The 54,758-nt window shown below is 64.8% G+C and carries 58 protein-coding genes (2 of these 58 only partly in view); 31 read left to right on the plus strand and 27 right to left on the minus strand.

Going from position 1 to position 54,758, the window contains the following annotated elements; translation table 11 throughout:
• From JOF48_RS11370 to JOF48_RS11385, 4 genes are all read right to left on the minus strand, one after another.
• Positions 1–731, minus strand: the 5' portion of a protein-coding gene (locus JOF48_RS11370) for a LamB/YcsF family protein (RefSeq protein WP_209684440.1). Its footprint begins 19 nt before the window's first position; 731 of the gene's 750 nt are visible here — the first part of the coding sequence; it begins with the start codon at positions 729–731; its stop codon lies off the left edge, out of view.
• 35 nt (positions 732–766) lie between these two features.
• Positions 767–1,756, minus strand: a complete 990-nt coding sequence (locus tag JOF48_RS11375; protein ID WP_209680766.1) for a malate dehydrogenase — start codon at positions 1,754–1,756, stop codon at positions 767–769.
• Between the two features lie 274 nt (positions 1,757–2,030).
• Positions 2,031–6,053 carry a family 20 glycosylhydrolase gene (locus tag JOF48_RS11380; RefSeq protein ID WP_209680768.1) on the minus strand — a complete coding sequence of 1,341 codons (4,023 nt, stop codon included), beginning with the start codon at positions 6,051–6,053 and terminating at the stop codon, positions 2,031–2,033.
• Positions 6,054–6,366: 313 nt separating this feature from the next.
• A complete protein-coding gene (locus JOF48_RS11385; RefSeq protein WP_245346498.1) occupies positions 6,367–6,996 on the minus strand; it encodes a malonic semialdehyde reductase in 630 nt (209 codons plus the stop codon).
• 152 nt (positions 6,997–7,148) lie between these two features.
• On the opposite strand from JOF48_RS11385, the gene JOF48_RS11390 reads away from it, so the two are divergent.
• Positions 7,149–8,435, plus strand: a complete 1,287-nt coding sequence (locus JOF48_RS11390; RefSeq protein ID WP_209680777.1) for an ATP-binding protein — start codon at positions 7,149–7,151, stop codon at positions 8,433–8,435.
• Between the two features lie 18 nt (positions 8,436–8,453).
• Here JOF48_RS11390 and corA read toward each other — a convergent pair whose 3' ends face one another.
• Positions 8,454–9,449 carry a magnesium/cobalt transporter CorA gene (gene corA / locus JOF48_RS11395; protein WP_209680779.1) on the minus strand — a complete coding sequence of 332 codons (996 nt, stop codon included), beginning with the start codon at positions 9,447–9,449 and terminating at the stop codon, positions 8,454–8,456.
• A gap of 59 nt (positions 9,450–9,508) precedes the next feature.
• A complete protein-coding gene (locus tag JOF48_RS11400; protein ID WP_209680781.1) occupies positions 9,509–9,979 on the minus strand; it encodes an Lrp/AsnC family transcriptional regulator in 471 nt (156 codons plus the stop codon).
• A 140-nt stretch (positions 9,980–10,119) separates the two neighbouring features.
• Between JOF48_RS11400 and JOF48_RS11405 the strand changes: the two genes are divergently transcribed.
• Positions 10,120–11,364, plus strand: a complete 1,245-nt coding sequence (locus JOF48_RS11405) for an MFS transporter (protein WP_209680783.1) — start codon at positions 10,120–10,122, stop codon at positions 11,362–11,364.
• Positions 11,365–11,377: 13 nt separating this feature from the next.
• Here JOF48_RS11405 and JOF48_RS11410 read toward each other — a convergent pair whose 3' ends face one another.
• Complete coding sequence (locus tag JOF48_RS11410; protein ID WP_209680785.1) at positions 11,378–11,893, minus strand: Lrp/AsnC family transcriptional regulator; 516 nt, start codon at positions 11,891–11,893, stop codon at positions 11,378–11,380.
• A 165-nt stretch (positions 11,894–12,058) separates the two neighbouring features.
• The gene (locus JOF48_RS11415) at positions 12,059–13,084 is read right to left on the minus strand and encodes a nitronate monooxygenase (RefSeq protein ID WP_209680788.1); all 1,026 of its coding nucleotides are present in this window, start codon (positions 13,082–13,084) and stop codon (positions 12,059–12,061) included.
• A gap of 17 nt (positions 13,085–13,101) precedes the next feature.
• Between JOF48_RS11415 and JOF48_RS11420 the strand changes: the two genes are divergently transcribed.
• On the plus strand, positions 13,102–14,010 hold the full coding sequence (locus JOF48_RS11420; protein WP_209680805.1) for an N-acetylglucosamine kinase: 909 nt from the start codon (positions 13,102–13,104) through the stop codon (positions 14,008–14,010).
• Positions 14,011–14,023: 13 nt separating this feature from the next.
• Here the strand turns inward: JOF48_RS11420 and JOF48_RS11425 are convergent, their stop codons facing one another.
• Positions 14,024–15,043, minus strand: a complete 1,020-nt coding sequence (locus JOF48_RS11425) for a LacI family DNA-binding transcriptional regulator (RefSeq protein WP_245346499.1) — start codon at positions 15,041–15,043, stop codon at positions 14,024–14,026.
• Between the two features lie 217 nt (positions 15,044–15,260).
• On the opposite strand from JOF48_RS11425, the gene JOF48_RS11430 reads away from it, so the two are divergent.
• The 4 genes from JOF48_RS11430 (at position 15,261) to JOF48_RS11445 (ending at position 20,319) form a co-directional block, all read left to right on the plus strand.
• A complete protein-coding gene (locus JOF48_RS11430; protein WP_245346500.1) occupies positions 15,261–17,171 on the plus strand; it encodes a glycoside hydrolase family 35 protein in 1,911 nt (636 codons plus the stop codon).
• Between the two features lie 22 nt (positions 17,172–17,193).
• A complete protein-coding gene (locus tag JOF48_RS11435) occupies positions 17,194–18,165 on the plus strand; it encodes a glycine betaine ABC transporter substrate-binding protein (RefSeq protein WP_209680807.1) in 972 nt (323 codons plus the stop codon).
• Between the two features lie 67 nt (positions 18,166–18,232).
• A complete protein-coding gene (locus tag JOF48_RS11440; protein WP_209680809.1) occupies positions 18,233–19,450 on the plus strand; it encodes a pyridoxal phosphate-dependent aminotransferase in 1,218 nt (405 codons plus the stop codon).
• A gap of 14 nt (positions 19,451–19,464) precedes the next feature.
• Positions 19,465–20,319, plus strand: a complete 855-nt coding sequence (locus JOF48_RS11445) for a polyphosphate kinase 2 family protein (protein WP_209680811.1) — start codon at positions 19,465–19,467, stop codon at positions 20,317–20,319.
• Positions 20,320–20,332: 13 nt separating this feature from the next.
• Here the strand turns inward: JOF48_RS11445 and JOF48_RS11450 are convergent, their stop codons facing one another.
• Genes JOF48_RS11450 through xseA form a run of 3 tightly spaced genes read right to left on the minus strand, consistent with a single transcriptional unit; the run spans position 20,333 to position 22,683 of the window.
• A complete protein-coding gene (locus tag JOF48_RS11450; RefSeq protein WP_209680814.1) occupies positions 20,333–21,157 on the minus strand; it encodes a CE1 family esterase in 825 nt (274 codons plus the stop codon).
• Positions 21,158–21,169: 12 nt separating this feature from the next.
• Positions 21,170–21,394, minus strand: a complete 225-nt coding sequence (locus JOF48_RS11455; protein ID WP_209680816.1) for an exodeoxyribonuclease VII small subunit — start codon at positions 21,392–21,394, stop codon at positions 21,170–21,172.
• Between the two features lie 53 nt (positions 21,395–21,447).
• Positions 21,448–22,683 (minus strand): exodeoxyribonuclease VII large subunit, encoded by a 1,236-nt coding sequence (xseA, locus tag JOF48_RS11460; protein WP_209680818.1) that lies wholly within the window; start codon positions 22,681–22,683, stop codon positions 21,448–21,450.
• Between the two features lie 154 nt (positions 22,684–22,837).
• On the opposite strand from xseA, the gene JOF48_RS11465 reads away from it, so the two are divergent.
• Both JOF48_RS11465 and JOF48_RS11470 read left to right on the plus strand, forming a co-directional pair.
• Complete coding sequence (locus JOF48_RS11465; protein WP_209680819.1) at positions 22,838–23,671, plus strand: hypothetical protein; 834 nt, start codon at positions 22,838–22,840, stop codon at positions 23,669–23,671.
• 10 nt (positions 23,672–23,681) lie between these two features.
• Positions 23,682–24,761, plus strand: coding sequence for a 4-hydroxy-3-methylbut-2-enyl diphosphate reductase (locus tag JOF48_RS11470; protein ID WP_209680822.1), 1,080 nt, complete (start codon positions 23,682–23,684; stop codon positions 24,759–24,761).
• 21 nt (positions 24,762–24,782) lie between these two features.
• Here JOF48_RS11470 and JOF48_RS11475 read toward each other — a convergent pair whose 3' ends face one another.
• Entirely contained in the window at positions 24,783–25,976 is a 1,194-nt protein-coding gene (locus tag JOF48_RS11475) for a DNA recombination protein RmuC (protein ID WP_209680824.1), read from the minus strand.
• A gap of 94 nt (positions 25,977–26,070) precedes the next feature.
• On the opposite strand from JOF48_RS11475, the gene ychF reads away from it, so the two are divergent.
• Positions 26,071–27,156, plus strand: coding sequence for a redox-regulated ATPase YchF (gene ychF, locus JOF48_RS11480; RefSeq protein ID WP_209680826.1), 1,086 nt, complete (start codon positions 26,071–26,073; stop codon positions 27,154–27,156).
• Positions 27,157–27,351: 195 nt separating this feature from the next.
• Here the strand turns inward: ychF and JOF48_RS11485 are convergent, their stop codons facing one another.
• Positions 27,352–28,596 (minus strand): MFS transporter, encoded by a 1,245-nt coding sequence (locus tag JOF48_RS11485; RefSeq protein WP_209680828.1) that lies wholly within the window; start codon positions 28,594–28,596, stop codon positions 27,352–27,354.
• A 26-nt stretch (positions 28,597–28,622) separates the two neighbouring features.
• On the minus strand, positions 28,623–29,189 hold the full coding sequence (locus JOF48_RS11490) for an RBBP9/YdeN family alpha/beta hydrolase (RefSeq protein WP_209680830.1): 567 nt from the start codon (positions 29,187–29,189) through the stop codon (positions 28,623–28,625).
• A 60-nt stretch (positions 29,190–29,249) separates the two neighbouring features.
• Here JOF48_RS11490 and JOF48_RS11495 point away from each other — a divergent pair, with 60 nt between their 5' ends.
• The 5 genes from JOF48_RS11495 (at position 29,250) to JOF48_RS11515 (ending at position 31,684) form a co-directional block, all read left to right on the plus strand.
• Entirely contained in the window at positions 29,250–29,600 is a 351-nt protein-coding gene (locus JOF48_RS11495) for a MerR family transcriptional regulator (protein WP_209680832.1), read from the plus strand.
• A 207-nt stretch (positions 29,601–29,807) separates the two neighbouring features.
• The gene (locus tag JOF48_RS11500; protein WP_209680841.1) at positions 29,808–30,089 is read left to right on the plus strand and encodes a type II toxin-antitoxin system RelE/ParE family toxin; all 282 of its coding nucleotides are present in this window, start codon (positions 29,808–29,810) and stop codon (positions 30,087–30,089) included.
• On the plus strand, positions 30,064–30,384 hold the full coding sequence (locus JOF48_RS11505; RefSeq protein WP_209680843.1) for a HigA family addiction module antitoxin: 321 nt from the start codon (positions 30,064–30,066) through the stop codon (positions 30,382–30,384). Before JOF48_RS11500 ends, JOF48_RS11505 begins: the two co-directional genes overlap by 26 nt.
• Positions 30,381–30,926: an AAA family ATPase gene (locus tag JOF48_RS11510; RefSeq protein ID WP_209680845.1), complete on the plus strand. Its 546-nt coding sequence runs from the start codon at positions 30,381–30,383 to the stop codon at positions 30,924–30,926. The genes JOF48_RS11505 and JOF48_RS11510 overlap by 4 nt, the downstream gene beginning before the upstream one ends.
• 398 nt (positions 30,927–31,324) lie before the next feature.
• Entirely contained in the window at positions 31,325–31,684 is a 360-nt protein-coding gene (locus JOF48_RS11515; protein ID WP_342591223.1) for a GNAT family N-acetyltransferase, read from the plus strand.
• A 44-nt stretch (positions 31,685–31,728) separates the two neighbouring features.
• Here JOF48_RS11515 and JOF48_RS11520 read toward each other — a convergent pair whose 3' ends face one another.
• The 4 genes from JOF48_RS11520 to JOF48_RS11535 all read right to left on the minus strand — a co-directional run bounded on the left by JOF48_RS11520 (position 31,729) and on the right by JOF48_RS11535 (position 35,125).
• The gene (locus JOF48_RS11520; protein WP_342591224.1) at positions 31,729–32,511 is read right to left on the minus strand and encodes a MerR family transcriptional regulator; all 783 of its coding nucleotides are present in this window, start codon (positions 32,509–32,511) and stop codon (positions 31,729–31,731) included.
• Between the two features lie 41 nt (positions 32,512–32,552).
• Complete coding sequence (locus JOF48_RS11525) at positions 32,553–33,461, minus strand: DUF2268 domain-containing putative Zn-dependent protease (RefSeq protein WP_209680848.1); 909 nt, start codon at positions 33,459–33,461, stop codon at positions 32,553–32,555.
• Between the two features lie 210 nt (positions 33,462–33,671).
• Positions 33,672–34,751 (minus strand): hypothetical protein, encoded by a 1,080-nt coding sequence (locus JOF48_RS11530; RefSeq protein WP_209680850.1) that lies wholly within the window; start codon positions 34,749–34,751, stop codon positions 33,672–33,674.
• Positions 34,748–35,125 carry a PadR family transcriptional regulator gene (locus tag JOF48_RS11535; protein ID WP_209680852.1) on the minus strand — a complete coding sequence of 126 codons (378 nt, stop codon included), beginning with the start codon at positions 35,123–35,125 and terminating at the stop codon, positions 34,748–34,750. The genes JOF48_RS11530 and JOF48_RS11535 overlap by 4 nt, the downstream gene beginning before the upstream one ends.
• A gap of 204 nt (positions 35,126–35,329) precedes the next feature.
• Between JOF48_RS11535 and JOF48_RS11540 the strand changes: the two genes are divergently transcribed.
• The 3 genes from JOF48_RS11540 (at position 35,330) to JOF48_RS20175 (ending at position 36,544) form a co-directional block, all read left to right on the plus strand.
• Positions 35,330–35,611: a type II toxin-antitoxin system RelE/ParE family toxin gene (locus tag JOF48_RS11540; RefSeq protein ID WP_209680854.1), complete on the plus strand. Its 282-nt coding sequence runs from the start codon at positions 35,330–35,332 to the stop codon at positions 35,609–35,611.
• Positions 35,586–35,831 carry a HigA family addiction module antitoxin gene (locus JOF48_RS11545; RefSeq protein ID WP_209680856.1) on the plus strand — a complete coding sequence of 82 codons (246 nt, stop codon included), beginning with the start codon at positions 35,586–35,588 and terminating at the stop codon, positions 35,829–35,831. The genes JOF48_RS11540 and JOF48_RS11545 overlap by 26 nt, the downstream gene beginning before the upstream one ends.
• A gap of 437 nt (positions 35,832–36,268) precedes the next feature.
• On the plus strand, positions 36,269–36,544 hold the full coding sequence (locus tag JOF48_RS20175) for a 2-phosphosulfolactate phosphatase (protein ID WP_425353736.1): 276 nt from the start codon (positions 36,269–36,271) through the stop codon (positions 36,542–36,544).
• 309 nt (positions 36,545–36,853) lie between these two features.
• On the opposite strand, the gene JOF48_RS11555 is transcribed toward JOF48_RS20175, so the two are convergent.
• The 5 genes from JOF48_RS11555 to JOF48_RS11575 all read right to left on the minus strand — a co-directional run bounded on the left by JOF48_RS11555 (position 36,854) and on the right by JOF48_RS11575 (position 40,380).
• Positions 36,854–37,474, minus strand: a complete 621-nt coding sequence (locus JOF48_RS11555) for a hypothetical protein (RefSeq protein ID WP_209680858.1) — start codon at positions 37,472–37,474, stop codon at positions 36,854–36,856.
• A 297-nt stretch (positions 37,475–37,771) separates the two neighbouring features.
• Positions 37,772–38,269: a heme-binding beta-barrel domain-containing protein gene (locus JOF48_RS11560; RefSeq protein ID WP_209680860.1), complete on the minus strand. Its 498-nt coding sequence runs from the start codon at positions 38,267–38,269 to the stop codon at positions 37,772–37,774.
• A gap of 75 nt (positions 38,270–38,344) precedes the next feature.
• Positions 38,345–39,112 (minus strand): SCO1664 family protein, encoded by a 768-nt coding sequence (locus tag JOF48_RS11565; RefSeq protein WP_209680862.1) that lies wholly within the window; start codon positions 39,110–39,112, stop codon positions 38,345–38,347.
• Positions 39,112–39,663, minus strand: coding sequence for a DUF3090 domain-containing protein (locus tag JOF48_RS11570; RefSeq protein WP_209680864.1), 552 nt, complete (start codon positions 39,661–39,663; stop codon positions 39,112–39,114). The genes JOF48_RS11565 and JOF48_RS11570 overlap by 1 nt, the downstream gene beginning before the upstream one ends.
• Positions 39,664–39,687: 24 nt before the next feature.
• A complete protein-coding gene (locus JOF48_RS11575; RefSeq protein WP_209680866.1) occupies positions 39,688–40,380 on the minus strand; it encodes a histidine phosphatase family protein in 693 nt (230 codons plus the stop codon).
• A gap of 217 nt (positions 40,381–40,597) precedes the next feature.
• On the opposite strand from JOF48_RS11575, the gene JOF48_RS11580 reads away from it, so the two are divergent.
• The 4 genes from JOF48_RS11580 (at position 40,598) to JOF48_RS11595 (ending at position 44,966) form a co-directional block, all read left to right on the plus strand.
• Positions 40,598–42,040 (plus strand): glycoside hydrolase family 5 protein, encoded by a 1,443-nt coding sequence (locus JOF48_RS11580; protein WP_209680868.1) that lies wholly within the window; start codon positions 40,598–40,600, stop codon positions 42,038–42,040.
• Positions 42,041–42,048: 8 nt separating this feature from the next.
• Positions 42,049–43,515: an MFS transporter gene (locus JOF48_RS11585; protein ID WP_209680870.1), complete on the plus strand. Its 1,467-nt coding sequence runs from the start codon at positions 42,049–42,051 to the stop codon at positions 43,513–43,515.
• Between the two features lie 90 nt (positions 43,516–43,605).
• Complete coding sequence (locus tag JOF48_RS11590) at positions 43,606–44,472, plus strand: AraC family transcriptional regulator (protein WP_209680872.1); 867 nt, start codon at positions 43,606–43,608, stop codon at positions 44,470–44,472.
• 80 nt (positions 44,473–44,552) lie between these two features.
• Positions 44,553–44,966, plus strand: a complete 414-nt coding sequence (locus tag JOF48_RS11595) for a VOC family protein (protein ID WP_209680874.1) — start codon at positions 44,553–44,555, stop codon at positions 44,964–44,966.
• 66 nt (positions 44,967–45,032) lie between these two features.
• Here the strand turns inward: JOF48_RS11595 and JOF48_RS11600 are convergent, their stop codons facing one another.
• Entirely contained in the window at positions 45,033–45,515 is a 483-nt protein-coding gene (locus JOF48_RS11600) for a hypothetical protein (protein WP_209680876.1), read from the minus strand.
• A gap of 92 nt (positions 45,516–45,607) precedes the next feature.
• Here JOF48_RS11600 and JOF48_RS11605 point away from each other — a divergent pair, with 92 nt between their 5' ends.
• A complete protein-coding gene (locus JOF48_RS11605; RefSeq protein ID WP_209680877.1) occupies positions 45,608–46,120 on the plus strand; it encodes a methyltransferase family protein in 513 nt (170 codons plus the stop codon).
• On the opposite strand, the gene JOF48_RS11610 is transcribed toward JOF48_RS11605, so the two are convergent.
• On the minus strand, positions 46,104–46,961 hold the full coding sequence (locus JOF48_RS11610) for an SDR family NAD(P)-dependent oxidoreductase (RefSeq protein ID WP_209680878.1): 858 nt from the start codon (positions 46,959–46,961) through the stop codon (positions 46,104–46,106). The two genes, JOF48_RS11605 and JOF48_RS11610, sit on opposite strands and share 17 nt — an antisense overlap.
• 105 nt (positions 46,962–47,066) lie before the next feature.
• Here JOF48_RS11610 and JOF48_RS11615 point away from each other — a divergent pair, with 105 nt between their 5' ends.
• Positions 47,067–47,702 carry a TetR/AcrR family transcriptional regulator gene (locus JOF48_RS11615; protein ID WP_245346501.1) on the plus strand — a complete coding sequence of 212 codons (636 nt, stop codon included), beginning with the start codon at positions 47,067–47,069 and terminating at the stop codon, positions 47,700–47,702.
• Positions 47,703–47,946: 244 nt separating this feature from the next.
• Here JOF48_RS11615 and JOF48_RS11620 read toward each other — a convergent pair whose 3' ends face one another.
• Positions 47,947–48,321, minus strand: coding sequence for a VOC family protein (locus JOF48_RS11620; protein WP_209680879.1), 375 nt, complete (start codon positions 48,319–48,321; stop codon positions 47,947–47,949).
• A 99-nt stretch (positions 48,322–48,420) separates the two neighbouring features.
• Here JOF48_RS11620 and JOF48_RS11625 point away from each other — a divergent pair, with 99 nt between their 5' ends.
• The 7 genes from JOF48_RS11625 to JOF48_RS11655 all read left to right on the plus strand — a co-directional run.
• Positions 48,421–48,957, plus strand: coding sequence for a DinB family protein (locus tag JOF48_RS11625; protein ID WP_209680880.1), 537 nt, complete (start codon positions 48,421–48,423; stop codon positions 48,955–48,957).
• A 332-nt stretch (positions 48,958–49,289) separates the two neighbouring features.
• On the plus strand, positions 49,290–51,071 hold the full coding sequence (locus JOF48_RS11630) for an ABC transporter family substrate-binding protein (protein ID WP_209680881.1): 1,782 nt from the start codon (positions 49,290–49,292) through the stop codon (positions 51,069–51,071).
• Positions 51,072–51,223: 152 nt separating this feature from the next.
• Positions 51,224–52,189, plus strand: coding sequence for a WXG100 family type VII secretion target (locus tag JOF48_RS11635; protein ID WP_209680882.1), 966 nt, complete (start codon positions 51,224–51,226; stop codon positions 52,187–52,189).
• A 73-nt stretch (positions 52,190–52,262) separates the two neighbouring features.
• Positions 52,263–52,910, plus strand: a complete 648-nt coding sequence (locus JOF48_RS11640; RefSeq protein WP_209680883.1) for a hypothetical protein — start codon at positions 52,263–52,265, stop codon at positions 52,908–52,910.
• Positions 52,907–53,431: a hypothetical protein gene (locus tag JOF48_RS11645; protein WP_209680885.1), complete on the plus strand. Its 525-nt coding sequence runs from the start codon at positions 52,907–52,909 to the stop codon at positions 53,429–53,431. Before JOF48_RS11640 ends, JOF48_RS11645 begins: the two co-directional genes overlap by 4 nt.
• Before the next feature lie 142 nt (positions 53,432–53,573).
• Positions 53,574–54,533, plus strand: coding sequence for an ABC transporter ATP-binding protein (locus JOF48_RS11650; RefSeq protein ID WP_209680887.1), 960 nt, complete (start codon positions 53,574–53,576; stop codon positions 54,531–54,533).
• Positions 54,530–54,758 carry the beginning of an ABC transporter permease gene (locus JOF48_RS11655; protein ID WP_209680889.1) on the plus strand. It continues 527 nt past the right edge of the window, so 229 of the gene's 756 nt are visible here — the first part of the coding sequence; the start codon lies at positions 54,530–54,532; the stop codon falls past the right edge of the window. The genes JOF48_RS11650 and JOF48_RS11655 overlap by 4 nt, the downstream gene beginning before the upstream one ends.

Genomic DNA, 54,758 nt, shown 5'->3' on the forward strand with positions numbered 1-54,758 from the left:
GCCACGCCCGCGCCGTCCAGGGCGGTGCGCACGGCAGCGGCCATTGCGACGGCGCCCGGGGTGTCGCCGTGCAGGCACAGGCTCTGCACGTTGAGCGGGATGTGCGTGCCGTCGACCGCGAGGACCTCGCGGTCCACCGCGATGCGCAGGCTTTGGGCGACGACGGCGTCCACCTCATGCAACACGGCGCCGGGCTCGGTGCGGGGAACCAGTGTGCCGTCGGGGTTGTAGGCGCGGTCGGCGAAGGCCTCCAGGACCACCGGGATGCCTGCCGCCGCAGCGAGCCGCGCCGCCTCGGATCCGGGGGAGACCAGCAGCGGCAGCGCCGGATCCACTGCCAGCATGGCATCGACAACGGCCCGGGCCTGTGCCGCATGGTGGACAATCGCGTTGTACAAGGCGCCGTGGGGTTTCACATACCGCACGCCGGTTCCCGCCGCGCGGGCCATGGCCTGCAGGGCGCCGACCTGGTAGATGACCTCGTCGCGCAGCTCGGCGGGGTCCACCTCCATGAAGCGGCGCCCGAACCCGGCAAGGTCCCGGTAGCCGGGATGTGCGCCAATGGAAACGCCCGCGGCGGCTGCGGCGGCACAGCTGTGCGCCATGGTGCGGGGGTCGCCGGCGTGGAAACCGCAGGCGATGCTGGCGCTGGAGACCCGGGCCATGATGGCGGCGTCGTCACCCATGCGCCACTGCCCAAACGATTCACCCACGTCGGCATTCAGGTCCATGGTGAGCGGGCCCTGTCCGGTCAAGGCTGGAGGGTTCAGAGCAGCCCCAGTTCGATGACGGCGTCGCGTTCGGCGGCGAGCTCGGCCACCGAGGCATCGATCCGGGTGCGTGAGAAGTCGCTGACCTCCAGCCCCTGGACAATGGAGTATTGGCCGTTGGCCGTGGTGACCGGGAAGGAGGAAACCAGGCCCTCCGGGACCCCGTACGAACCGTCAGACGGCACCGCCATGCTGGTCCAGTCGCCGTCCGGGGTGCCGTTGACCCACAGCCGCATGTGCTCGACGGCGGCATTCGCGGCTGAGGCGGCCGAGGAGCCGCCGCGCACGGCAATGATCTCCGCGCCGCGCTTGGCCACGCGCGGAATGAACTCGTCCGCGATCCAGGCCGGTTCCACCAGCGAGGCGGCCGGTGTACCGCCCACGGTGGCGTGGCTGATGTCCGGGTACTGGGATGCCGAGTGGTTGCCCCAGATGGCCACCTTGCGGATGTCCGCAACGGGGCTGCCGGTCTTGGCTGCCAGCTGCGCCACGGCACGGTCATGGTCCAGCCGGGTCATGGCGGTGAAGCGTGCCGCGGGGATGTCGGGGGCGTGGGATGCGGCGATCAAGGCGTTGGTGTTGGCGGGGTTGCCCACCACGACCACCTTGATGTCGGCCGCGGCACCCTCGTTCAGGGCCCGGCCCTGGACGGAGAAGATCCCGCCGTTGGCGCTGAGCAGCTCGGCCCGCTCCATGCCGGGACCGCGCGGGCGCGCGCCCACAAGCATGGCGAGGTTGGCGCCGTCGAACGCCTTCACCGGGTCATCGAAGACCTCCAACCCGGCAACCAGCGGAAAGGCGCAGTCCATGAGTTCCAGGACGGTGCCCTCGGCAGCCTGGGCGGCCTGGGGGATCTCGAGCAGGTTCAGCTTGACGGGGACGTCCGGACCCAGCATGGCTCCGGACGCGATCCGGAACAGCAGGGCATAGCCGATCTGGCCAGCGGCGCCGGTGACAGTGACGGTAATAGGGGCATGTGCGCTCATGGTGCCAGTCTAACCACGGCGGACCCGCATGCAGTGGATGAATTTGGTGCGGGGCGTTCACGGCCCGACGGCGCAGCGTTCGCCGGCAACTGTGGGTCCCTTCCGTAAAGGCCGGCTTGGGTGACGCCGCCGGTGGCGGTGGTGCACGGGGCTGGACGGGGCCGGGTTCATCGACCGGACCCGGGACGGCGGGGGACGAAAGGCGGGACCCGCCGGCGTGGTGCCGGCGGGTCCCGCCTTCATTGTTTGGATCGGGGCTGACGCCCTGTCCGGCTTAGCAGCCGGCGCGCGGGTGGGGTTTGCCGTTCCCGTTGTTTCCCTTGCCGTTGCTGTTGTTGCTGTTGTTCTTGCCGTTGGCGTTGCCCTGGCCGTTGCCGTTCCCGTTGTTCCCGGCGTTGCCGCTGTTGCCGGGGCACTGGTTGCCGGGTTCCGTGGGCTCATCCGTGGGCGTCGGCGTGGGCGTCGGCGTCGGGGTGGGCTCCGGTGTCGGTGTCGGAGTCGGTGTGGGCGTAGGTTCCGTGGTGTCCGGGACCGTGCCGCCAATGTTGACCTCGGCGCCGCCACCGAAGGCGTTGCCTGCGATGGAGCTCAAACCGACCAGCTTCACGTAGCGGCCAACCTTGCCACCTTCAATGGCCACCACCTGTGCACGCGTGAGGTCCATGAAGGAGCCGGATGCCACCTTGGTGCCAAACTCGGTGGGGCTGTCGGAGACGTAGAGTTCGTAGTCCTTGATCTTGCCGTTGGTGTTGGACTGGCGCTGGGTGTATTCGAAGCCTGTCACGTCGTAGCTCTTGCCCAGGTCAAAGACCACCGAGTGCGGGAACGGCGTGGCTGAACCGCTCCACTGCGTGTGCCAGAACGTGTCGGTCTTGCCATCAAGCAAGGCTGTGGCGGGTCCGTTCGGTGCGGTTTCACCTGTCAGTTCCTCGGAGGAGACGCTGGCGATGGAGATGCCGCCCTGTGGAATTAGGTTGTTCAGCGGAACCAGGGTGGAGCTGACCTTGAGCGAATCCGTTGCCGTGCGGGTGCCCGTGCTGGATTCCTGGACAGCCTTCAGTTCAAAGGTGCCGGAGAAGTTGCTCGGGTAGACGGGCAGCTGGAAGGTGAGCTTGCCGTTTGCATCGGGCAGAACTGAGCCCACGCGCTTGCCGTCAAGGGTGAAGACCACGTACTTGCCCGGTTCGAAACCGGACAGGGACGTTTCGGCACGGTATCCGGCCTTGATGGTTTCGCCCGAGGTGGAGATGGCGGCCACCTGGGTGGAGTCCCACACGGCAGGCTTGGCCGGATCCGGGGTGCCGGCTGCAACGTTCACGGTGAACGTGGCCGTGGTGCCGTTCGAGGCGGTCAAGGTGCCCGTGTAGGTGCCTGCCGCTGCATAGCTGTGCGTGCCCTGCAGTTGGTAAAGGCTTCCTGCGGCAAGCGAGTGGCGGTTTTCCTTGGCCACGAGCGTGGCCGGCGTGGCGGCCGAGCCGTCTCCCCAGTCGACCACAACGCCAAGGTTTCCGGTGATGCTTGAGGCGCTGACGCCGTCGGCGTCGTCAACAACATCCACGGCAATGGTGGAGCCGTCTGCTGAGGCCTTGGTGCCCGGTGCTGCGAGCTGGCCGACATCCAGGGTCAGGCTCTTCCCCGGTGCGACGGCGATCGGCAGGCCCGCCATTGAGGGGCGCCACTTTGCTTCGTTGCCGTCATAGAAGTTGACGCCGGACGCCAACAGACGCCCGCCCATGGAGGCCATGCGCACCCTGAAATCGGCCACGTTGCGCTGGGCCTGCGGTGTCCAGCCAATTTCGGCGAAGGAGATCACGCGCGGGAAGGTCATGAACTCGCCCTGCTTGCCGCCGCGGATCGTCTCGGCCCACTGGGCTGCTTCAACGCCGAGGATGGCCGAGTCGGGCAGCTTGGCGCCGTTGTCCTGAACGGTGGCAGCCGGATCCCAGTTGTAGTACTTGGAGAAGTCACCCATGCCGGCCCACGTCAGGCCGATCGGGGTCTTGGGGTTGTACTTCATGTCGATGTAGGAGGTGGAGCCGTTGGAGACCATCAGCTTCGCGCCCTTGTTCTTGATCGCGTTCAGCGTCTCGCCCGTGCCTCCGGTCCAGTACTGGATGCCGTCGCCGGGGGTGAGCCCGGCAATGGCCGCCTCATTCCAGCCGATCGGCTTCTTGCCCAGGCCGTGGACAATGTCCACCGTCTTGGTGATGAATTCGATGTAATCTTCATGCACCGTGGAGTGAGACTCATCGCCACCAACGTGAATGTAGTCGCTGGTGGTCATGTCGGCAAGCTGGCCAAACACATGGTTGATGAAGTTCCAGGTGGCCGGCGACTTCACATCCAAGGTGGACTGGCCCACGTTGCCCGTGCCATCGGCCGGGATCACGCCTGTTTCGTCGGCCTGCGGCTTGGTGCGGGCCGTGTTCATTTCCGGGATCGCGTGCAGGATGGCAGAGGTGTGGCCGGGCACGTCAATCTCGGGGATGATCTCAACGTGGCGTGATGCTGCGTAGGCCACGATGCCCTTGTACTCGTCCTGTGTGTAGTAGCCGGTGTGGCCCAGTTCGTCCTGGTAGCTGAGGTTCTTGGTGACGGCCGTCTTGCCGGAGATCTCCGTGAGTTGGCTGTAGTCAATCGTGTCGCCGGCGACCTTGCCGTCATTGGTGATCTGAATGCGCCAGCCCTGGTCGTCGGCCAGGTGCATGTGCAGGGTGGAGATCTTGTAGGCGGCGAGGTCGTCGATGAACTTCTTGACTTCCTCGACCGTCTTGAAGTCGCGTGCCACGTCAAGCATCATGCCGCGCTTGTCGAAGCGGGGTGCATCGGAAATTTCGACGGCGGTTGCGTTCCAGTCGGCGATGACCTGCTGCTTGGATTCGATGAAGGCCGGAAAGAGCTGGCGCAGTGTCTGAACGCCGTTGAAGACCCCGTCGCTCGTGGGTGCGGTGACCTTCGCCCCGGTGACGGCGTCCACGCTCAGGGTGTAGGCCTCGGACTGCATCTGGACACCCAGGTTGGGGATCTCACCCGGGGTTTGGAGCAGCACAATATCGTCTGCATCTCCTGTGGTGCCGTCAACAACGGGCAATTCCAGCCCCGTGGAGGTGCGGAAAATATCCGCCAGGAAGTTTGCGCTTGCCTTGGTGTCGGCGTTGTTGGCAACAATCCGTGAGCCGGCACCAAGCTTGAAGGGCGCCTCGTCAGGGGTTTCCAGGTTGACGGGGAGCGGGATCAAGTTGACGCCTGCTACGGGGGCGGGTGCCACAGGTTCGGGCCCGTCCCAAACCTCAAACTCCCACATGGACATGCCATACTTGATGCCGCCAATGGGCGTGCGGTCGATGCCCTGCATCCGCACATACTGGTACTCGTTGCCGGCCGTGGCGGCGTTCAGCTTCTGTACGTCGCGGGTGTCGCAGGTCGGTGCGATGACGTCCGTGGCATCCACGAAGGCCACACCGTCGGTGGAGACCTGCAGCTTGTACTTGGCGGCGCAGGCCGTCTCCCACACGATGGCCACATGGTCAATGACCGTGGGTGCCGAGAGCTTGATGGTGATGTTGGCGTCATCGGCAGTGTTGGAGGACCAGCGCGACTGCTGCGCCTTGGGCTTGGAGCTGTCGGCATCGCCGTCGATGACGGTCGCCGGACCCCACTGGCCGGCCACTTCCTGGCCGGAGGCGCTCACGGTTCCGCCGGCCGATGCCAGTGCAACATTCTTGCCCAGCGCGGCGGGAACGCCCCACACTTCCATTTCAAAGAGCGAGATGCCCCACTTCGCGCCGCCGATGGGGGTGCGGTCGACTCCCTGCATGCGCACGTACTGATATTTGTTGCCGGCCAGTTCCGGCTTCAGGGTCTGGGTGTCCGGGACTTCAGGGGCACAGTCGGCGCGGGAAATCACGTCGGTGGCATCGACGAAGGTGATGCCGTCCGTGGAGACCTGGATCTTGTACTTGGCCGCGCAGGCTGCCTCCCACTTGATCACGACCTTCTCAATGGTGGTGGGGCGGGCCAGCTTTACCGTCAGCTGTGCATCGTCCGCATGGTTGGAGGACCAGCGGGTAGTGGGATCGCCGTCGTTGGCGAGTTCGGTGCCCCACTGGTCGGGCGACTCGTCGCCCGAGGACGTCAAGGTGGCACCGGCCGAGGCCAAAGCGAGGTTGCTGGTGGCAGGGTTGGCGGCAGGGGCGGGATCGCCCGGCGCGGCCAGGGCCGGAGGGGCAGCCATGCTCAGCAGCATTGCTGGGGCCACCACCGCCATGGCCAAGGTAGATTTCCACTTGGAACGCACGTGTTCATCCTTTGCAGATTAGAGAGATGCAGGTCACAATCGCTCCATGTTATGCATAACTACGGTGGATTGTGAAGGATAACAATGCAAATACTTTTCCGCACAGGGAGCGCCCGGGCATCCGAAGAAGAATGACTGCGGCCGGCATCCCGGAGCAGTCGCCGTTTCGGTCCCCGCCGAGACCGGGGCGGCGGGCTTTTAACGCACAGGGCGCACCGTCCCCCTGTGTGTCAGGGGGCGGTGCGCCCGGAACGGAGGTCGCGGCATGTTGCTGCCGCGCTACGTTTTGTTACGGCGGTTCGGTCCGGTAGGCCTACAGCGTTTCCGTGGCCAGCTCGAACGCCAGGCGGTGCAGGCGCTCGCGGTCAACCACGCCGTTGGGCTTGCCCAAGTTGACCACCAGGAAGGAGGAATTCGGCGTTCCTGCGTTGAACTCGGCGTCCAGGCCGGCAGCGTCGAACCCGGTCATGGGGCCGGCCGCCAGTCCGGCTGCACGGGCAGCCACAATAAAGTAGCCGGCCTGCAGGTGGGCGTTGGTCAGGGCCATGTGGTTGCGGGTTTCCTCGTTGGCCTCAAACATGGGAGCGGTGCCGGCCATGTGCGGTGCCGTGGTGGGCAGGAGCTGGTGCCACTCATTGGTGTAGCTCAGCACGGCAACCATGGGGGCGCCCAGGGTCTTGGCCTTGTTGCCCTCGTTCATGTGTGCCACCAGGCGTTCGCGGGCCTCGGCTGAACGCACCCAGGTGATGCGCAGCGGCTGGATGTTCATGGCGGTCGGGCCCATCTTTGTCAGCTCGTAGACGGCCTGGAGTGCCTGCTCCGAAACTTCCTCATCGGACCAGCTGTTGGCCGTGCGCGCTTCAAGGAAAAGCGCGTCTGCGGCGTCGCCGTCCAGGATGAGTTCGTCGTGCAGGGTGGTCTCGGTGTCGATGGCAATGCTCAATGGATCCAGCTTTCCTTGAAGAATGTGTTTCTCGTTGGTGCAAGCGTTCGGGCGGCGCGGTTTGTTTCCCGTTTTGCCATGAGCCGCGTCACAGTGCCATGATGCAAGCCAAGGCAACACAGGGCTGGCAACGCAAAGGAGCGTCACGGTACATGACTGCTTGGACTATTCGGGACTTTCATTCACAGGATGTCGAGGGCATCCTTGCCCTGTGGCAGGCGCTGCGTGAGAACGGGGTGGAGCCCGTCTATGACCTCGCCGAAGTTCTGGCCTCCTGCGAAAAGGACCACGCCGTGGTCGCCGTCCACGGCGAGCAGGTGGTGGGTGCAGCCGTTGGCCGCGCCGCACACGACCAGGGCTGGATCGTTTTCCTGGCCACCCTGCCCAGCTTCCGCGGGAGGGGGATCGGCACCCTCCTGTTGGCCGCCGTCGAAAACCGCATGGCCGCCCACGGGCTCAACAAGCTCTCCGCCCTGATGCCGGAAACGGAGACCCGGGTGGAGGCCTTCACCAACCGGGGCTTTGTGGTGAAGAAGAACCTGCGCTACTTTGAGCGCCGCATCCCCGTCCAGCGTGCCGAGCTCGGCGCCCTGGAAGAGCTCGGCGGCCGGGTGCTGCCGAGGGACCTGTGGGACAAGGTGGCCGGGATGGCTGCGGAGAAGGAACTGCTGGAGCGCCGGCTTGTCCTGCCGTTGGCCGAGTCTGAGCTGGCGGAGGAGTTTGGGGTGGTGCCGCCGCGCGCCGTCGTGCTTTTTGGACCTCCCGGCACCGGAAAGACCACCTTTGCCAAGGCCATCGCATCCCGCCTCGAATGGCCGTTTGTGGAGGTTTTCCCGTCGCGGCTGGCCGGTGAGCCGGGCGGACTGGCCGGTGCCCTGCGCCAAACGTTCCTGGACATTTCCGAGCTGGAGCACGCCGTGGTCTTCATCGACGAGGTGGAGGAAATTGCCTCGCAGCGTTCCGGCGAGCCGCCTTCGCCCATGCAGGGGGTCACGAACGAACTGCTCAAGATCATTCCCGCCTTCCGCGACCAGCCCGGCCGGCTGCTGGTCTGCGCCACGAACTTCATCCGCTCCCTGGACTCGGCGTTCCTGCGCCACGGCCGCTTCGACTATGTCATCCCCATCGGACTGCCCGATGTGCAGGCGCGCACGGCCATGTGGGAGCGCTTCATCCCCGCGCACCTGGTGGACGAGGTCGATGTGGAGCAGCTGGTGTCCGCCAGTGACGGCTTCTCGCCGGCGGACATTGAATTTGCGGCCCGCAGCGCCTCGCAGCGGGCCTTGGAGCGGGCCATGTTCGACGGCGCTTCACCCGCCGGCCGCCGTGGCCCTGCGACGGCGGGATACCTGGAAACCATCGCCGACACGAAGGCGACGGTGAGCCAGGAGGTCGCGGCGGACTTCCTTGAGGACATCGCCGCGCTCGCCAGGACCTGAGGCCGCCGGGCCGGACCGCTAGAGCCAGCCCTTGCGTTTGAACACGAAGTACATGGCCGCTCCCACCGAGAACATCAGGGCCAGGGCAAAGGGGTAGCCAAACGCCCAGTGCAGCTCCGGCATGATGTCAAAGTTCATGCCGTAGATTGAGCCCACGAATGACGGTGCGAACAGGATGGCCGCCCAGGACGAGATCTTCTTCATCTGCTCGTTCTCGGCGGCACTGGCCTCGTTCTGCCGGTTGGCGGTGAGCGTGCCGTCCACGGTCAGCGCGTTTTGCAACAACTGGCGGAAGGAATCCGCCCTGGCGGTGACCAGTTCAATGTGGTCCTCCACATCGCGCAGGTGGCGCTGCAGTTCAACATTGACCCGGTACTTTTCGAAACCTGCCTCGAGCCGGGCCAACATGTCCTTGAGCGGGTGGATGGCCCGCTGAAACTGGATGACCTCGCGGGAGAGCTGGTAGATGCGCCGGGACACGTGCGGGTCGCCGGCGAAAAGCTGGTCCTCGATTTCATCGATGTCATTTTCCAGGCCCGCCACCACCGGCTCATAGTCGTCCACCACCTGGTCGAGGATGGCGTACAGCACGGCCTCCGGGCCCAGCGCCAGCAGCTCCGGGTCCGCTTCCAGGCGGGTGCGGGTGGAGGAAAGGCCCGGGGTTTCTGCATGGCGGATGGTGATGACAAAGTCGGGACCGGTGAAGATGTGCAGTTCGCCAAATTCCACGGTCTCAGTCTCATCGAGGTATCTGGCGGGCCGAAGCACCGTGAAGAGGACGTCGTCGTACCTCTCCATCTTGGGCCGCTGGTGGGCAACGATGGTGTCCTCTACGGCCAGCTCGTGCAGAGAAAATTCGGCGGCCAGCGACTTCATCTCCGCGGGTCCCGGGCGGAACATGCCAATCCAGGCCATGCCGCGGCTGGATGCCATCAGCTCATAGGTCTGCTCCAGGCTGGCCGGGTCGGCGAAGCGCCGCCCGTCCACGTACACGGCGTTGTCAATGATGGTCACCAGCCCATTATGGGCCGACAGAGGCGTCCGGGTGCCCGGCGGCCGCCACCGGCGTGGCGTCAGCCGTGGCTCATGCCCGCCAACAGCGGTTCCAGTCGGTACGGAATGTGCTCGTGGAGTGCAAGGGAAGTCTCCGTGCGGACCACCCCCTTGATCCGCAGCAACTGGCGCAGGGCACCCTGAAGGTGGTGGACGTCGCGGGCCGCCAGCCGGCACCAGATGTCGCCGCGGCCGGAGATTTCGTACACCTCCAGGACCTGAGGTACCGCCCGCATGGCCGCAATGACGCCGTCCAGGTCCCGGTGGGTGACCTCGATGGTGATGAAGGCAACCACGTCGTAGCCGACGGCCGCGAGATCCACCTCCCTGCCGCCCTGGCGCAGGGCGCCGCTGCGGGACAGGCGCCGCAGGCGGGACTGGACGGTGTTGCGGGCCACTCCCAGGGAGTCCGCCAGTTCTCCAATTTGGGCCCGCGGGTCCTCGATCAGGGCAAGCAGCAGGCGTACGTCAAGGGGGTCCAAAATGCTCATACGGTTCACTCCGGAATCCAAGTTGCCATTGATATTGATCATTTTGATGCATTTTTACGAATGTTTTGAGTCAGGTGGTGATGCGTACTTCATTCTATAGATTGATTTGTCAATGAATGAGCCATGAAAGTGACGGTTGCGTGAGCGTCCTGCAAGAGCTGGCCATGCGCCCGGCGTCCGTGTCGCGGTTGTCGTGGAATGCATCCGTGGGCATGCGGCTGTTCCTGGCAGGAACCGTGATCTTCACGCTCCTTGTCGGTGCCAACCTCGCCACACCGTTGTATCCACTGCTGCAGGCGCGGATCGGTTTCGGCTCGATTGGTGTCACGGTGGCGTTTACCGGCTACGTCATCTCGCTCATTGGTGGACTTGTTCTCTTTGGCCACTGGTCCGACCATATCGGGCGGCGTGCCGCACTGGTGCTGGCCGTGGTGGTGGGGCTCGTTGGAGGGCTGGTGTTCGGCACGGCCGAATCACTGCCGATGCTGGTTGCCGGACGTGCCCTGCAGGGACTGGCGGTGGCCATTGGCACCGGCGCCAGCGCTGCGGCGCTACGCGAACTGATGCCCGGCCGGCCCGAGCTGGCGTCCAGGTTCACGCTGCTCTCATCCTCCGGCGGTGTTGCAATTGGGCCCGTGATGGGCGGCCTGCTTTCGCTCCTGCCGAACCACACCCTGGCCCCATTTGTCATCCACTCGGCGGTTCTGCTGGCGCTGCTGGTGCCGTTGCTGCTGCTCGACGCCCGCCCCGCCCTCAACCCGGCACCCTCCGGCCAGGGCCGAAACTACCTGCGCCCGCGCCTTCCTGCACTGGCCCGTTCGGCACGGGGCACGTTCTGGCTGGCAGCTGCCACCGGATTCGTCAGCTTTTCCGTCTTTGGCTTTTGCCTCTCGCTTGCTCCCGGCTACTTTGCCCAGGTCGTGCAGGTGGATTCACGGCCCTTGATCGGGCTGCTGGCCGCGGTCACCTTGGGTTGTTCGGCCCTGAGCCAGCTGGTTTCGATGCGTGGACGCCACCTGGTGCCGGCGGGGCTGTTGTTGCTGGGTGTTTCAGTGCTGCTGATCGCCGCCGCCGGGGCCTTGCAGTCCCCGGCCATGCTGGTGCTGGCGAGCATCAGCGCGGGGCTCGGGCAGGGCGCCGCCTTCCGCGTGGTGTTCAACGACGTTGCCGCCGCCGTTGAGCCGGCCCGGCACGCGCAGGTCATCTCAGCGGTCTACATTGTCACGTACCTGGGCAGCGCCGTCCCCGTCCTGGGACTGGGGATCGCCGTCAAGGTGTGGGGCCTGCAGGCATCTGTCACCGGATTTGCCCTGCCAATCGCCGTGGCGTGCACCGCCCTGGCCGTGGCCGCGCACCTGCGGAACCGCACCGCCGTCGAACGCTGACGGTACGGATTCACTAGTCCAAGGGGCCCGTGTGCCCCGGCATGTGCTTGAAAACCAAGGTTGTTTCGGTGTGTCCCACCACGGGGTCGGTGGTGAGGTTGTCCAGCACCCAGTCGCGCAGGGCGTCGGTGTCGCGGACGGCAATGTGCAGCAGGTAGTCCACGGAACCGGAGGTGTGGAAGGTGGAGAGCACCTCGGGCAGCTGCGGCACGCGCGCGGTGAAGGTGTCGATCTGGTCCCTGTCGTGGGCGCGCAGGCGCACAGCAATCAGCGCCTGCACCGCCCGGCCGATCGAGGCCAGGTTCAGCTTTGCCTCGAAGCCCTCAATGGCGCCGCGTTCCATCAGTGCCCGGGTTCGCATGAGGGCGGTGGAGGGGGCGATGCCCACGGCGTCCGCGAGGTCGCGGTTGGTGATGCGGGCGTCGGCCACGAGGGTGTCAATGATTTGGCGGTCGACGGCGTCCAATGGCTCGCCGTGTGCGTGGCCCGTGGTGGATTCGCGCCGAACATTCTTCGCCGATGCTGCCATGGTGTCCTCCCAAGACTTGGAATGCCTGCGTCCGGATCCGGGCAAGGGGCATGCGTTAGTTCGCCATTCTAGCAAAAATCCGAATTTCCGGACAGTGCTGTACGGGTCGGGGAAGTCCGGCGTGCGGTCCGGGCGCGGCCGGTGGGCGGCATCCGCGGCCGGGCCCTACATCTCCTGCAGGAAACCTTCCACGACCGAAGCCGCCGGACCGGTGCGGGCGGAGCGCCACCCGGTTCCGGCCCACAAGTTCAGCATCTCCCGGTCCTGCGCAGTGGATGCGGCGGCCCGCAGGGGAGCGGTCAGGAAGTGGACCTCCGGGTATGCGGCGGGAGCCGCGGCGGTGTGGTTGCGGACAAAGGAGTTGATGAGCGCACGGGCCGGCTTGCCGGTGAACGCGCGCGTCATGGCGGTTTCCGTGTACGCGGGATCGCCCAGTGCATCCTTGTGCAGGGCCCGGGCGCCACTTTCATCCGTGCGGATCAGGGCCGTGCCGATCGCGACGGCCACGGCGCCGGCGGACAGCGCCTCCCTCGCCCCGGCTGGGCCGGACACGCCCCCGGCGCCCACCAGCGGCAGCGTCACCTCGGCCCGGACGGCAGCCACAAGGTCGGGAAGTGTTGCGAAGCCGCCGTCCGCAGGCAGGAACGCAGCTGTGTGGCCGCCGGCGCCGGCATGCTGGACCACAAGCGCATCAACACCGGTCGCCGCGGCGGCCAAGGCCTCGGCCACACCGGTCACGGAGGCCAGCACCCTGCTGCCGGCCCGCTGCAGCTGGGCTACAACGGCAGCCGGGGCGAGCCCAAACGTGAAGCTGACCACCGGAACGGGGTCCTCAAGCAGCAAGTCGAGCTTTTCAGCCCAATAATCCTGCACCCGGGGGTCGTCCTGCTCCAGTTCCACCTCCGGAACCGCGGCCCCGTGGACGGCCGCGTCGGCCGCCAGCTCGGCACGGTAGCGGGCCAGGCCGGCTGCCTGCCCCGGAGCCAGCGGCTCCTTGCGCGGTACAAACAGGTTGACCCCAAAGTCCTTCCCGGCGGCGCGCAGCGGCGCAATGTGGGCGGCCAGCTGTCCCGCGGTCTTGTATCCGCCTGCCGCGAAGGCAAAGGCGCCGGCTCCCTGGGCCGCAAGGGCGAGCTCCGCCGTCGTGGTTCCACCGGCCATGGGTGCCGCTATCAAGGGAGAAGTGAACATGGCATTAGTCTAGAGCCGTGGACAACATCACCCTGAAAACCCTGCCCGCCCGCTTCGTGGGACTCGACATTGGCGGCTCCAAGACCCGCGGCATCGTTTGGACGGACGGCGCCGTGAGCTCCGACGCCAGCGTGGGAAGCACCAATGTGCAGAACGTGAGTGCGCAAACTGCCCGCGACAACATGGCCGAGCTTTTCTCGCTGCTGGACGTTGCAGGCGCCACGGATGTCCTGGCAGGGGCCGGCGGCGTTGACACGGACGACGACGCCGCCGCCCTTGCCGGGCTCATCTCACCTTTTGTGCCGGGAGCCCGGGTGCGGGTGGTCCATGACACCCGCCTGCTGCTCGCCGCTGCCGGGGCTTCCTCCGGTGTGGCGGTCATCGCCGGGACCGGCTCCGCGGCATGGGGCATGAACGCCGAAGGAAAGCAGGCCCGCGCCGGAGGTTGGGGCTACCTGCTGGGCGACGAGGGCAGCGGCTACTGGCTGGTGCGTGAGGCTGTCCGGCACAGCCTGCGGCGGATGGACTCGGGGCAGGCGGTGGACGCGTTGACGGCCGGCCTGCTGGGCTACTGCGGGCTGGAGTCCCCGCAACAGTTGATCGCACATTTTCACATGGGCACCACACGGCGGTACTGGGCGGCCGGCTCGCCTGTGGTGTTTGCCGCGGCGCGGGAGGGCCACAGCGAGGCGCTGGCCCTGGTGGAGCAGGCGGCCTCCGACCTCGCGGACATGGCGGCCAAGGTGGCCGGACAGCTGGGCGTTGCCGGTCCGATTGTGCTGGGCAGCGGCCTGGGCAGCAACGTGCCCGAGCTGCAGGAAGCGTTCACCGGGCAGTTGGCGCGGCGCGGTTTCGAGGATGTGCACATCCTCCGCCAGGACCCGATCTTTGGCATTCCGCTGATCGTGGCCGAGCCGGCACCCTAGCCCCCCGCCCGGCTCAGCGGACCGGCGGCGGGGCCGTGCTGCCGCGGACCACGAGTGTTGGTGTGACAAGGTCCGGCGGGCTGGAGATCTTGGGGTTGGCAATCATGGCCACCAGCCGCTGCACCGCGCGGCGTCCCGTGTCCTCGAATGACTGCCGGACAGTGGTCAGCGGGGGATTGGAATATGCGGCCAGGTCGATGTCATCGATGCCCACCACCGACACATCCTCCGGCACGCGGCGGCCCAGTTCCGTCAGGGCGCGCAGCACGCCGAACGCCATTTCGTCGCTGGCCACAAAAATGGCCGTGACCTCGGGATTGCGGCCCAGCACCAGCCCGTTGTGGTAGCCGGACTCCGGGCTCCAGTCGCCATGCAGTTCCGGCGGCACGTCGCGCCTGTTTTCCTGAAGGGTGCGCCGCCAGCTGTCCCGGCGGCTCGCGGCGTCGGACCAGTCGGCCGGGCCCGCCACGTGCCATACAGTCTCGTGCCCCAGGTCCAGCAGGTGCTGGGTGGCCAGCACCGCTGAGATGTCCTGGTCCACGCCCACGAGCTCGTCGCCCCAGGCGACCGAGCCGTCGGTGTTGATCGTGGGGATGCGGGCGGTCAGCTTCTTGATCTGCCCGCCGGCTTCCAGCAGCGGTGCCGACAGGATGATGCCGTCCACGCCTTGGAAAACTAGCCGGCTTACGGCGTCAACCAGCGACTCCGTGCTCAGCGAGGACGTCACCGAGTTCACGGTGTAGCCCGCCTCCCGTGCACCTCGTTCGATCCCCAGCGCCAACGACGAGCGTGAATAGTTGTTGGTGGCCAGGGTCAGCAGGCCCAGGGTTCTGGAACGGCCTGTCACCAGTGCCCGCGCCGTGTAATTGCGTCGGTAGCCGAGCCTTTCCACGGCCGACATGACGCGTTGGCGCGTGCTGTCCTGGACATTGGGGTGGTCATTGAGCACACGTGAAACTGTCTGGGCTGAAACGCCGGCTGCGTTGGCGACATCCCGCATGGCAGGTCCACGGGCGTATTGCGAGTCAGGCATTTGTTTCCTTGTCCTCGAGGTGTGAAAAAAGCCGCGAGGTGCTGGCGCGGCATGGTGTGATTCCCACTATAAGCCTCTCCATGTTTGCTTGTAACATGCTGTGAATATTCTGCGTAATGATGGTTCGCTTTCCCCGAAAGCGGGCGTTGGCGTTAGTGTGTTATCCATAACAGAATGTCTTTCAACACTCACCCCAAAACCAGCGCCAGGAGATTCATTGTCCACGTCCGCCACCCTGCCCGGGCAGCACGCTGCCGGCACCGTGTCTTCCACCCCGGAGACGGTGCAGTCCGTTTCGCAGAATGCGCCCGTGGCGCCCGCAGCATTGAGCTATGCGGACCGCCAGCTTTTTAAGAACGGGAACCAGCACCGCATCATTGCCGGCGCCATCCACTACTTCCGGGTCCACCCGGAGCAGTGGCAGGACCGCATCGACCGGCTCGTGGCGTTGGGAGTGAACACGCTGGACACCTACGTTGCCTGGAACTTCCACCAGCCGCACCAGGACACTGCCCCCGACTTCACCGGCTGGCGCGACCTGGGCCGCTTCATCACCCTTGCAGGAGACGCCGGCCTGGACGTCATTGTGCGGCCCGGCCCGTACATCTGCGCCGAATGGGACAACGGCGGCTTCCCGTCATGGGCCACCTCCAACCCGGACATGGTGCTGCGGTCCTCCGACCCCTTGTTCACCGCCGCCATTGAGAAGTGGTTTGACCACCTCATCCCCGTGATCGAGCCGCTGCAGGCCCGCCACGGCGGACCCGTCATTGCCGTCCAGATCGAGAACGAATACGGCAGCTACGGCGACGACAAGGAATACCTGCGCTGGAACCGGACGGCGCTGCAGGAGCGGGGCATCACCGAAATGCTGTTCACGGCCGACGGCGGAACAGACTATTTCCTGGACGGCGGCTCCCTGCCCGACACCTGGGCAACGGCAACGCTCGGTTCCCGCGGGCCGGAAGGCGATGAGGTCTGGGAACGCCGGCGCCCGGGGGAGCCGTTCTTCACGGTCGAGTTCTGGAACGGCTGGTTTGACCACTGGGGCGAGGAACACCACACCCGCAGCGCCGTCGAGGCCAGCGATGAAGCCCGCAAGATCCTTGATGTGGGCGGCTCCATCTGCCTGTACATGGCCCACGGCGGCACCAACTTCGGCCTGACGTCGGGTTGCAACCATGACGGCACCATCCAGCCGACCGTCACCAGCTACGACTCCGACGCCCCGATCGCCGAGGACGGGCGCCTGACGGAGAAGTTCCACGCCATGCGGAACGCATTCTTTGCAGCGGATGGCCGGGAACCGTCGGCCATCCCCGCACACCTGGCTGCCCCGGCTCCCGTGCTCCCTGCGGCCAGCGTGGCACTCGCGCAGGGCACCGCGCTGCTCGACGTTGTCCGTGCAGCCGAGCCCGTGTCCAGCATCAAGCCCCTGTCCTTCGAACAGCTGGGCCTGGACCGCGGACTGGTCCACTACAGCGCCAAGGCCGTGCTGCCCGCCGGTGAGGCAACCATCCGGATCCGCGGCCTGCACGACCGCGCCCTCGTCTGGGTCGACGGTGAGTTTGCCGGCATCCTCAACGACGGCACCGGCGCGGACGGCCTCAAGCTGGCCGGCCCCGGCGGCATGGCGCGGCTGGAAATCCTGGTGGAAAACCAGGGCCGCATCAACTACGGCCCCCGCTTCGGCGAAGGCAAGGGCATTCTCGACGGTGTGCTCATCAACCAGCGCTACGTCTTCCACTGGGAGCAGCGCCCCGTCAACCTGGAACTGCCGCTGGACCAGCTGCTCACCCTCGGTGCCGGGGATGCCCCCGCCGGGGCGGCACCGGGTGAAAAGCACGCGGGCTTCTTCTCCGGTTCCTTCGAGGTTGACGCCCCGGCGGACACCTACCTTGCGCTTCCCGGATTTGGCAAGGGATTTGTCTGGCTCAACGGATTCCTGCTGGGAAGGCACTGGGAAATCGGCCCGCAGCTGACCCTATATGTCCCGGCACCGCTGCTGCAGGAGGGCCGCAATACCCTCACCGTGCTGGAACTGGAACGTGGGGGAACCCACGCGGAGCTGCGCCGGGAACCCGAGCTGGGCGTCGGCGGGGTAACGTATGTGGAGGATTTGGGTTAAACAGGCAGGATACGAGGAGTGGGTGGCGGTGCGTCGTAAGGTCATGGCCGCGCTCTGCGCCGCCGCCCTCCTGCTGGCCACGGCCTGCACCCCCACCCCCATCACCACCGTTCCCAGCGCATCCCAGTCGCTGAACCGGGCGCCGCTCACGGTTGCCCTTCCCGAGGTGCCCGACGACGTCAACCCCGCCGAGAGCGCCCTGCTGGCCAACGTGTACGCGGCCGCCCTGAATGCGGCCGGGCTCCACACCGTGGTGGCCGACAGTCCCTCCCCGGCAGGAACCATGATCTCCGGCCTCGAGGCGGGGGACCACGACATTGTCCCGGCCTACTCCCGGTTGGCGCTGTCGGAGCTGTCCCCGGAAGCGGCTGCTGATCCGGCGGCAGATTCCAGCAAGGTCCTGGCGGAGCTGAAGGCCGCACTGCCGGACGGTGTCATGGAATTGGACCCCACCAAGGTGGAGGACCAGGATGCCTTGGTGGTCACCGCCGTTACGGCGGAGAAATACCAGCTCAAGACCATCACGGACCTGGCCCGGGTCTGCGGGCAGCTGACGTTGGGTGGCTCAGCCCAATTCAAGGCCAAGGAGAACGGCCTGCCCGCCCTGGAACGCGACTACAAATGCGTGCCCGGGGGATACAAGCAGCTCAAGGCGGTCCTGGACACTAGAAGCGACGGAGTCGTGTGGGCGCTGCTGCGCGACGACATCCAGGTCGCGGACATCCACGCCTCCTCCCCGGCCATCGTGGACAACGCACTGGTGGTCCTCAGCGATCCGCTGAACATTTTTCCCGTCCAGGCCATCGTCCCGCTGGTGGCGGGGAACAAGGTGGGCGCAGACGCGCAGGATGTCCTGAACAAGGTCAGCGCGGCGCTGACCACGGAGGAACTGGCCAACCTCAACCGCCTGGCGCAGGACCGTCAGGACGGCAACTTTGCCGAGGTTGCCCAGGCCTGGCTGGTGCAAAAAGGTCTGGTCAAGGCCAGTTCTTAGCCATTGGCCTGCTCCCGCCGGGCATGGGCGGCCGCAAACGGTGTCCCGCATGTGCCATATTTGGTAAATGGCAGAATTCAAGCAGTCCACCAAGCTCCACAACGTCCTCTACGACATCCGCGGGCCGCTCCTTCAGCGGGCCCAGCAGATGGAGTCCGAGGGGCACCGCATCCTCAAACTCAACATCGGCAACCCCGCCCCCTTCGGCTTTGAGGCCCCGGACGCCATCCTTGTGGACATGATCCGCCACCTTCCCCATGCCCAGGGATACACAGACTCCCGCGGCATCTTCTCTGCCCGCACCGCCGTGGTGCAGTACTACCAGACGCGCGGCATCCACAACATCCATGTGGACGACGTCTACCTGGGCAACGGCGTCAGCGAGTTGATCACGCTCTCCCTCATGGCCCTGCTGGACAACGGCGACGAAGTCCTTGTCCCCACCCCTGACTACCCGCTGTGGACCGCCTCCGTCAGCCTGGCCGGCGGGCGCCCCGTGCATTACCTGTGCGATGAGGACAACGAGTGGTGGCCGGACCTGGAGGACCTCGCAGCCAAGATCACGCCCAGGACCAAGGGCCTGGTTATCATCAACCCCAACAACCCCACGGGTGCTGTCTACCCGGCACACATTGTCCAGGGCATGGTGGACCTGGCCCGCAAGCACAACCTTGTGGTGTTCTCGGATGAGATCTACGAAAAGATCCTCTATGACGACGCCGTGCACATCAACACCGCCACCGTCACGGGCGATGACGTGCTGTGCATGACCTTCAGCGGCTTGTCCAAGGCGTACCGCATTTGTGGCTACCGCTCCGGCTGGCTGGCCATTTCCGGGCCCAAGGCCGCAGCCGCCGACTACCTTGAGGGCATTAACCTGCTGGCCAACATGCGCCTGTGCGCCAACGCGCCGGGACAGCACGCCATCCAGACGGCGCTGGGAGGGCACCAAAGCATCGAGGATCTCATCCTGCCCGGCGGCCGTCTCCGCGAACAGCGCGATCTCGCCTACCGCATGCTCAACGACATTCCAGGTGTCAGCACCAACCAGGCCAAGGGCGCCCTGTACCTCTTCCCCAAGCTGGACCCGGAGGTGTACCCGATCAAGAGCGATGAACAGTTCGCCCTGGACCTGCTGGAATCGCAAAAGATCCTGATCTCCCACGGCACGGCCTTCAACTGGATCCGGCCGGACCACTTCCGCCTCGTCACCCTGCCCAACGTCAAGGACATGGAAGAGGCGATCGGACGCATCGGGGAGTTCCTGAGCACGTACAAACCCTAGGGAAAGGCTTCACCATGTCACTGCCCATTGGATTCACCGCCCACCCAAGCGAACTGCTGCGCGTCGAGCCGGGGTTCACCCTGGCCGGCACCCCCACGGATGCGGCCCCCGGCTATTCCGGGAAGAAGGACGACGGCGCCGCAACCCTCGCCGAGCGGGCGCCTGTCCTGGCCCAGCTGCAGGAACAGCTATTCGCTGAAAGCCGCTTCGAAGGAAAGAAGTCGGTCCTGTTGATCCTGCAGGCCATGGACACGGCAGGCAAGGGCGGGATAGTGGGCCGCGTGGTGGGTGCGGTTGACCCACAGGGCGTGAAGATGAAGTCGTTCAAGGCCCCCACGGAGGAGGAAAAGGCGCACGACTTCCTGTGGCGGGTGCGCCCGGCCGCCCCGGAGCCGGGCATGCTGGGCGTCTTTGACAGGTCCCACTACGAGGACGTGCTGATCCACCGGGTCCACGGCTGGGCGGACGAGGCGGAACTGGAGCGGCGCTACGCCGCCATCAACGCCTTTGAGCAGGAACTGGTGGATGCGGGCACCACTATCGTGAAGGTCATGCTCAACGTTGGCCGGGACGAGCAGCTGGAGCGGCTGGGCGCCCGCCTGCACGATCCCACCAAGTACTGGAAGTACAACCCGGGCGACCTTGACGAGCGGGCCCACTGGCCGGCCTACATGGACGCCTACCAGCGGGTCTTTGACAAAACCAGCACGGACACTGCCCCCTGGCACGTGGTTCCGGCGGACAAGAAATGGTACGCCCGCATGGCCGTCCAGGAACTGCTCATCAAGGCCATGGGGGAACTGAACCTGCAGTGGCCCGCCGGGGACTACGACCTGGCGGTGGAGCGTGCCCGGCTAAAGGACGCCTGAGCCCGCCTGGCGGTCACAACCGCCAGAATTCGGCCATGGCTTCGGGGACGCTGACGTCCTGTGTTGTCCGGCCGGCAAGAAAGATGGCCTTGCGGTTGCGGTTGGGCACCACGTGTCCACCGCCCGCCACGGTGAACAGCCAGACTCGTTCCCGGCCCTCCTGCTCAAATGCTGTCAGCGTGACGGAGGTGCGCCCGCTTTCGCGCCGGTGGGGCAGCACGGTGACGGTGGGTGCCGCCGTGATGTTGTTGCGGGCGGCGAAGTACTGGGCGGTTTCCAGGGCGGAGGGCCCGCGTTTCCTGCCAATCAGCGAGCCAAGCCAGCCTTCACCGCCATACGGCACCACCATGTCGTGGGTTCCGTGGACCAGCAGGCCGGGCATGGGCCGGTGCAAGTCAACAAAGTGCATGTCCGCTGGGCGGGGCAGCGTGGCACCGATGATGGCTGCGCCGTCAAAGCTGTCCGGAATTTCATGGATGAGGCGTATCAACAGCTGTCCGCCGTTGGAAAAGCCAGCGATATAGACGGGCCGTCTGCCATGGCGGGAACGGAAGTCCCGTGAAAGGACAGCCATGAAGGCAACGTCGTCCGCGGCCGCGTCGGTGGGCCTGTTGTGGTTCCACAGCTTCTTGACGCCGTCCGGATAAACCACCACCGCCCCGAAGTCCCTTGCAAGGCTGTCGAAGCTGTGGCCGCTGAAGGCGCGGACTGAGCGGCCCGTCTGGCTCGATCCGTGCAGCACGATGACCAAGGCGGAGGGTGCCCCACCTTCCGGAAGGTGGGGGTCGAGCTGCAGATAGGACCGCTGCCGGCCCCCGACAGCGGCCTGGCGCCTCATGTCCGGACCGGACTATTCCGGAGCGTTGGCGGCACGGGCGGCGTCGAGCCGGGCCTTGGCGCCTTCGAGCCATTCCTCACAGCGCTTGGCCAGCGCCTCGCCGCGCTCCCACAGCGCCAGGGAGTCCTCAAGGCTGGACGAGCCGGCCTCCAACTGGTTGACCACATTCATCAACTGTTCACGGGCCTGCTCGTAGCTCAGGGCGGCGATGTCGTTCGGTGTCTCTGTCTGGCTCATGCTGGTTCCTTTGCTGGGGCGCCGGGCGCCCGGTTGGGTGGAAGCGGTGGGGGCTAGTTTCCGGTGGCGGTGAAGTCGCCTGCCGCGACGCGGATCCGCAGGGCGGTTCCGGGCGCCACCTGGACGGGGTCGCGGACGATGGCGCGGTCCTCAAGTTGGACCACGGCGTAGCCGCGGTCCAGGGTTTTTTGCGGTGACAGGGCACGGACCTGGGCACGCAGATGGGCCAACTGGTCCACATGCCGGCTCACCTGGGCGCGCACCGCGGTGAGTGCGCGTCCGCCCAGGGAGGCTACGTCGTCGTACTTGGCGGTGAGCATCAGGTGCGGGTTGGCCATGACGGGGCGTGAGCGCAGGTAGCTTAGGCGCTCCGCCTCCCGCTCCAGCAGCCCTTCGATACGGCGGTTGAGCTGTGCACGGGCCTGGGCCACGCGGCGCAGCTCCTCGCTGACGTCCGGGACAATCCGCTTGGCGGCGTCGGTGGGCGTGGAAGCGCGGAGGTCCGCCACCTCGTCCAGCAGGGGCCTGTCCGCCTCGTGGCCGATGGCGCTGACGACGGGTGTTTTGGCGGCGGACACGGCCCGGACCAGGGATTCGTGGCTGAACGGCAACAGGTCCTCCAGGGAGCCGCCGCCGCGGGCGATCACGATGACGTCCACGGCGGGGTCGGCGTCGAGTTCGGCCAGGGCACCGATGACGGAGGATACGGCGTTGACGCCCTGCACAGCCACCTCGCGCACCTCGAATTCAACGGCAGGCCAGCGCAAGGCGGCGTTTTGCAGCACGTCCTTCATGGCATCGGAATTGCGGCCCGTAATCAGCCCGATCCTGTGCGGCAGCAGGGGCAGCGGCTTCTTGCGGCGCGGGTCAAAGAGGCCCTCGGCGGCCAGGGCCTGGCGCAGCTGCTCGATGCGGGCAAGGAGGTCGCCCAGGCCCACGGGGCGGATGTCCTGGCCCTGCATGGACAGGCGCCCGGTCTTGAGCCAAAAATCGGGCTTGAGCTGGGCCACCACGCGGGAGCCGCGCTCCAGCGGGGCCTCGAGCCGGTTCAGCACCGAGCCCCACAGGGTGACGCTCAGGGACACCTCGGCATCAACATCCCGCAGTGTCAGGTAGCTGACATTGGCGCGCTTGTTCAGCTCGATGACCTGGGCCTCCACCCACGCCGGCGGCGCCTTCTCAATGTGCGCCTTGAGTTTTTGGCTCAGCAGGGCCAGCGGCCAGGGGTTGTCGGGGGAGGTCTCTGCGGCCGTGGCTGCAATGACCTTGCGCTCCGGTGTTTCCGCCATCGTCACATCATCGCCCTTCGTGGTTGGTGGTTCGCAGTGCCGCGCCACCTGGAAATAACTCTAGCTTCACGCACCGACACCCGGGCACGGCCGTCCACAGGCATGCACTAGTGTGGGAAACCATTGTCGGGTTGAATGTGGATTTGGGTTATTGATGCGCACAGTACTATCTGCTCTTTTGGTCATTGCCGCACTGCTGGCGGCCGCCGTGGCAGGCCCGGCCATGTGGCTGCAGCGCAACGTTGTGGACGAGGCCGGCTTCACGGCCTTTGCCGGCCCGCTGGGCAGCAACAAGGAGTTCCAGGAGGCCGCCTCGGCGCTGCTGGCCGCGGAGGCGACGTCGGCGCTGAACCTGCCGGCGGGGCTCAACGAGCTGGCCGGTGCCGTCATCGACGACGCCGCCCGCGGCCTCTACACCGATCCTGGCTATCCCGCCGCGTGGACTGAGACCCTCCGCCGCAGCCACAACCTCACCTTTGAGGCCGCGGGAAATACCGAAGTGGCAGGCGACGTCGTCCTCGACGTGGAGCCGTTGGTGGGCCTGATCGCGGCCAGTGTCGGCAGCAACCTGGGCATCACCGTGCCGCTGCCGGCCGAACTCGTCATCCGCATGGACGAGGCGAAGGTCGCCGCACTCCTGCCGGCCCTGACCAAGGTGGGCGGATGGGGCAGCTGGTTGGCGGGTGCCGCCGTCGTGCTTCTTGCCCTTGGCATCCTGGTGGCCCGGCGGCGGGGCACCGCCCTGGTGCTGTCTGGCGCGGGCCTGGCGGTTGTCGCCCTGGTGTGGCTGCTGGGCTCCGGCTGGGTGCAGTCCGCACTGGGCAGCCTGGTGGCGGGGCCGCCCATGGCGCAGCAGATCGGTGTTGAGCTGGGGGCGCTGGCCCGCGACAGCTGGCAGTCCGGCATCAACATGACGTTCCTGGCCGCAGCCCTGCTGGCCGTCCTGGGTGTGCTGGCTCTCATAGTGAAGCGCGGACGCACCACGTAGGATGGTGGGTATGAGCACCACTGCCGTTTCCTTGTCCATGCCCGCCGTTCCGCGTCGACGCAGGTCGCCCGAAGAGGTTGCCGCGGCAGCCCCGGTGACCGGACCCAAGCGCGTCCTGCTGGCCGCACCCCGCGGCTACTGCGCCGGTGTTGACCGGGCGGTCATCGCCGTGGAAAAGGCATTGGAGCACTACGGCGCACCCGTCTACGTGCGCAAGCAGATCGTCCACAACGTGCACGTGGTGTCCTCCCTCGAGGAACGCGGTGCCATCTTTGTCGAGGAAAATGAAGAGGTCCCCGAAGGCGCACTCGTGGTGTTTTCCGCCCACGGCGTCTCCCCGGCCGTCGTGCAGTCGGCAGCCGACCGCGGCCTGCGGACCATTGACGCCACCTGCCCGCTGGTGACCAAGGTGCACAAGGAAGCCGTCCGCTTTTCCAGGGAAGACAAGCACATCCTGCTCATCGGCCACGAGGGCCACGAGGAAGTGGAAGGCACCTACGGCGAAGCGCCCGAAAGCACCACGATCGTGAACAACCCGGCCGAGGCCCGCACCGTCCAGGTTGAGGATCCGGACAACCTGATCTGGCTGTCCCAGACCACGCTGTCCGTCGATGAGGCCATGGAGATTGTGGAGATCCTGCGTCAGCGGTTCCCCAAGCTGCAGGACCCGCCCAGCGACGACATCTGCTACGCCACCACCAACCGCCAGGGCGCCATCAAGGAGATTGCCCCGCAGGCGGACCTGGTCATTGTGGTGGGTTCGGCCAACTCCTCGAACTCCGTGCGGCTCGTGGAGGTGGCGCTGGAATACGGGGCCAAGGCTTCCCACCGCGTCGACTTTGCCAACGAGATCGACGAGGCCTGGTTTGAAGGCGTGGCCTCCGTCGGGGTCACGAGCGGTGCCTCCGTTCCCGAAATCCTGGTCCAGGACGTGCTGCGCCTGCTGGCCGACTACGGCTACGCTGACGTGGCGGAAGTGGTCACCGCCCAGGAAGACATCCTGTTCTCCCTGCCCAAGGAACTGCGCGCCACCATGAAGGCCGCCGGCGACCCCGACTACAAGGGCGTCAAGAGCTCCAACCTGCGCTAAGGAACGACGGCGGCACGCGCCTTAGCTTGCCGCGTCAAACTCCGGTGCCGTGAGAACCCGCGGAACGGCTTCCACCGGGACCGGGGACTCCAAGGTCTTGGGGTCCAGTGCATTCAGCTTGCGGGCAGTTGGCAGCACCCTGGCTTCGAGCGTGCCCACCAGCTTGTTGTAGCGGTCAACACTGGTTTTCAGCGACACCCCCACCGCCGAGACGGCCTCGCCCATGGTGCCCAGCCGGGTATAGAGCTGGGCCGAGAGTTCAAAGAGTTCCTTGGCACTTTCCGTCAGGACATCCTGGCGCCAGCTGAAGGCGACGGACTTCAGGATGGCCAGCAGTGAAATGGGCGACGCCAGGACCACATTCTTGCCCATGGCATAGTCCAGCAGTCCCGGGTCTGCCATGAGGGCCGAGGAGAGAATGGATTCCACCGGCACAAAGCAGATGACCAGCTCGGGGGAGTTGAGGGCTGACGTCCAGTACTGCTTCGCCGACAACGCATCTATGTGGGCCTTGACCGCCTTGGCGTGCCGCGCCAAATGGTGCGCGGAGGCACTGCCGCTTGCGCCGCCGTCGGCCGTGGCATCAGCATCATGGGCGTCAAGGAACGCAGCGAGCGGCACCTTCGCATCCAGGACCAGTTCCTTGCCGCCCGGGAGACGGACCACCATGTCGGGTCGGTGGACGCCGTCGTCGGTGACGGCGTGGACCTGCTCATTGAAATCCACGTGGGGGAGCAGCCCTGCGGCCTCCACCACGCGGCGCAGCTGGACCTCGCCCCACTTGCCGCGGGCACTGTTGGACCGCAACGCGGATGCCAGCGATGAGGTGGTGGCCAGGAGGCGGGCGTCGGCGTCCTTGGCCTCGCGCAGCTGCTCGGCCAGCTGGCCGTACTGTTCGACGCGGTCGCGCTCGAGCAGGGCAACCTGGCGCTGGACGGCGTTCAGTTTCTCCGCCACCGGGCCCAGCGCGGCGAGGACGTTGTGGTCCGAGCCCTGCTGTGCGGACAGCGCATGGTTCTGCGTGCTGAGCAGCCGGCGCTCGGCGTCCGCCGCCGCGAACTCCGCGTTCAGGGCCGACGCTCGCTCGTGGGCGGCATCCGCCTCCTCGTTTGCCCCGCGCAGCCTTGCCAGCAGCACCCACGCCACCGCAGCTGCGCCCAGCACAACACCCACGACCAACATCAATATGGCTACCAGCCACCCAATTCCGTTCATGGAACCACCTTCCCACGAGGGTCTGACATTCCTGGCGCGGCGGCAAATGGGGCCAACAAGCACAAACCCCCGCCAAACGGTAGAATCACATACCGTGGCTCTTACTATTGGCATCGTCGGACTGCCCAACGTCGGCAAATCAACCCTTTTCAACGCACTGACCCGCAACAACGTGCTCGCAGCGAACTACCCGTTCGCCACGATCGAGCCCAACGTTGGCGTCGTCAGCCTGCCCGATCCCCGCCTGGCACAGCTGGCTGAGATCTTCGGATCCCAGCGCCTGCTGCCCGCCGTGGTCTCCTTCGTGGACATCGCCGGCATCGTCAAGGGCGCCTCGGAAGGTGAGGGCCTGGGCAACAAGTTCCTCGCCAACATCCGTGAGGCCGAGGCGATCGCCCAGGTCATCCGCGTGTTTGACGACCCCGATGTTGTCCACGTTGACGGCAAGGTTGACCCCAGCTCCGACATGGAGACCATCAACACTGAGCTGATTCTCGCAGACATGCAGACCATCGAGAAAGCGATCCCGCGCGTCGAAAAGGCCGTCAAGCTCAAGCAGCGCGAAGCCGCTGAGCTCAACGCCATCAAGGCGGCCCAGGCTGTCCTTGAACGCGGCGACACCATCTTCTCCTCCATCAAGAGCGACAAGCTGGAGATGGAACACCTGAAGGAGCTTGGCCTGCTCACGGCCAAGCCGTTCATCTATGTTTTCAACGTCGACGACGCCGTCCTCGGCAACCCCGAGCGCCAGGAAGAGCTACGCGCACTGGTTGCCCCGGCCGACGCCATCTTCCTGGATGCCAAGCTGGAATCGGACCTTGTTGAGCTCGATGAGGACGAGGCCCGCGAGATGCTGGAAATGAGCGGGCAGGAAGAATCCGGCCTTGACCAGCTCGCCCGCGTCGGCTTCCACACGCTCGGCCTGCAGACCTACCTGACAGCCGGTCCCAAGGAGGCCCGCGCCTGGACCATCCACCAGGGCGACACTGCCCCCCAGGCTGCCGGTGTCATCCACACTGACTTCCAGCGCGGCTTCATCAAGGCCGAAGTTGTCCACTTCGACGACCTCATGGAGGCCGGCTCCATGCACGAGGCGAAGGCCAAAGGCAAGGTACGCATCGAAGGCAAAGAATATGTCATGCACGACGGCGACGTGGTTGAATTCCGCTTTAATGTATAGTCGCGTTCCGCTTTAACATCTGACATTACGAACGAAGCGCTCCCTGGATTCGGAATCCGGGGAGCGCTTCGTCGTGCATGCATATCGAGTCTGACTGCGCCTACTACTGTTCACCCGCCTCTTTCGCTATCGCTCGCCGAACGACTCCGCCTCGGATCAAGATTGGTCAGGTGATCGCCATCGGGGTCCCACCGATCATCGACACGCTCCGGTGCTGACATTTGGCGACACCGGAAGATCCAGTAGTTCCGCCTCCTCGGCATCGGCCGGGTCGTTCGAGGACACGCCTGTGAAGCGACGGCGACTCAAGAGCACGACCTGTCCGATCAAGAGCGCTCCGAGCGCGCTGAAGGCAGCGGCTGCAAGGGTAACTGCGCGTACTCCGAATCCGAGAGCGATGACCTGGCCGCCCGCCCAGGATCCGAGCGCTGCACCAAGGGCGAATGCGGCCATGTTGACCGTCAGGGACAGGGTCGGAGCGTCTGCAGCAATGGTGAGGATCCGGACCTGGAGCCCAGGGATCAGAGCGAACGTCGCCACGGAGAACAGTACGAGGAGTACTGCACTTCCTACTGTGGACGGAGCAGCGAACCAGTACAGGACGCACACCGCGGCCAGCGTCCACGAGAGCCAGACAACGGTGGCTTCTACGGAGTGGTTGGCGCATCGGCCGCCGATGAAGTTGCCGACGATCGAGCCGACACCGTATGCAAGGAGTACTGCAGGGACCCACATGGCGGGGAGGCCCCCGATGTCGGTGAGCAGCGGCACCATGTAAGTGATCAGGGAGAACATGCCACCCGAGCACAGAACCGTGGCGAATACCGTGCCGATGACTTGCCACTTCGCGACGGCTCGCAGCTCGTGTCTGACCGGGGTCCGCTCCGTGGCCTTGCCGTCGTCGGGAATCGCAATCAGGATCAGCACGGACGTGATCAGAGCGAGCACGGCGACGCTTCCGAACGTGGCTCGCCAATCGATCTGCTGCGCTACGAGCGTGCCGAAGGGAACCCCGAGCACTGTCGCCAGGTTCACGCCGAGCTGGGTGCCGGCTACGGCTGAGCCCTTCTTTCTCCCATCGGCCATGTTGCCCGCGGTTACGACGCACACGGCCATGAAGGTGCCTTGGGTGACGGCGGTAATCATGCGACCGAGTAGCAGCAGCACGAACGTCGGCGCGAGGGCGCACGTGATGTTGCCCGCGACCGACACGAGTAGTAGCAGGACGAGTAGGCGCTTGCGGCGGACACGAGTGGTGATGGCTGTGACGATCGGGCCTCCGATCACCACTGTGAGTGCGTAGACCGTGACCAGCAGGCCCGCGGTGGGGATGGTCACCAACAGGTCGTGGGAGAGTTCGCCGAGCATCCCGCTGGGTGAGAGCTCGGCAGTGCCGACGCAGAAGATGCCGAGGATGAGTACGGCCATCCGGAAATACATGGATGTCCTTTCGAGCCTCAACGGGTTCAGGGAATGATGGCGTCGTACGCGGCGGGCAGTGTGCTGTGGCCATCGGTGGCGAGGAAGTGCCCCGCGCCTGGGACTACCAGTGCCCTGGCCTCGAGAAGGGCAGCCAGTCGATCTGTGTGGGGTGGCGGTACGAGGGGGTCGTCATCGGAGCGAATCACGATGATCTCGTCGATGTGTCCGCGCAATCTGGTCACATCGCAACCGACGCCGATGAACTCGTCCAGTTCCGGAAGTGCCGGAAGCAGGTCGAGGAACCCTGAGACCAGGACCAGACGTCCCAGCCTCCACGCTCCGGAGAGGGACGCCAGGTGCCGCAGTACGGCGAGGCAGCCGAGGCTGTGCGCAATCAGCGCCGTACTCTTGTCTGTCTCGCCCACCGCAGCACGAACGGTGTCCTGCCACCGCGGCGCATCGGGAGTGAGGGAGTCAGGCAGCTTGGGGACGGCAGCCCGCATGTTGGCGCGGTCGAACTCTTTGGCGAGCCAGCCGAACCAGTGATCCCCCGGGGTGGCCGCGTAGCCGTGGAAGATATAAGCGTTCTGGAGCGTTGCTGAAGTAGTCATGAAAGAAAACGTATGACCTGACGCTAGCGTGAAGGTCAAATCCTGAAGTAGGAGACAGCTGTGCAGATTGGCGAACTCGCCAGCAAGACTGGAGCCAGTCCCCGTGCGTTGCGCCATTACGAGGAGCGAGGGCTCATCGTCCCTGAGCGCACTAGCGGAGGCTACCGTGCCTACTCGCAAGACGACATCGTTCGCGTTGCACAGATTAAGACCATGATCGACGCTGGCCTGACCACTGCGTCCATCAAGCGCTACATCGCCTGTGCCCGCGACGGAGACCACGGCACCTGGCTCGAACTGTGCCCGAATCTCCGCGCCGAGCTAGCCTCAGTTGCTGAATGCCTCGACGCCAAGCAGGCTGAGCTGTCTGAGCGGAAGCTACGACTTCACGCTCTCGCGTCTGTGGGCTGAGGAGCATCGAGTGCCTCAGGCAGCTAGCGGGCTTGGAAACGCCCCAGTTCTTCGCGTACGAGCGATCCAGATGGCTGAGCCTGAATGAGAATGGGACTGTTGCCGACTCTGTGCATGGTGCTTCCACAGGTTGGTATGTACCGGAACTCGGTCGAGTTTCGGTTTAACGTCTAGCGTTATTGACGGTGTCCGTTATAGACTGGTCGCGTGATCAGATCGTTCGGCAGCAAGGACACCGAGCGCATCTGGCATGAGCAGTACGTCAAGCGCGTTGACCGGACGGTGCAGCGGGCGGCCTTGCGGAAGCTCGAGCTGATCCATGCGGCGCAGGATGTCGAAGACCTCAGGGTCCCGCCGGGCAACCGCCTGGAGCGGCTGGTGGGTAATCGACGCGGGCAGCACAGCATCCGCGTGAACGCGCAATGGCGTCTCTGCTTCGTCTGGAGAGAGGGAGGTGCGGACAATGTCGAATTCGTCGACTACCACTGAGGCCGGCCTGATCGAGCCGATCCACCCGGGAGAGATCCTGATGGAGGATTTCATTGAGGGCTTCGGGATCACGCAGAACAAGCTTGCCGTGTCCATCGGTGTGCCGCCGCGCCGGGTCAACGAGATTGTGCACGGCAAGCGGGGGATCACCGCAGACACGGCGATCCGTCTGGCGCGCTATTTCGGGACCTCCGAGGAGTTCTGGATGAACCTGCAGTCGAACTACGAGCTGCGGCTCGAGCGCCGTGCACTGCGCGACAAGGTTGCCGCGATCACGCCGTTGCAGGTCGCATGACCTCTGGGGTGACCGGCTCTGAGAGTTCTCGTCTGATCATCATCCGCGGGAACTCGGGCAGCGGGAAGTCGCATTTGGCGCAGGCGATCCGAGCTGCGCGTCCGCGCGGCGTGGCGATCATCGGCCATGACGTGCTTCGGCGAGAGATCCTCCACGTTCGCGATCATCCGGGTGCGTTGAGCGTGCCGTACATCGATCTGTCGGCGCGGTTCGCGCTCGACAACGGTCTCGACGTCGTGATCGAAGGCATCCTGCATTCCGAGAGCTATGGCGAGATGCTCGCTCAGCTGCGAAAAGATCATGCTGGTCTGACTCGCTGCTACTGCTATGAACTCGACCTCGACGAGACGCTCGAACGGCATCGAACGAAGGCATTGGCCGATGAGGTGTCGGAGGCCGATGTCGCGTCCTGGTACCGCAGTGCGGACCGGGTCCCCGCCCTGGATGAGTCAGTATTCGATGCCACAGTCAGCGCTGCTGACGCTCTGCAGCGGGTCCTCGTGGACGCGGGGTGGGGCGAGACGCCCGACATCGGTTCATGACTGACGCTTGTGCTGCCCTTCCCCTACATGGTGCGGTCGAGCCGAACTACATCACAGGTTGCTCTGTACCGGAATTAGGTGGAGTTTCGGTTTAACGTCTAAAAGCGCTGGTCAAGCGCGGTTTTCAGAGAATGGCGTCGGTCTCGTGCTGTTCCGGTTCAAGGCCTCAACTCACGAGTAGGACGCACTCTAGGATTGAGACAGACGGCCGACATTGACGACGTTGTACCCCGCTGAACGACGAAGAGGTGCAGATGGAAGCGCGACCTATCGATCCGACTCAGGCCATGGCTGTGCAACGCATCATGGAGTCCAACGCTGAGTAATCGCGTCGCGTTGAAGGAGCTGCGCCGAAGCCAACCGCTGCTGACGAAGCACTGTCCGCCCTCCCGCCTGGCGTGCCGGTCTCGCAGAAGATCGATCTCGGACTGTGGGACGGGCAAGAGCTCGTCGCCGTTGCTGACGTGATCATTGGATGGCCCGCCGAATCTGTTGCTCATATCGGCCTGCTGATGACGGACAGTGCTTGTCAAGGTGCGGGCCTCGGCCGGCTGATCCATGAGGCTGTGATCGAACTGGCGCGTCGGGTGCCGAGCATCCATACGCTCCGGCTGTCGATCGTGGAGACGAACGCCGATCTGGTCGCGCCGTTCTGGACGAAGATCGGTTACGAGCACACAGGGGAAGCGGTCCCGTACATTTCGGGCAGTGTGGAGTCGGTTGCTCGAATCTGGACGCGGTCGGTGGCCGCCGCATAGATGTTCCGCAAGTGACGAAACTCGGTGGAGTTTAGATTTTCAAACTAACCTCTGAGATCATCTGCAGAAGAGGGCTCTAGCCTTCGCACGCGAAGTCGCAACGCGCTTGCGGCGAACCTTGCGGCCTCCTGGGTTCCGAAGGCGACATGGAAGTCGGGGTTCGTTTCGTACTGGTCCGCGAGACCTCGGATCATGTCGACGGACTTCGCCGTATCTCCTGCATGGGTAGGAGTTCCCGGAATCTCCTTGAACCACTCCACATGGACAGCCGCGTGCTCCTGCGCTTTGGCGGAGTCCATTTCATGCCCATCTTGCAGGATCTCACGCCACCGGGCGAGTAGGGCGTCGGCTCTGGCTTTCCATTCCTTCTGCTGCTGGACCGATTTCCCGTGCCACCACTGATTCGATGCGTCGAATGCGTCCCGACCCCAGCGCTCGACAACCTCTTCCTCATATCGGTCGTTGAATCCCTCGAGCATGACATCCATGCGAGGTTCGCGGCCCTGACGACGCATGGACAAAGTGTGCTCGACCGCTTTGATGCGTCGATCCAAAGCAGCGCGTTCCTGAGCGAGATGCTCCAAGTGCCCGGTGAGTGCTTCGGTTTCCGCTGCAGGAGTTGTGGTCGCATCCAATACACCGGCGATATCCGCCAGTGGCATGCCTGTTTCGCGCAACAGCAGGATTCGCTGCAGGCGGGAGACCGCGTCGGCCCCGTAATAGCGATAGCCGTTGGATCCGACGCGGTCTGGTTCGAGTAACCCGATCTGGTGGTAGTGGCGCAGCGTGCGCCCGCTGATGCCCGCACGCTCTGCGAGCTCCTGCACGGTCCACTCCACGGACTGCCTCCTGTTGCTTGTTGTCGTTCTCAGTATTCCTGATTGAGGCGCAGGCCCAATTGAGGCGCGGCGATGCGCAGAACCTCGTCCACAGGCACGGCAATGCTCTGAGCCGAGGTGGTTGCCGTGGCGTCGAGATAGGCGCGAACTAGCCGCGTGCCGGCCGCGTAGCCAGCACCAGTGGGTAGACCAACTGGCTCTGCGCCCAGGAGACGTGCGCTCGCGTCCCCATGCACCCAAGCTGTGAAGTTCTGCATGCCTGTGATGTGCAGTCCGCTTGCGACCTTCGTAAGGACGTCGTCGTCATTGTGGGTGCTTTCACTGACGAAGTGCGTGTACCCGCGGTCGCCGTACAGCTCGGCAGCGAAGACGTCAGCAAGCCCTTCCGAGATCACCTGTTCGCCTAGGCTGACCGTCATCGGATCCCACACAACACCGCCCGGCGAGTACCGCACGTTGTGGTGCAGTTCATGTACGGCAATTGCTTCGAGACGTCCCAAGACCTGAGGCGTCGGCCAGACGGTGATGGTGATGTAGCCGCTGATTCCGCCGAATGCAGACAGCCCCTGGATCTCGTCAACGAAGTGCTTGTTTGCGGGATCGCCCAGGACTAGGATGACCTGCAGATCGGGCACCTCGATCCCCGGGTTGGCTGACCGCAGGGCATCGACTCCGGACTCGAGCGCCTTGGTGATGCGGCTCCAGGCGTCTGCCTCGACGAGACGCTCGAGGGCTTCCTGTATCGGTTCGGTTGCGCCCTCCCAGTCGAAGCCGAAATTCTGTTGGTGCACGGTGGCCATGTCCACCCCTCCCGGGATGAAGTGGTACATCCCAGCCAGGGGGAACCACATCTCACGGACCAGTTCGGCGCGGTCATCGGGTGTCGCTGCGAGCAGTCGGCGCATGCGCGACGCGCTGTCAATCACTGAAATAGTCATAGCAAGAGACGATAGACCTTGCCGTTACGACAAAGTCAAACTTGAGGCGTAGCGAACTTCGTTTGAGGTGTAGTACTGAGATGAGACAGTTCCTGAAAGGATTGTTCCTATGTTTTCTCGACCAACCTACTCTGAGGATCTGCTGTGCACGCTCACGTGGGCTTGGGGAATTTGGCGTGAGTTCGAGTCCCCTGTGAGTGCTCGAGGTTATTAGCGCTTGGCAGCTTGCTGCCAACTCTGCACCATGTAGTAAAGCGTTCCGGTGAGCAGTAAAGCAAAGATCGCTGCTTGCCACGTCAAGGGAGAGTCCGCATTGATGATCGAGAAAGTGAGAAGGGCGGCTACGAGCGAGCTGCCTGCCGTCCAACCCCAAGCCGCTCGACGCGCGCGATAGGCGGTATTCGGGGCAAAGCTGGCCGCATAACTCTCGGACGTGCCGAACTCCCCGTTCAGCGATGTGCCAGCCTCTTTGGCGTACGCGCAAGTTTCATCGATAATTACACGAATCTGTCGGTCGCTCAGATCGTTGCGAAGGCGGAGATGCTCGCCGAGCTGACGGATCCACTCGCCTTCTGTTGGTTCCCCGGCATCTGATGAATAGCGCTGAGGGCGCTTCGTGGTGTCCTTCAGCACGATGCCGCTCACCCAGTACAAGAGAGCGTAAATCGGTGCCGGCGTAAGATACCAGAGCGCCGACCCTGTGCCAGCTGATCCATCTATGACAGTTGCAAGGCCCGCTGCGGCGAACGCAACTCCGATGATGAACGCTGCCGTCCAGATAACTGCGGTGACGTGCGCGGACGTGCGCGCGGCCTTACTCCAGACCTGCTGTACGCCGATGGCTGCCGCCGAGATGACGAGCGGTAGTGAGAACATTGTCCAGCGCAGATTTGTTGTCCATCCATCGCTGAACAGGGTGACGATTGCCATTGCCACAGTGACCCAGAATGCGCCGAAGAAGGTGTAGTGCAAGAATCGCCCGGCCGAGAGAAGTTCGGGTCGTTCATAGGCTTGAATCCCAGACTCGTGCCAGCGCTCTTGTTGTTCCCGCGCCCACAAGACAGGGTCTCCGAACAGGTCTTTTGCGGGCTCGTGGGCATCCTCAAGAACTGGCAAGAGCGCGAGGAGGGCATCCGTCGCATCGGAAAGCTTGACTCCATCAAGCATGAGTCTGCCTTCAACCGTACGTGCCCAGTCGGCGTCTCGCTCGTCGCCGCGGGTGGCCTGAAAAAGTTTATTGACTTGCGTGAGATCTACGATTTCTTGTGTCTCAGATGTACGTTCAGTCATGGCTTCTTCCTTTGGGTGTTCGAGACGCTGATGGAAATCGGCATCGGTGCGTCCAGTGATTTGACCAGGTCGTGCCATATGCGGCGTTCCTCAATGAGTCTTGCCTGACCCTGCGCGGTCAGCACGTAGTTGCGTTTTCCGGGGCCGTTCTGTCCCTCCTCCCATTGAGCGATTACTGCATTCTCGTTTTCCAGGGATGTCAGAAGTGGGTATAAGGACCCGCCTTTCGGCCGCCCGAATCCGCGCTCGCTGACGGCGTGGGCGATTCCGTACCCGTGAAGCGGGCCGCCCTCAAGGCTGGCGAGTACAGCGGTTCCTAGCGCGGCGCGTGCCCACGCAGGGGGCCACGTTGGTTTCAGGTCTTCTGTGGTCATGTATCTAAGTATGGATCGTATCTAGATATCCAGTCAAGATCGCGACAGTTATCATCGTCCGCGTCAGTGAGCATTGGTTTTTCGCCTCCCAGGATCCCGTCCGCGGATGAGTACATGAACTTGATGTTCCGCAAGCAACGAAACTCGGTGGAGTTTCGTTTTAACGTATAGCGTTAATGACGGTGTCCGTCATGCCCTGGATTCGTGATCAGATCGTTCGGCAGCAATGACACCGAGCGCATCTGGCATGAGCAGTACGTCAAGCTCGTTGAGCGGACGGCGCAGCGGGCGACCTTGCGGAAGCTCGAGCTAATCCATGCGGCGAAGGATGCCGAGGACCTCAGGGTCCCGCCAGGCAACCGCCTGGAGCGTCTGGTCGGCGACCGACGCGGGCAGCACAGCATCCGCGTGAACGCGCAATGGCGTCTCTGCTTCGTCTGGAGAGATGGAGGTGCGGACAATGTCGAACTCGTCGACTACCACTGAGAGCGACCTGATCGAGCCGATCCACCCGGGAGAGATCCTGATGGAGGATTTCATCGAGGGCTTCGGGATCACGCAGAACGAGCTGGTCGTGTCCATCGGTGCGCCGCCGCGCCGGATCAACGAAATCGTGCACGGCAAGCGGGGGATCACCGTTGATACGGCGATCCGTCGGGCGCTGTGTGACAGGGTCGCCGCGATCAAGCCGTTGCGGGTGGCCTGAGTTTGTCTGGCCAGGCAGACCTGTTCGGCCAACGCCGGTACTTTGTGCGCTTCGACTGGGGGGCCTCGAGGTGCGCGGACTGTCGGCGTTGACGTGAATGTCATCGTCGACGTGTTGAGCTTCTCGACGTCTGTGTGCGTGGCTGTCGCACGCGGGATGAGCGTTATTCCATACCGGTGGAAGGGTGTGTACGCCGAAGCGTTCGCCCGGGAGCGCGACGCCGTACTGGCCGTTGGGCGGCTGGAGGCCGCTGCCCCAGGTTTGCCGTCGGCGCTCTCGTTGTCGCCGTCGACGCTCCTCGTGAGGTCGGGAGCATCCGTCGTCGCGGGGTTCTTGCGGAATGCGACCGCCGTGTCTGACTGGCTGGCGATCCGGATGGAACGGGGCGACTCCGTTGCCATCGTCGCAGCGGGGAACGATGGCGGGACGACGGCTCGCTGCGTCCGGCACTCGAGGATCACCTTGGCGCTGGAGCGATCCTCTCGGCACTGTCAGCTCTCGGCTACCGGAGTGCGATGAGCCCTGAAGCCTCGTCTGCCGCCGATCTCGTCGATTTCGTGCGCCCATGTTTGCATCGAGCGATGCGTGATTGCGTCGGCGCGCGAGAATTGGAAGCCATGGGGTTCGGCTCTGATGTTGAGGTCGCACGTTTGCTGGATGCCTCCCGAGTCGTGCCGTTGCTGACCGAAGGGGCTTTTTGGGCTGCCTCGTAGGTGGGGGTCACTGGAAGATCATCGATATCCGCGCCCTTCCATGCGTGGCAGAGGATGGTATTTACCGGAATGCGGTGGAGTTTCGCTTCCACGTTTAGAACCGCTTTGCTCTAAACCGTAAGAAATGCCCGGACTACTTTTGCATGCCGGGCATTTCTGTACCCGGCGTCAGATCATGCTCAACCAATGTTCAAGGAGCGATGAGGATCAGGGATCTCCCTTGAATCTGGGCTGATGGCCATCGGAGGTCTTCGCCTTTCGGGAGATCCCGCGCGATCACCTCGAGTTCGGCACGTTCGAAGACGTTGGCTACGTCTCTTTCGTCTTCCGCTTCATATCGACGGAAATGCCCCTTCGTTCGAACTCGGCGATAACCCACTCATACAGGGGCTTGTAGTCGACGGCAGGATAACGAAACACATTGATCTTCAGCTGAGGTGCGCCGTCCTTCGTTTTGAGTCTCGAAATGTCCAAGGGCTCCTTGAAGTGGACCACTAAGGCGCAATTCAGATCAGCCCGATCCCACATGGCCTGGATTGCGGCCCAGTTGTAGTACTGGATGCTGGTGACATGGGAAATGGAATCCCAGGGGATCTCGTCACCTCCTCGCACCGTGAGCCCCTTCGCAGAAATCTTCAGGTCAATCGCGTTCTTTCCCTTGCGTACTGTGCCCTTCAAACCAATCGCAAACCCGATGCAGCCGAAGACGATGAGGATTCCGCCAACCACCATGGGGGTCCCGCTGACCCTGATCTGCGCAAGGTAACTCGGCGTGCCGGGAAGGTCAATGCTGGCCAAATACAGGCCTGGAAAGAACATGATAAGGCCGAAGAAGAGGTTTTTGAAGGCCCTATCCAGCGTGGGCCAGTAGTGCGGACTCGAACTGATGAAGTCTCTGATGGCATATTTGCCCGATCTCACGTTTTTCAAGGGGTAAATGTCTCGATTTCCTTAGTACCACGCCAACCAGCTGGGCCGTTGCGCTTTCAACCTCGGTCCGGCGCGCCCGTCCCGCAGGCGGCGAGACCCCTCTTCCCTATTGTTGCAGGTTCCGTCTCAGCGGGTACGTCCTGTCTCGCTTCGGGACGGTGCTGAGCTCAGAGGTTGTTCCGTGCCGGAACGTGGTGGAGTTCCGCTTCAACGTCTAGGCTCCAGCGCGAGGAAAACCCCGGCATCATTCAGAGGCCGGGGATTTCCTGTGTTAATGGCTTGCCAGCAGCAGGGGATTCATCCCTGTTGTGCCTCCGCGGCGGGGGTGCTTCTGAGCAGTCTTGATGTCAGGTGGTGCGTCATCGGCAGGCCCACGGCGGCCATCGCAAAATGGGTGGTGAGGACATCTGCGGCGAGGTCCAGGCGCCGCTCGGTTGCGTCAACCTGCTTGGCGCTTGCCGAGTTCACCAACCGCGATTCAAGGGTGCAGGTGAACCCGTCGACAGTGGCAATGAGCGGGCCCTCCGCCAACTCCGTCTGTCCCGTGGGCTGCGCCAGCACGAACTCCATGGACGTTCCCCCGACAACCCGGAGATATCCGGTTTCGGTGTGCATGGGAGCCCCGGCCGGCGACCACGTGCGCTGGATGTAGTGGAGGAAGGGCTTGCCCACATCCGTAAACGTGACCTCTTCGGTGTACTGGAACGAGTCGATCGTTGGGTACTGGCCGGAGCCTTCGCCCCGCCACGTGCCGATGAGACTGGCGACTGCCGCCAGTCCAGGATGCAGTGTCATAAGTATTCCTTTCGATATTTCTCGCGCAGAACGCGACGTGCCGCCACGCAGGCAGCGAAGCCGGCAGCAATCCTTTCAGAACAGCGGCCAGGGCACCGCCGGCATGTCGCCGCTCGGACCCGGAAACCGCCCTGCCAGGCGCAGCTGCCCGCAGCGCGCGGCGAGCGAGGCAATTTCTTCGCCACTGAGCAGGTCCGCCAAGTCTTGGCCCAGCTTGCCGTCCAATCCGGCGTTGACCCGGGCAACGCCGTCGAGCTCTTCCTCAGAGAGAGCCTCTCCCTGCCACCCCCACAGCACGGTGCGCAGTTTGTGGTCACGGTGAAACGTGAGCCCGTGGTCCACGCCATGTCGATGCCCGCCAGGCATGGCAAGGATGTGGTCGCCCTTGCGGTCGGCATTGTTGACGACGACGTCGAACACCGCCATGCGCCGCAGCGCCGCCGAGTCTTCGTGAATGAGGGCAACGGTCCGTCCGTCTTGGTCCTGCCCAGTCAGCACCTGTTTCCAGCCCGTCTCCGGCACGCTGTCCGCTGCCACCAGGTCCACCGCGTCCTGGGTGGGGTCCTGCTCCTGCCAGAGCTGCACCATTCCCTCGCCCAACGGGCCGTCGCGCAGCCAGGTGTGCGGAACGACGTCCCAGCCAAGAAACTGCGAGACCAGGTATGCGGCCACCTCCCGGTGGGCCAGTGTGCCCTCGGGAAAATCCCACAACGGACTCTCTCCCGCCATTGGCTTGTAGACAACCGTCAGGTCGCCGATCCTGCCAAGGAATGTAGCGTTGGATGCCGTCGTGATGCGGCCGGTGAGTGTCAGCTCGGCGGTGGCGAGGTCCGGCGTCGGCATCAGGGCTCGGGAATGATGCAGGTGTGGCCGTCGGCATCGATGGGATAACCGCAGAGCGGGCAGATCGGGCGCCCGGCACCCACAACCTCCCGGGTGCGCTTGGTGAATGCGCGGGCGGTGCCGACCGGTATTCGCACGCGCAGCATTTCGGACTCGTCAGAGCCGTCCTCATGAAGCGATTCGTCGTCATCGGGATCGTCAATGGTGAGGGGAAGTGCCTCAATGACCACCTGGGCCGTGGTTGGGTCCCACCCCAAGCTCATGGCCCCTGTACGAAACTGTTCCTGGACGGCGTCGAGCGGGTCATTGTCAACAAGTTCAAGAGGGGTGCCAGTGGGAACGCTGAAGGGGTTGCCCTCGACGGCCATGAGCTGGTCAAGAATCTCGTCGATCTTCTCCGCCAGCAGGGCCGACTGCTCCTTCTCCATGGCGATACTGACGAGCTCCGTCCCTGCGCGCACCTGGAGGTAGAACGTGCGCGCTCCAGGAAGTCCGAGGGTGCCAACGACTACCCGGTCGGGCCAGACAAACTCGTGAACACGTGTAGGCATGTCAGTATTCTAGGCCAATGAGGTTCACGGGACTTTTTGCCCGGCCCCGCCGCCCACGGGCGCGTCACCGGAGTTGATTCCGTTCGCCAGCCACGACAAATCACCTGCATCAGTGTTGGTCGCGTAGACGCCCGGCCGGCTGCCGCCGTAGTGCACGATCGACAGGGAGGCGGGGCCCACGTTGATGCGCTGGAACAGGTCAAGGTGCATGCCGAGCGCGTCGGCGAGGATTGACTTGATGATGTCACCGTGGCTCACTGCCGCCCACACAGCCCCTGCCCCGTACTCGGCTTCGAACGCTGCATCGTGGCGCCGGACTGCAGCCACCGACCGGGCCTGCATGGCGGCCATGGATTCACCGCCGGGAAAGACGACGGCGGATGGTTGGGTCTGCACGACCGGCCACAACGCCTCGGTTGCGAGATCGGTGAGCATGCGGCCCTGCCACTGGCCGTAATCGCACTCCGTGAGTTCGGGATCAACGGGCGCGTACGGCGCTCCAGCCTGGCGGTCGAGAATGAACTGGGCGGTCTGCAGGCAACGCTCAAGGGGGCTCGACACCACCCCGACCAAAGGCACGGGCGCCAGCCGCTCCCCGGCCATGGCCGCCTGGTCCTGCCCGGTTTGGTCCAGGCCGACGCCGGCCGCCCGGCCGGCCAGCACCCCAGTGGCATTTGCCGTGGTGCGGCCGTGCCGCACAAGAATAACTGTAGCCATCCACCCAGCCTAGCCGCCCGCCGTCGACGAACCTAGGATGCGGGCCGAGGCCGGTGCCAGCTCCCGAGCCGCCGGCCGGCCGTGAGCGGTTGAGGAGCATCGGAATGTGGTGGAACTGGCGCGTAACGTCCAACCCGGTGCTTGACGGCACCGCCTTGGGACTGCTTACACTGTGGCAACCTTTGTACTAGTGCAATGAAGCACATGAACGGATGCCATGCAGATCATCACTGATGGAACCCGGTTGCGGGATGAGCACGGCCGGGAACGGGTTTTTCACGGCATCAACTTGGTAGCCAAGGGAAACCACGAACCTCACGGCTCGTTCATTGAGCGGGGGTTCAAGGGAGCCTGGACCAAACATGACCTCGAGGATCTTGCCGCGCGAGGATTCACCCTGGTCAGGCTGGGAGTCATGTGGGCCGCCGTGGAGCCTGCGCCGGGCAACTACGACCAGGACTACCTCGACTGGATCGTGGAGCAGCTGGACCTCATCCACGACGCAGGAATGGCGGCGCTCCTGGACTCGCATCAAGATCTCTACTCACAGGGTTTCGGGGATGGGGCGCCCCGTTGGGCCACCCTTGGCAGCCAGCAATTTGATGCCACAGAGCTGTGGAGTGATGCGTACTTGACCAGTCCCGCGTTGCATGAGGCCCTTGACGCCTTCTGGGCCAATGCGCCCGGCCCTGGCGGTGTTGGTCTGCAGGATCGCTTTGCGGCCATGTGGGCACACGTCGCCGCAGGGATCGGCGGGCATCCGGCCGTCGTTGGTTTCGACATTCTCAACGAGCCGGCCCCCGGATCCTCGGCCCCGGGCATCTTTGAGGCGCTGATCGGCACGTTCGCGGCGGTCACGGGCCAGGACCCGCACCAGGTCTTTGCCGACTTCGACGAACCGGAGGCCAAATTGGCCCAGCTGGCCCGGCTCGAGGACGAGGAAGTCTACCGGCAGGTTGGCGATGCGATCTTCCCGCTGGTTCAAGCCTTTGAAAATGAAGCAGTGGCGCCCATGATGGAGCGCGTGGCCGCCGCGGTCCGCGCTGTCGATGGCCAGACCCTGTTGGCCCGCGAACACTCCTACTTCGCCAACATGGGGGTGCCGTCCGGGCAGCCGGCGTTGGCCGATCCTGCCTGGGTGTACTCGCCACACGGCTATGACCTGACGGTCGACACCCCCGCCATCGCCCTGTCCTCCAATATCCGGGCAGGAGTCATCTTCTCCCGGCACAAGGAGACCCAGGACAGGCTTCAGGTCCCGGTCATCGTGGGGGAGTGGGGTGCCCTGAGCCTCGGTGAGGGCGTGCGGGCCCATGGCGAGTTCCTCATGGACCTTTTTGACTCATACAGCTGGTCCTGGACTTACTGGGTGTGGGAGCCGGGCTTCGCCGGGTCGGAGGCTGCTGCGACGCTGACCAGGCCCCGCCCCATAGCCTTCGCCGGGACCGCACGGAGTTGGCGGGTCGAGGGCAGTGCGCTGCACGCTGCTTGGGAGGGGCAGGAAGGCGGGCAGCCATCTGTGTTCTTCGTCCCCGGGGGCGCTGAAACCCATTCTGTCTCCGTTCTGCGTGACGGGATTGAGATTGACGTGAGGCAGGACGGCCCCTGGATTTCGGTGGACCCAGGACCCGGGTACTTTGAGTTAAGCCCGGCCCGGTAAGCCCGGCCATGGCGCTGTCGTTCAAACACAAGCTGCTCCTGGCGACGCCTGTGCCGGCGACGTGGATGTCGAACGTCATCATCCACAACGTCTACATCAAGTTCTATACGGACGTCATTGGGCTCTCGCCCGAGTACGTGGGCTGGGTGTACCTGATCTTCAACCTCTGGAACATCCTGAACGACCCGGTCTTCGGGTTCATGCTCGACAAGATGAAGTACCGCCCTGGGCGCGGCAAGTTCCTGCTGGTCATGCGGCGCACCATTCCGTTCATGCTGGTCGGCTTGGCAGCCATGGCATGGAGCAGCCCGTCCTGGCCGGAATGGGTGATTTTTACCGTCTTCCTCCTGCAGCTCTTCCTCTTCGACGTCGCATCCACGTTCTACCTGATTTCCGCCATCAGTTACGGGTTTTTGGCCGCCCCCACCCGCGAAGACCGGATCGACGTCGAGGTAGTCAAAACCTGGGTCGGGAACATCTCCTCAGCATTTGCGACCATCCTCGCAACCCAACTGCTGGTGGGCGACGCGATCACGGAGCACACCACCATGGCGACCTTGCTCATGGGGGTGGTGCTCCTCAACGCCGCGCTCTACGTGATTCCCGCGATCAAGCTCAAGGACCCTCCCGAGTTGTATGAACGTGGAGACGCCGGCGAGGAGTCTGTCACCTGGACACAGCTGAAGAAGGACGCGAAATCCATCATGTCGATGCGGGCATTCTGGGCCTGGTTCGCCTTTGGAACCACCGCATTGGCCCCCATGGGCATGTACTTCACGGCCTTTCTCTATCTCATGGACCACGTCATCCGAAGCAGCGGAACGGAGGCGACCATCGCGGATACCGGCTCCATGGTGGTGGTCCTGGTGCTGCTTCCACTGCTGGCACGGGCGATCAAGAGGCTGGGCAGCCGCACCGCCATTTACCTCGCCTTCGTGCCGTACCTTGGCGGGCTCTGCGCACTGTTCTTCGTGACGCAGTGGTGGCAGGTGCTCATCGCCTACATGTTCATCATGAGCGGGCGGTACATGATGTCGACGGCGGGCGTCGCACTGGAGGGGGCCCTCATCGATGACAACGAGCGGCTCACTGGCACACGTAAAACTGGTTCGTTTGCTTCCCTGCGCGCCCTGATGTCGGCGCCGGTCACCGGCACCCAGACCACCATCTTCATGTGGATCATCGCGGCTTATGGATACGAGCAGAGCTCCGAGGTCCAGTCTGCAGCGGCACAGTGGGGCATCCGGATTGCAACCGCAGGGGTGCCAATCCTCTTTGGCGTCCTGGGCCTCGTGGCATTGCTGTTCCTTCCGTACAACAAGAAGATCGAGGCGGAGATCAGCGAGTTCTCGGGTGCAAGCCGTGGCGAGGGGACGGCCTTCAATTCGACCGGAGTGAAGCCTGGTGCCGCGTCGCCGATGAACGAGTTGGACCAGCCGGGCGAGTCCATGGAACGGGATCGTGCCGCAGAATGATGCTCCCGCCGGCACCCGAGCGAATCGAACCGGAAAAGTCGGGCGGAACCCCTGTGCTGTGGGCCAGAGTGGATGGTGAAGGGAGCCACCATGATTGACATGCTGAACCGCCTCGTGGACGCCGTCGAGAAAAACCTCGGCGACGAGCTCGACGTCGACCGACTCGCCGCAGCGCTGGGGACCACGGGCTACCACGCCCGCCGCATGTTCTCATCACTGGCCGGCATGCCGGTCTCCGAGTACGTCCGGCGGCGCCGCATGACGGTGGCCGCGGCCGACGTCGTCGGCGGCGAGGACCTGCTCACGGTCGCCGTGCGCTACGGCTACGGTTCGGTCGAGGCCTTTGGCCGGGCGTTCCGCTCCGTGCACGGCACCAGCCACGGCGACGTCCGCCGCCATGGCGGCCCCCTTCGCAGCCAACCACAAATCAGGTTCCGCCTGACCGTCGAAGGGAGCACCCCCATGGATGCCCGAATTATTGAACGACCCGACTTCCGCCTGATCGGCCACGCCGCCCGCGTGCCGCTCGTTCATGAAGGAATCAACCCGCACATCCAGGCGCACATCGAGTCCCTGCCCGTTGCGGAACATGCCCGGCTCAAGCAGCTCAGCTCCACCGAGCCGCACGGGCTGTTGCAGGTCAGCGACGGCGTCGACCCCGACGCCGCGGAGGGCAGCGAACTGACATACCTGCACGGCGTGGCGGTTGCGGCCGGCACCGAGGTGCCCGGTGACTTGGACACGATCGACGTCGGGCCCGGAGCCTGGGTGGTTTTCCGCACCTCGGGCGCCCACCCGGCAGCGCTGCAGCAGGCCTACGCGGCGAGTGCCACTGAATGGTTCCCGTCCAACCCATGGCGCCTGCGCCCGGGACCGTCGATAGTCTCCGTGATTGACCGCGCACCGGATTTCAGCACGGCGACATGCGAACTCTGGTTTCCCATCGAGCGGTCCTGATTGCTCAGCGGCCTGTCCAGTGGCGGGGGACAGGCCGCCGGCCCCTTGAATGGCAGCCGGGGAGGAGGGATGATTGCGCCATGGATCCTCGCCTGAGTTTCGTCACCCTAGTTGTCCGCGACCTTCGCGCCAGCAGGCAGTTCTATATTGACGGCCTCGGCTGGCCGGTCGAGTTCGAGGAGGAAGGCGACGTTGTCATGGTGCGTGTCGCAGACAAGCTCATCTTGTCCCTGTGGCAGGAGGACAAGGCCGAAGCTGAGCTTGGCCCGATCGGCAGGGCAGCCGGAGCGATGCCTTTCACGCTGGCGCACAATGTTGGGACCGAGCCGGAGGTTGAGCGGGTGATTGCTGAAGCCAAACAAGCAGGTGCCACGGTCACTTCGGAGCCAGTCAAGCGTGAATGGGGCGGGTACTCAGGGTACTTTGCGGATCCCGACGGCTTCAGGTGGGAAGTTGCCTGCAATCCCGGGCCACTGGGGGAGTCGGTTCTCTGAGGGGTGCCTTTGCTAGAGGGCTGCTCCAACGAATGCGGCGCCGCGCCGGGAGGCAGGTCCCCCTGCTCAGCGGATTGAATAGACCATGCCCATGCCCTCCGAGGCTACGGAGTTGCTGAAAGCTGCCGCGGCACCCAGGTAGTGCTCAACGTAGCCGCGCCGGCCGTCCATGATGGTGGCCCAGTCGGGGGAGTGCAGGGGCAGGCAGTGCTGGTACAGCTCATGCAGGTCCGTTCCGGCCAGGTCGCCGGCGATGGCGCACACCTGCAGCGGGTCCAGCACCCGGTTGTACGGGCAAATCTCCCCATTGGCATATGTTGCAGCGCCACGCACCAGCTCAAAGGCGGGGCGTGGCGGGTCCTGGCCGTTCTCTCCCAGCAGCATCTGCAGGTCACGCCAGGCCTCGTCAAGGACCAGCGCTGTGGGGCAGCCGCCGGAAGGAACCCAAGACTCCCACAATTTTCCGTCATCCAGCAGCGCCCCCGGATTCACCAAGGCGTTTCCCACCATCAGCGCCGGCAGCGGCCGCGCAAAGTACCTGATTTTCATGAACCCATTTTTCCAGCGAACCGGAATTCCCGCTCAAAGTTATCCACAGCCCCGGAGGGGTATGCTCGCAACAGGAAACCCCTGGAGGAACCATGCTTGGCCACGATGAAATTCCGCTGCCGCCAACAGCAGTTCTAGCCGCGGCACTGCTGCAGCGGCTCGCCCCGGAGACTGCCACGGCGGTGCCGCAGCGCCGGGCCGGGGCGGCGCTGCTGGCCGCAGGGTCCGGCGCGCTCCTGATGGGCACGCTGGCAGCCTTCCGGGGAGAAGGCACCACGGTGGATCCGACGGCGCCGCAACAGTCCAGCACCCTTGTCACCGCCGGTGCCAACCGCTTCACGCGCAACCCCATGTACCTGGGGATGGCGGGGCTGCTGGCCGCGCACGCCGCGTGGCGGGGGTCGTGGCAGGCGTGGCTGCCGGTGGCCGCCTTCGTCGCAACCATGGACAGGTTCCAGATCCCGCGGGAGGAACGTGCCCTGCAGGAAAGATTCGGCAGGAGCTACACCGATTACTGCTCGGCGGTGCCGCGCTGGCTGGGGCCCGGCAAGACTAAGGCGGCCGGTCACGGGGCCATTCCGCAGCCGCTCAGCCAGGCCAGTTGAAGTCCGTTCCCCGGCCATAGGAATCCCGTCGTGCCGCGTACGCCATGGCAGCATGCTCCGGGGCATCGCCGCCGATCAGCACCCTCAGGGGGTGGCTGGGATCTGCCAGGTGCGCGATCAGCGCGTCTGCCGCCTCTCGCGGATCAGCATCGGTTGATGCAGCTTCGGGATCGGTGGCGGGCCAAGGGATCGCCGGGGTGCCGAACACTGCTGTGCGGAGCTCGTCGTACTCTGCCTTCGGGGCCGCAAACTGCATGCTCGATCCCGCCCAGTCTGTTGCGAATCCGCCAAGTTGGGCGATGGTCACGCGGATGCCGAACTGTGCGACCTCGGCAGACAGGGCTTCACTGAAACCTTCGAGTGCCCACTTGCCTGCGTTGTACAGCCCGAACGCCGGCATCGAGCCGATGGCGCCGACTGTCGAAACCTGGACGATGTCGCCTCCGCCCCGGGCCCGCAGGTGGGGGATTGCGGCTTGGGAAACCCACATGGCACCAAACAAGTTCAGGTCGAGATGGTCGCGTGCCTGTTGCTCGCTGACCTCTTCGAGAGCCCCGACGAAACCGGCGCCAGCGTTGTTGACCACAATGTCGAGTCCGTCGAAGGCCCGTGCCGCATCGTCGACCGCCGAGGCGACCGCGCCGGCATCCCGGACATCGAGCAGGATCTCCCGAACTGAGTTGGGGTATGCACGCTGCAGCTTCGCCATCGCTCCTGCCCGGCGGACCGTTCCCACGACGCGATCTCCATGCTCCAGGGCGGCCTGCGCAAATGCCCTGCCGAGCCCGCGGCCGGCGCCGGTGATGAGCCAGGTGCGGGAGGGGCGTGATGTATGGGTCATGCTCGGATTCCCTCCAATAAATACGGTTCGTTTCGTGATCTTACTGCGGAATGGAAGGCTCCACAAGACGGAGCGTCTCGTCTCGCTGTCTTGTAAGCTGGCACCATGAATCACCTGAACTCCATGGAACCGGGACCCCGGCCTGTCACGCCGCCGGGCCCCGACGTGTCCCGGCGCAGCGGTCGAGCCCACAAGGCAATTCTTGCCGCCACACGCGAGCTGGTCGCAGAGGTGGGGTACCAGCGGTTGACCATCGAGGGCATTGCGAGCGCCGCCGGCGTCGGAAAACAGACGATCTATCGCTGGTGGAGATCAAAGGCGGCCATACTTTTTGATGCGGTCCTTGACGCCAACTCCCAGGAGGACGGCTCCGTTGAACTGCCCAACACCGGAGACGTTGAGGCGGACCTGCGCCTGGTGCTCCGCGAGTCCGTCGCCGCAATGGTCGATCCGGACAACGACCGACTGCAGCGCGCGATCACCGCAGAGATACAGACGGACCTGGCAGTCGCCGGTGAACTGGTGCGCAGGCTGCTCCGGCCGCAGCTCGATGCGACGCAGGCACGCATTGCGGCAGGCATCCGTGACGGCCAGGTGGACGGTTCCGTGGATCCGGGGATGGTGGCCGAGTTGCTGTTCGGGCCGGTTTTTCACCGATGGCTGCTGCGAACTGGCGACTTGGACGATGCCTTTGCCGATGGCGTGCTCGACCTGGTGTTGACGGGAATCAGGCCCCGCTGACAAGTGGCCGGTTCCGCCGTGGGACCCAGCCGCTGGGCATGTCAAGGCTCTCAACCAATCGAGGGGATGAGCCCCAATCCCTTGGCGGCTGTTTTGGTGCCGAGGCCTGCCACGCCCGCCGGACGGGGCTCGACGGCGCCGCGGTGTCCGTCCACGACTGCCAAGGCAGCGCGCCATCCAGAAATGTGCTCCGATGGATTTTGGCGGTATCCGCCAACCCTGCCGGGGCCGCGCCGCGGAATTCCTAGGCCTGCAGCGTCCGGAGCACGCAGAATTCGTTGCCTTCAGGATCGGCCATGACCACCCAGGTCACGCCGTCGCCCTGGCCGATGTCCACGCGGGTGGCGCCAAGGGCTTCAAGCCGTGCCACCTCGGCGTCCTGGTCCTCGGGTCGCAGGTCAAGGTGGAGCCTGTTCTTCACGGCCTTTTCTTCGGGAACCCGCAGGAACAGGAGGTCCGGCAGGACCCCGAATTCGGGGCTGCCGGCAGGCGGCTGCAGTGCCACCTCGTCATCGTCGTCGTCCTCGACCACCTGCCAACCCAGGGCCTGGGCCCAAAATTCGGCGGTTTCCGCGGGCGTAAGGGAATCTACGGAGACGTTTTCAATTCTCATGGCCATTGGGCCATTCTGCCCCCCGGACCATCTCGTGGCCAGAGGCTGGGAGGGAAAATTGCCGTGTCAGGTGCCGCCGAGCCAAGCATGTGGAAGAGTTGCGCCATGGACAAGAATGAAGCATCCACCCCCGAAGTCGCCGATGACCGGACGGGGCCGCCGTTCATGGGCGGGGACCGGGACTCCCTGGAAACGTGGCTGGAGTTCTACCGCCAGACACTGCCGTGGAAGGTGGGCGGGCTGGACGCCGAACAGTTGTGCCGTGCCGCCGTCCCGCCGTCCACCCTGACCCTGGCCGGGATCGTCCGACACCTGACCGACGTGGAACGCTACTGGTTTTCCAATGTAGTTGCGGGGACGCAGGAACCTGCCCGCTACCGGTCAGGGGACCCCGATGCTGATTTCACCGAATCCAGCGAGGCCACTGCCCTTGCCGATGTGCAGGCCTACACGGAAGAGCTTGACCGGGTTCGCGCCCACGCCGCCGGCGTGTTGGACCTGGATGCGCCGCTGGCCGGGCTCCGGCACGGGCAGGAAATCAACTTGCGCTGGGTGTACACGCACATGATCGAGGAGTACGCCCGCCATCTGGGGCATGCCGACCTGCTGCGCGAATGCATCGACGGGACCACCGGCTACTGAAGGAACACAGGAAAGCGGCGGGGCTGCATGCCATGGCCTGCAGAACTGCCGGCCAACGGCGCAACGGCGCAACGGCGGGAGCCGCCGTCGTGCATGGGATAAGGAAAGTCCCCATGGGCCGCGGAACAGGTGAGGCACCAGCCACATTCATCCGTAAGGACAGGGACTTTTTCAGTTGGGCAGGGGTGCGCTGCGGTACTGTGGACAACAGACTTTTTTGCCGGGACAGCCGGGACGTGCAGGACGCCGTCGACGTTCCGATACCCATTGACGCTTGAGAACCTGGAGGTGGAATGCGCCGCGGTCGCATTTCCAAAGTAGTGGCCACGGCCGTGGCAGCAGCACTGGCCCTGGCGGCCTGCACGGGGACGCCCCCGGGACCGGACAAGAGCGCAACGGCTTCCGCAACAGCGTCCGGCGGCAACGTCACGGTGTTGGAATCGGCGCCGTTCACCTCCTTCAACGATGCCAGCGTCACGGGGAAATCGCTGACCAACACGCGCATCGCCTGGGCCACGCACACGGGGTTCAACACGGTGGATGACGAATTGAAGATCGTCAAAAATGAGGACTTTGGCCGGTATGAAAAGGTCAAGGACGATCCGCTGACCATCAAGTACACGGTCAACGACGGCGTCCTGTGGTCCGACGGCGCACCGGTCACCGCCGATGACCTGCTCCTGCAGTGGGCGGCCATGTCCGGCTATTTCAACGATGCGACCCTGGATGAAAAGTTTGCCGTCACGAGCGGCACCGCCTATTTCCACGTTGCGGGCGACACCGCCGGACTGGCCAAAACCGAACTGCCGGTCATCAGCAACGACCGCAAGACACTCACCCTGACCTACACCACGCCGTTCTCCGACTGGGAAACCGCGCTGGGCTCCACCGTCACCATCCCCGCCCATATCGTGGCCGCCCGAGCCGGCCTGCCGGATGCCCCCGCCCTCAGCGCCCTGTTCGAGGAACTGCCCAAGGGGGACCCGGCCAAACCGGCCCCGCCGAACCCCACGCTGCGCAAGGTCGCCAATTTTTGGAACACCGGCTTCGACACCAACACCATGCCCGACCCCTCGCTGGCGCTGTCCAACGGCCCGTACCTGGTCAAGGGCATCACCGCCGGGAAGGAACTGGTGTTGACCCGCAACATGGACTTCGCCTGGGGCCCGGCACCCAAGCTGGACACGCTGACGGTCCACTATGAGGCAGACCCGGACAAGCAGGTGGCGGCGCTGAAGGACCAGACCGCGGACATCATCTCGCCCACGCCCTCCGCGGACAGGCTCACGGCGCTGTCGGAGCTCTCATCCAGCGGCGTACAGGTCCAGGAAAGCCTGGGCCTGGCCTTTGACCAGCTCGTGCTGAACTTCCAGGGCGTCCTTGCCGAGCAGGACCTGCGCACTGCGTTCCTCTACACAGTGCCCCGGCAGAAGATCGCCGAGGAGGTGGCCGTGCCGCTGGACCCCAACGCCCAGGTGCTCAATTCCTTCATGTTCCGGCCCGCCCAGGTCCCTTACAAGGAATCCGCAGGCAGCAACGGCAGCAACCAGTTCCCGGCAGACGGTGCCGCGGACGCCGCACCCGGCAAGACCAGCATGGACAAGGCAAAGAAGCTGCTCGACGGCGCCCGCCCCACCGTGCGCATTCTCTACAACAAGGACGACGCCGACCGGGTCGCCGAATACTCCCTCATCGCCGCCGCGGCCACTGAAGCCGGCTTCAGTGTCACCGATGCCGGACGCGACGCCACCCAATGGCTTTCGGCGCTGCACGACGGGGCGTTCGATGTTGCCCTGTACGGCTGGACGGCCCAGGCCTCCGGCTCCAGCCAGGTGCCGCAGATCTACCGGACCGGGGCGGTCTCCAACCTCAACAACTTTTCCAACCCCGTGGTCGACCAGCTGACAGACGAGCTGGCCGTCAACCCCGACACCGCCAAGCAGAACGCGCTGAAAATGCAGCTGGACAAGCTGGTGTTTGAGGCTGGGTACGGCCTGCCGCTGTTCCAGCGTTCCGTCCTGAGCGCCACCGGAAAGCATGTTTCAGGTGTGGCTCCCTCGCCCCTGGAACTGGGACCGTGGCACAGCGTGTCGCAGTGGCAATACGCGGGATAGCCGCAGGGGCCGGACTGCCGGGGAGTTGTCCCCATGGCCGGGCCTGTGAATTCCCCGTAGCTTAAGGCTAAACAGCCACGGGCCTGACTGGGCTATGCATCGGTGTAGCCGGCCGGCAGGGACCGGGCCGCTGAGTGAATAGGAATCTTTGTGTGAACAACGGAATGCTTGGGGCCGATCCGGAACAGCTGCGTGACCTGGCCATGACGATGAGCCTGTCCGGCGAGGACCTGTCCGGCACGGCCACAAACCTGCAGGAAGTTGTCTCTCGCCTGCGGTGGGTGGGCCACGACGCCGACAGCTTCCGGAACCGGTGGTCCTCCTACATGCGGCCCACGCTCCGCGCAGCCGGCGACGAGCTGGACCGGGTGTCCCGCAGGCTCATTGCCCAGGCTGAAGAACAGGAACGTGCCAGTTCCGACACCGGCGGGGGAGGCGCGCCCGCCGGCCCCGGCGGCGGGGGACCGCAGATCAGCAACCCGGACGACGGCGGCGGTGGGGACGGCTCAGGCGGTCCTGGCACCGATTCCGGCGGAGGCCCCCAAATCAGCAACCCGGGAGATTCGCCGACTGGCGAATCCCTGGACAATGCCTTCACCGATCCCGAGTATGTACCCGCGCCCGGCGGGATCGAATGGCTCATGGACGACGTCCTGGGCTTCGGCGGCGGATCAGAAGCCCAGAATGCTGTGAACCAATCGAAGTTCGTGGCCGATGGTTTCTCCTTTGCGGATGAGTATTCAACTGCGGCCGGCGCCGCGGATGACGTCCTTGGCATGGGGGCGGACGTTGCAGGACAGGCATCCAAGTTCAGCAACGTGATGGACATGGGCGGAAATGCCCTCAGCGTGGTGGGCGTCGGCCTGGGCGTGGCCGACATGGCATCAGGGATTGCATACGGAGACGGATTCCGGGTTGCAGACGGCGCCATTTCCACGGCGCTGTCCGCCGCCGCCATTGCAGCCACAGCCACGGGCGTCGGCGCACCGGTGGGCATTGCCATTGGAGCAGTTGGACTCCTGTGGGGTGCGGCCTCCATGATCTCCGGCGACATTCCCGTGACCAAGCGCATCGCGGACGGAATAGGCTGGCTGGGAGGCCTGGTTGGCATCAAGTAACCGCGGCCCGCAGCATCGGCACGCCGTCCCCATGAATCGCACAGCACAACACCCCAAGAACCTTGAGGAACCCATGACCACTCCAGAACTCCCCGCCAGCGCCTACCGCATCACCAGCCACGAAATCCTGGCGCTGCTCTCCTTCAACTCCGGCAACGAGATTGACCTCAGCCGCAAGGTCCTGAACCTGGCCGACCTCCCGGATGACAGCGACCTGGTGCGCGCAGGCATCAGCACCCTGAACGTCCGCGGGTCCGTCCGCCGTGACGGGGAAGAGATTGCGCTGCAGGGTGATGCCGAGATCATCGCCCGGATCCTCGCCAGCGGACACACCTGGTACCAGGTTGCCCGGGTGGGGCAGGACCAGTCGGCGCTGCCCACCTATGTGGTGGAATCCGTGGGTGCCAAGGCAGCCCTTCTGCTCCAGCCGCTGAGCGAGTACATCTGCGTGCCCCTGCGCGAAGACGCCGAGCTGCTCGAATTTGTCGGCCAGGTGGTTGACGGCACCGTGGCGGACGCCGAGAAGGTTGGCGGCGGCCTGGTGGTCTCCCAAAAGTGGGTCCTGGATGCCGAGCCCGTCGTCGCCAACCTCAAGGTGGAGCAGGGCAAGCCGACCCTCCTCGCGGCACTGCCCCTGGCCGACGACGGCCAGCTGACCGTGCGCGAACTTGAGGGCAGTCCCAGCGCGGCAGTCACGGCGGCCCTCAGCGGACAGAATTGAGCCACCCGGTCCACCCCGGAGGCGGGCCGGGTGATTTCGACCGGCTCGCGCTCGGCTATGCGCAACGCAGGGTCGTCCTGGTTGCGGCGCTCCTTGGCGGGCTGTGCATCACCGTGGCCGGCGCAACGTGGGCGCTCAGTTCCGCAGCCTTGGGGGAGCCCCCCGGAAACGGGCTCACCATGGCACTTGTGGGACTCGGTGCAACCGCCCTCGGCTGGCTGGCAACAGCCGGGCTGCGGTTCACCGGCAAGGAGCCCAAGACAGTCGACGGCAACGCCCGGGCGGACCGTATGTCCGGCAACCGGGTCATCAGCGGCTGGATCGCGTTCGGACTGGTCTTTGCAGCGTGCCTGGCAGCCTTCTTCCTTGCCCCGCGTGGTCAGGAACCAGACGTTGTGGCCCTGCTCCTGATGATGGCATCATTCCCTGTGGTCCTCCTCCTGGGGTTCTACCGGATCCGTTGGATCATGCGCAGCCGCAGTGAACTGTATGCGCGCTGGCTGGCGAAGCACCCCGGCTGACTCTCCCCAAGTTCGACGGCGGCAGGTGACCTTTGCGGCGAAGGTACCTGTTGCCGTCGTACTTTTCGGTGCAGGGCCGGCTCTGCCCCAACCATGACATTTTGCACTTCCGGCGCCGGCGCCAGGCGAGCAGACTTGAATCATGGAAACCACGATTCAACAGCAGCGGGCCCAAAGCGGCCCGGGCCGGGCCGAGCCTGCGCTCGCCATGGAGGCCGTCAGGAAGACTTTTCGCACCGCACAGGGGCCGCTCGAGGCGGTGGCGGGGATCGACCTCCGTGTGGGTGCGGGCGAGATCGTGGCCTTTCTGGGGCCCAATGGCGCAGGGAAAACCACCTCAATTGACATGATGTTGGGGCTGGCAGTGCCCACGTCCGGACGCGTCAGCGTATTCGGCAAGGATCCCCGGGAGGCAGTTGCGGCGGGGGAGGTGTCCGCTGTTCTCCAGACCGGCGGGCTCCTGCGGGACTTGACGGTGCGCGAAACCGTGACAGCCATCGCCGCACTCCACGGGGCCAAGGACCGCGTGGACGCCGTCATGGAGCGCACCGACATCAGCGGGCTGGCCAAACGCAAAGTCTCAAAGTGTTCCGGGGGCGAGCAGCAGCGGCTAAAGTTTGCGCTGGCACTGCTGCCGGACCCCCGCCTGCTGGTCCTCGACGAGCCGACTGCAGGCATGGATGTTTCGGCGCGGCACGCTTTCTGGGACACCATGCGGGCCGACGCCCTGGAGGGGCGGACCGTGCTGTTCGCGACGCACTACCTGGAGGAGGCCCAGGACTTTGCCGAACGGACGGTGCTGATCGGTGCAGGCAAGGTCCTCGCCGACGGACCCACCGCGAAATTGCGGGAGATGACAGGCGGCCGGGTTGTCAGCGCCACGCTCCCTGAAGGCCGGCCGGTCGCAGCCGCAGTGGCTGAGCTGGAGCTGCTGGAGCGCGTCGCCTCGGTGCGGCTGTCGGGACGGCGGGTCCACGTGACCGGGCCCGATTCCGATGCCGCCGCCCGCCTGCTGCTGGGGCCGCTGGGCGCCACAGACCTGGAAATTGCCGCACCCACACTGGACGCCGCATTCATGGAACTGACCGGAGCCGCATCATGAACCCCACCTATGTCCGCATTGAACTCGCGCGCCAGAGCCGGGACATCGGCAACCTGATGTTCACGGTGGGCCTGCCCGCCGTCATGTACCTGCTCTTTGGGAACATGTTCGGCGGCGGGTCGGCACAGGCCGGCAGCGGCAACGTGAAGTTTTACATCATGGTCTCCATGGCCGCCTATGGCGCGGCCGTCGCCACCACAGGAATCGCCGGGACGGCCGCCGCGG

The sequence above is a fragment of the Arthrobacter stackebrandtii genome, assembly GCF_017876675.1.
In the GTDB taxonomy this organism is placed as follows: Bacteria; Actinomycetota; Actinomycetes; order Actinomycetales; family Micrococcaceae; genus Specibacter; species Specibacter stackebrandtii.

What these genes read in the sequence shown, in the direction of transcription:
- JOF48_RS11455 (WP_209680816.1), bottom strand. Translation starts at nt 21,394, where the DNA reads ATGAGCCAGACAGAGACACCGAACGACATCGCCGCCCTGAGCTACGAG.
- JOF48_RS11410 (WP_209680785.1), bottom strand. Translation starts at nt 11,893, where the DNA reads ATGGCAGCATCGGCGAAGAATGTTCGGCGCGAATCCACCACGGGCCAC.
- JOF48_RS11445 (WP_209680811.1), top strand. Translation starts at nt 19,465, where the DNA reads ATGTCACTGCCCATTGGATTCACCGCCCACCCAAGCGAACTGCTGCGC.
- JOF48_RS11605 (WP_209680877.1), top strand. Translation starts at nt 45,608, where the DNA reads ATGCTTGGCCACGATGAAATTCCGCTGCCGCCAACAGCAGTTCTAGCC.
- JOF48_RS11375 (WP_209680766.1), bottom strand. Translation starts at nt 1,756, where the DNA reads ATGAGCGCACATGCCCCTATTACCGTCACTGTCACCGGCGCCGCTGGC.
- JOF48_RS11565 (WP_209680862.1), bottom strand. Translation starts at nt 39,112, where the DNA reads ATGCCGACGCCGGACCTCGCCACCGCCGAGCTGACACTCACCGGCCGC.
- JOF48_RS11615 (WP_245346501.1), top strand. Translation starts at nt 47,067, where the DNA reads ATGAATCACCTGAACTCCATGGAACCGGGACCCCGGCCTGTCACGCCG.
- JOF48_RS11490 (WP_209680830.1), bottom strand. Translation starts at nt 29,189, where the DNA reads ATGACTACTTCAGCAACGCTCCAGAACGCTTATATCTTCCACGGCTAC.
- JOF48_RS11400 (WP_209680781.1), bottom strand. Translation starts at nt 9,979, where the DNA reads ATGAGCATTTTGGACCCCCTTGACGTACGCCTGCTGCTTGCCCTGATC.
- JOF48_RS11600 (WP_209680876.1), bottom strand. Translation starts at nt 45,515, where the DNA reads ATGAAAATCAGGTACTTTGCGCGGCCGCTGCCGGCGCTGATGGTGGGA.
- xseA (WP_209680818.1), bottom strand. Translation starts at nt 22,683, where the DNA reads ATGGCGGAAACACCGGAGCGCAAGGTCATTGCAGCCACGGCCGCAGAG.
- JOF48_RS11535 (WP_209680852.1), bottom strand. Translation starts at nt 35,125, where the DNA reads ATGACCACAGAAGACCTGAAACCAACGTGGCCCCCTGCGTGGGCACGC.
- JOF48_RS11575 (WP_209680866.1), bottom strand. Translation starts at nt 40,380, where the DNA reads ATGGCTACAGTTATTCTTGTGCGGCACGGCCGCACCACGGCAAATGCC.
- JOF48_RS11470 (WP_209680822.1), top strand. Translation starts at nt 23,682, where the DNA reads ATGAGCACCACTGCCGTTTCCTTGTCCATGCCCGCCGTTCCGCGTCGA.
- JOF48_RS11450 (WP_209680814.1), bottom strand. Translation starts at nt 21,157, where the DNA reads ATGAGGCGCCAGGCCGCTGTCGGGGGCCGGCAGCGGTCCTATCTGCAG.
- JOF48_RS11440 (WP_209680809.1), top strand. Translation starts at nt 18,233, where the DNA reads ATGGCAGAATTCAAGCAGTCCACCAAGCTCCACAACGTCCTCTACGAC.
- JOF48_RS11590 (WP_209680872.1), top strand. Translation starts at nt 43,606, where the DNA reads ATGATTGACATGCTGAACCGCCTCGTGGACGCCGTCGAGAAAAACCTC.
- JOF48_RS11545 (WP_209680856.1), top strand. Translation starts at nt 35,586, where the DNA reads ATGTCGAACTCGTCGACTACCACTGAGAGCGACCTGATCGAGCCGATC.
- JOF48_RS11510 (WP_209680845.1), top strand. Translation starts at nt 30,381, where the DNA reads ATGACCTCTGGGGTGACCGGCTCTGAGAGTTCTCGTCTGATCATCATC.
- JOF48_RS11425 (WP_245346499.1), bottom strand. Translation starts at nt 15,043, where the DNA reads ATGCCTGACTCGCAATACGCCCGTGGACCTGCCATGCGGGATGTCGCC.
- JOF48_RS11610 (WP_209680878.1), bottom strand. Translation starts at nt 46,961, where the DNA reads ATGACCCATACATCACGCCCCTCCCGCACCTGGCTCATCACCGGCGCC.
- JOF48_RS11650 (WP_209680887.1), top strand. Translation starts at nt 53,574, where the DNA reads ATGGAAACCACGATTCAACAGCAGCGGGCCCAAAGCGGCCCGGGCCGG.
- JOF48_RS11465 (WP_209680819.1), top strand. Translation starts at nt 22,838, where the DNA reads ATGCGCACAGTACTATCTGCTCTTTTGGTCATTGCCGCACTGCTGGCG.
- JOF48_RS11415 (WP_209680788.1), bottom strand. Translation starts at nt 13,084, where the DNA reads ATGTTCACTTCTCCCTTGATAGCGGCACCCATGGCCGGTGGAACCACG.
- JOF48_RS11485 (WP_209680828.1), bottom strand. Translation starts at nt 28,596, where the DNA reads ATGTATTTCCGGATGGCCGTACTCATCCTCGGCATCTTCTGCGTCGGC.
- JOF48_RS11620 (WP_209680879.1), bottom strand. Translation starts at nt 48,321, where the DNA reads ATGGCCATGAGAATTGAAAACGTCTCCGTAGATTCCCTTACGCCCGCG.
- JOF48_RS11640 (WP_209680883.1), top strand. Translation starts at nt 52,263, where the DNA reads ATGACCACTCCAGAACTCCCCGCCAGCGCCTACCGCATCACCAGCCAC.
- JOF48_RS11530 (WP_209680850.1), bottom strand. Translation starts at nt 34,751, where the DNA reads ATGACTGAACGTACATCTGAGACACAAGAAATCGTAGATCTCACGCAA.
- JOF48_RS11625 (WP_209680880.1), top strand. Translation starts at nt 48,421, where the DNA reads ATGGACAAGAATGAAGCATCCACCCCCGAAGTCGCCGATGACCGGACG.
- JOF48_RS11585 (WP_209680870.1), top strand. Translation starts at nt 42,049, where the DNA reads ATGGCGCTGTCGTTCAAACACAAGCTGCTCCTGGCGACGCCTGTGCCG.
- JOF48_RS11570 (WP_209680864.1), bottom strand. Translation starts at nt 39,663, where the DNA reads ATGCCTACACGTGTTCACGAGTTTGTCTGGCCCGACCGGGTAGTCGTT.
- JOF48_RS11475 (WP_209680824.1), bottom strand. Translation starts at nt 25,976, where the DNA reads ATGAACGGAATTGGGTGGCTGGTAGCCATATTGATGTTGGTCGTGGGT.
- JOF48_RS11525 (WP_209680848.1), bottom strand. Translation starts at nt 33,461, where the DNA reads ATGACTATTTCAGTGATTGACAGCGCGTCGCGCATGCGCCGACTGCTC.
- JOF48_RS11580 (WP_209680868.1), top strand. Translation starts at nt 40,598, where the DNA reads ATGCAGATCATCACTGATGGAACCCGGTTGCGGGATGAGCACGGCCGG.
- JOF48_RS11560 (WP_209680860.1), bottom strand. Translation starts at nt 38,269, where the DNA reads ATGACACTGCATCCTGGACTGGCGGCAGTCGCCAGTCTCATCGGCACG.
- JOF48_RS11595 (WP_209680874.1), top strand. Translation starts at nt 44,553, where the DNA reads ATGGATCCTCGCCTGAGTTTCGTCACCCTAGTTGTCCGCGACCTTCGC.
- JOF48_RS11505 (WP_209680843.1), top strand. Translation starts at nt 30,064, where the DNA reads ATGTCGAATTCGTCGACTACCACTGAGGCCGGCCTGATCGAGCCGATC.
- JOF48_RS11390 (WP_209680777.1), top strand. Translation starts at nt 7,149, where the DNA reads ATGACTGCTTGGACTATTCGGGACTTTCATTCACAGGATGTCGAGGGC.